We start from the raw sequence: 56542 nt of genomic DNA, 5'->3' as shown, positions 1-56542 counted from the left end.
AACCAGGCCTGCCTCGAGATGCTGCGCGAGATCGGGACCGTCGACCGGATCCCCGAATACATCGCCCGCGCCAAGGACAAGGACGATCCGTTCCGCCTGATGGGCTTCGGGCACCGCGTCTACAAGAACTTCGACCCCCGGGCGACGGTCCTGAAGGAAAGCGCCGACGAAGTGTTGGAGCTTCTGGGCATCGAGAACAACGAGACGCTCAAGGTCGCCAAAGAGCTGGAAAAGCAGGCCCTGAACGATCCCTACTTCGCCGAGAAGAAGCTGTTCCCGAACGTCGATTTCTACTCGGGCATCATCCTCGAAGCGATGGGCTTCCCGACCTCGATGTTCACGCCGATCTTCGCCGTCAGCCGCACCATCGGCTGGGTTTCGCAATGGCAGGAGCAGTTGAGCGATCCCGCGCTGAAGATCGGCCGGCCGCGGCAGCTCTACCAAGGGTCGACCATGCGCGATTATGTCGACATCGAAAAGCGCTGACGGCGCGCTTCGGACCGCGCGGCTGGTGCTGCGCGGTCCGAAAGAGCACGACCTCGACGCGATGCACCGCGTCTATTCCGACCCTTACGCCATGCGCTACTGGGCAACGCTGCCGCATCCCGACAGGGCGACGACGAAAGAATTGCTGGATCGTCGCATCGCCCATTGGGCGCAGCAGCAGACCAACTTCCAGATCACGCTCGACGGGGCCTGGATCGGCAACGTCGGGTTGTTCACGGGCCATGAGATCGGCTTCATGCTCGATCCCGCGCATCACCGCAAAGGCTACGTCTCGGAGGCGCTGGCGGTCGTGTTGCCAGCGGTGTTCGCGCGAACCGGTCACCCGCGTCTGATGGCGGACATCGATCCGCGCAACGCGGCCTCTGCGGCGACGTTGCGCAAGTTCGGGTTTCGCGAAACCCACCGGGCAAAGAACACCTACCTGATCGGCGGCGTCTGGTTCGACAGCGCCTATTTCGCGCTGGACCGGCCCACGTGAAAAGGCGCGCGGACCAAACCGCGCGCCTTTCCATCCATCGTCCGTTTCGCTTACTCGGCGGCGACCCCCGCATCCGGCAGGAACGGGTAGTCGGTGTAGCCGTGTTCGTCGCCACCGTAGAACGTGTCCTGATCGGGCTCGTTCATCTCGGCGTCGAGGTTCATGCGGCGCGGCAGGTCGGGGTTCGCGATGAACGGACGGCCGAAGGTCACGGCGTCGGCGTGGCCCGTCTCGATCACTTCGCGGGCGCGGGCGGCATCGTAGCCGCCGTTGGCGATGTAGAAGCCGTCGTAGTGTTTGCGCAGCGTCTCGATCTTGTCGCGCCCTTCCTCGTTGTCGGACCCGGGGAAGCTTTCCAGCACGTGCAGGTAGGCCAGTTTGCGATCGCTCAGCATCTTGTAGATCGTCTTGTAGTGCTCGACCGGATCGCTGTCCGAGATCGCGTTGGCCTGGCCCAGTGGCGACAGGCGCACGCCGGTCCGGTCGGCGGGCCAATGTTCGGCCACCGCATCCAGCGCCTCTTCGAGGAAACGCATGCGGTTCTCGACGCTGCCGCCGTAGCCGTCGGTGCGGTCGTTGGCACCGTCCATCAGGAACTGTTCGATCAGGTAACCGTTGGCGGCATGCACTTCGATCGCGTCGAACCCCGCAAGCTTGGCCAGGCGCGCGGCCTCGCGGAAATCATCGATCGTCTCGCGGATCCCGGCCTCGTCGAGCGCCACAGGCTTGGAGCAATCCTCGAACCCGTTGCGGGTGAAGGTCTGGGTCTCGGCGGCCTTGTCGGTCGAGGAGACGGGCTGGCGTCCCTCCGGCAGGACGGAGGTATGGCTGATGCGGCCCACGTGCCACAACTGGATCAGGATGCGGCCGCCTTCGGCGTGGACGGCGTCGGTGATCTCGCGCCACTTCATCGCCTGTTCTTCGGTATGGATGCCGGGGGTGTCGATGTACCCCTTGCCCATCTCGGAGATCTGGGTGGCCTCGGTCATGATCAGCCCTGCGCTGGCGCGCTGGCGGTAGTATTCGATCGCCATGTCGGCGGGCACGCCGTCGGCGCGCGCACGGTTGCGCGTCAGCGGCGCCATCAGCACGCGGTTGGGCAGCGTCAGCGCGCCAATCTCGACGGGGCTGAAGAGGATGTCTTGGTCGGCCATGGAATGGCTCCTGTCTTGAATTCACCCATAGCAACACGACAGCTTGGGGCTTGTTCCGCTTGCCCTAGCGTCCTTCGAACCGCGGCGCCCGTTTTTCGACGAAGGCAGAGACACCTTCGCGGAAATCGCGGGTCTGGCCGCATTTGCCCTGCAACTCGGCCTCCAGCGCGAGTTGGGCGTCCAGATCGTTGCCGAAGCTCGCCCGCAAGGCCTGCTTGATATGGCGGTAGGTCTGGGTCGGACCCTGGGCCAGTTGCGCCGCGCGGGCCCGCCAATGGGTATCGAACGACTCCGCCGGGGCGGCCTCGTAGATCAGGCCCCATTCGACCGCCTGTGTCGCAGTGATCTTGTCGGTGAAAAGGGCCGCACCCATCGCCCGGGCCAGGCCGATCTGCCGCGGCAGGAACCAGGTTCCGCCCGCGTCGGGAATGAGGCCGATCCGGGCGAAGGCCTGGACGAAGTAAGCCTCGTCGCTTGCGATGACCACGTCCGCGCACAGGGCCAGGTTCGCCCCCGCCCCGGCCGCCGGACCGTTGACCGCGCAGATCGTCGGCAGCGGACAGTCCACGATCGCGCGCAGCATCGGCACGTATTCATCCCGCAAGGTCGCTTCCAGATCGAGCTTGGCGCCCTCCTTGAGGTCGAGGTCCTGGCCCGAGCAGAAGGCGCGGCCCGTCCCCGTCAGCACCACGACCCGCCCGTGGTTCGGGGCGTCAGCGACGGCTTGCGTGATCTCGGCCCGCATCCGGGTATTGAGGGCGTTCATCTTTTCGGGACGGTTCATCGAGATGGCGACGATACCGTCGCGGATGTCGACGGTCAGGGTCTCATACGGCATGGGCGCTCCTAAGGGGTTGCGCGGCCACTCTATCGCCGCCTGCCCCTCGCGAAAGCGAAACCACGCGTCAGGACCGCAGGATCCGCTCCAACTCGGCCTCTTCGTCCTCGGTCAGGGCCGCCTCCGGTTCGGCGCGGCGGCGAATGGCCACCCAGCCGACCCCGAGCGCCAGCAGCAGCAAGGCGGGGGCCGCCCCCCAGAGGATCAGGTTGCTGCCGGATCTGTCCGGCTCGAGAAGGATGAACTCTCCGAAGCGGGCGACGAGGAAGGCGCGCGCCTCGGCATCGGTATCCCCGGCCACCAGCCGCTCCCGCAGGAGCACGCGCAGCTCGCGGCTGATGGGGGCGTTCGATTCGTCGATACTTTCGTTCTGGCAGACGGGGCAGCGGAGCCCTTGAGACAGCGCGCGGGCTCGCGCCTCGAGCGCGGGATCGTCCAGCATCTCCCCTGGTTCGACCGCGTGAAGCGGCGCTGCCAGCAGGCACAGGACGAGCGCCAGCCACCTCATTCCGCGGCCACCGGTGCTGCGCGACGCGCGCCAACGGCGATCCGCAACCGCCGGTCGGTGAGAGAGATCAAACCGCCGAGCGCCATCAGGATCGCGCCGCCCCAGATCCAGTTGGCGAAGGGCTTGATGTAGACCCGTACCGCGTAGCCCCCCGCCTCCTGCGGGTCGCCGATCACGACGTAGAGGTCGCGCAGGATGCCGTTGCGGATCGCGGCCTCGGTCGTGGGCATCTGCGCCACCGGGTAGAAGCGTTTCTCGGGCGTCAGGGTGAAGGGCGTCCCCTGCCCGCGCCGGATTGCCAGCGTGGCGAAGGTCGAGCGGTAGTTCGGCCCCTGCACCGTCTCGACGCTGTCGAGGGTGACCGTGTAGGGCGCGACCTCGTAGGTCTCGCCTATGTCGACGACGCGGATATCCTCCACGTCCCAGGCGGTCATGGCGGCGATACCGAAGATCGTGACCCCCATGCCAAGATGGGCGACCGTCTTGCCCCAGTCGCCGCGCGGCAGGCGGGCCATGCGACGCAGGCGGTCGGTAACGCTTCCGCGGCCAGAGCGAAGCCACAGGTCCAGCAGCGCGCCGCCCACGACCCAGACCCCCAGCGCCACGCCCGCCGGCCCCACCAGCGAACGGCCCGAATGGACCGCGTAGGCCAGCAGCGCGGCCGCGACGGACAGGGCGACAAGCCCGGTCAGCGGCCCCCGTGCCCGCGTCAGCGTCCCGCGCTTCCAGGCCAGCAGGCTGCCCAGCGGCAGGACGATCGCAAGCGCCACCATGAAGGGCGTGAAGGCCGCATCGAAGAACGGGGGCCCGACCGAAAGCGTCCGGTCGAACAGCATCTCGGCCACCAGCGGCCAGAGCGTGCCGATGAAGACCACGAAGGCGCTGACGGCCAGCAGGATGTTGTTGAGCACGAGCGCGCTCTCGCGACTGACCGTGCCGAAGACGCCCTGCGCCTGCATGGTGCCCGCACGGGCGGCGTAGAGCGTGAGCGACCCGCCCAGGAACACGCCCAGGATCATCAGGATGAACACCCCCCGTTCGGGGTCGTTGGCGAAGGCGTGCACGCTGGTCAGCACGCCCGAGCGGACGATGAACGTCCCCAGAAGCGAGAACCCGAAGGCCAGGATCGCCAGCAGGATCGTCCAGCTTTTCAGCGTCTCGCGCTTTTCCACGACGATGGCCGAATGAAGCAGTGCCGCGGCGATGAGCCAGGGCATGAAGCTCGCGTTCTCCACCGGGTCCCAGAACCAGAAGCCGCCCCAGCCAAGCTCGTAGTAGGCCCACCACGAGCCGAGGGCGATGCCGACGGTCAGGAACATCCAGGCTGCCAGCGTCCAGGGCCGGACCCAGCGACCCCAGGCGGCATCGACGCGTCCCTCGATCAGGGCGGCCACGGCGAAGCTGAACGTCATGCTCAGCCCCACGTAGCCGAGGTAGAGGAACGGCGGGTGGAACGCGAGCCCGGGATCCTGCAGCAGCGGGTTCAGATCGCGCCCGTCGAGGGGCGGATTGGCCAGACGCGCGAAGGGATTCGAGGTGAAAAGGATGAAGGCGTAGAAGGCGACCGAAATGCTGGCCTGCACCGCCAGGACCCGTGCCTTGAGCGGCGCGGGCAGGTTGCCGCCGAACCAGGCGGCCGAGGCCCCGAAAAGCGCCAGGATCAGCACCCACAGCAGCATGGAGCCTTCGTGGTTCCCCCAGACGCCGCTGATCTTGTAGATCAGGGGCTTGGCGGTGTGGCTGTTGGCATAGACCAGTTCGACCGAGAAATCGGACATCACGAAGGCCCGCGTCAGCACCAGAAAGGCAAAGCCGACAAGGATCAGCTGGCTCGTCGCGGCCGGCTCCGCAAAGGTCATCCATCCCCGCCAGCCCTTCTGCGCGCCCACCATCGGCACGACGGTCTGGGCAATCGACACGGCGAAGGCGAGGATGAGGGCGAAATGCGCGAGTTCGATCAACATGGCGCCCTGTTACCCCATCAAGGGGACCGCGCCCAGCCCGATCGCCGCACCGTGACCGCGACGAAAACGCCGATCTCAAAGCGGGATATGCCCTTCCAGCGTGACGGAGATCACCGCCAGGATCATACCGCCCACCACCAGCCGGACCAGCCATTTCAGCGTATCCTCGATGGAGGACAACCGCTCGCCCACGTTGACCTGGTGCACCGCGTTGACGGCGTTGCTGGTCTCGAGGTCGATCAGACGCCGCTCGATCGCCCCCAACCGGTCATGCTGCATGACGCAGGCTCCACCATTCCGCCAGCGCGGCGTTGTCGGGGTAAGGGGTCGGCCCTTTCAGGATCGCTTCCGGACCGTGGTCGTCCTCGCGGGCGGGCTTGCGGATCGCCTCGCCCAGCACCAGCGTCTGAGCAACCGAGCGCTGGAATTCCTGCCCCTTCGCCTGGTAGCGCGCGCCGAAGTAGAAGCTGACGATGGCCCCCATCAACCACCACAGCGGCTCAGGGATCAGGGCCACCCCCAGCATCCGGTCCGCGAACCACGCCGGGTTCGCCATGGCCGAAACGAACAGCCCGATCGTCCCCAGCGCCAGCATCGGCCGCGGCAAGCGGTTGAGCGCATCGACGAACCGGTCGAAGCCGGACCGCCTGGCGTGCGCGAACTCCGCCGCGAACTGCTCCATCGCCGCCATGCGCGCCTCCGCGTTGCGCTGCGCCCCCTTTTCGGCGCTTTCGCGGAAGACCTCGACCGTCTCCGCCACGACGTTGCGCCCGTCGCCAAACAGCAGTTTCGTGATGCCTTGGATCAATCCCATGCCCGAACCCTCTCGCGGTGTTGTGCTTGCGAATAGTGGAAGCGCTGCGCCATGAAGCTTTCGGCGCGCACGATCCAGCCGCCCTTGCCGCCGTCCCGGCGCCGCGCGTACTTGCGGCTGGCGGGACGGCGGTCGGCAAGTGCGTAGTAGTAGTTCCGACGCGCGATCCCGTAGGCATCGACCAGGTGCTCGGCGGCGGCGGCGAACCCCTGCGCTGCGGCCGCTTGCGTCTGCGGGCCGATCACCCCGTCGACGGCGCATTCGATCCGCATCTGGGTCAGCAGGGTCTGCAGGATCTTCACCGCCTGATTGCCCGCGTTTACGTACATGTCGAAGACTGTGGGCTGCAACGCCTCCGGCAGCAGTCCGATCCGTGGCGCTTCGAAGTAATGGCGGATGAAGATGTCCTCGGCCTGGGCGCGGGTCAGACGCCGCACATCGGCCCGGTCCACATCGCCATCGCCGTCGAGATCCAGCCCCAGGCGCCGCATCGTGTGGATCGTCACCCCGTGGTTGGTCGCCCCGCCCGGGTCGTCGGGGTCGTCCACGTAGCCGCCTTCGCGCCCCACGATCTCGGCGGCGATCTGCCTGACAGTCTGCATGCTGATGTCTCCCTCAAAGCCGGGGAAAACATCACGGAGGGAGGGTTAATTGGTGGCGACCGCAGCGTCCGGTGCCTCATAGGTGCCTTGCGCCTTGAGCGCGTCGATCACCTCCTTGGGCATGTAGGTCTCGTCGTGTTTGGCAAGGATTTCAATGGCCTCGAAGGTGCCGTTGACGTAACGGCCCTGCCCGACCATGCCTTGGCCTTCCTCGAAGAGGTCGGGGAGGATGCCGCTGTAGACCACCGGAATCGAGGCGCCGCCGTCCGTCACGTTGAAGCTGACCTGCATGCCCTGCCCACGGTTCAGCGACCCGTTCTCCACCAGCCCGCCGATGCGGAACAACTCGGTCTCGCGCGGGGGATCGGCCGCGATCTCGGACGGCGCGCGGAAGAACTGGAACGATTCGTCCGGCAGGAACGCCAGAAGGGCCAGCACGGCCGCGACGCAGACGCCCGAAAGCGCCATGATCTGGACGCGACGCTTCTTCTTGAGCCCCTTCACGGGAAGACCGGGGCCATCATCAGCCCTTCGGTTTCCAGAAGTCCCAGCATCAGGTTGGCGTTCTGCACCGCCTGCCCGCTCGATCCCTTGGTCAGGTTGTCGAGCGTGGCGATGACCATGGCACGCCCCGCCACCCGGTCCGCCACGACGCCGATATGGCAGAAGTTGCTGGCCCGGACGTGCTTGATCGACGGGTGCTGTCCCATCGGCAGGACCTCGATGAAGGGCTCCAGCTTGTAGGCCTGCGCCAGCGTGTCGTGGATCGCCTGCGCATCGCCATCGACGTAGACCGTGGCGAGGATGCCGCGGTTGGCGGGGATCAAGTGCGGCGTGAACTGCACCTGGACCGGACGCCCGGCGAGGGCCGAGAATTCCTGGTCGAACTCCCCCAGATGCCGGTGCGTGCCGCCGGCGGCATAGGCGTGCAGCCCTTCCGAAAGCTCTGCGTGCAGCAGGTTTTCCTTCAGCGACCGCCCCGCCCCCGACACGGCGGCCTTGAGGTCGATCACGATCCGGTCGAGGTCGATCACCCCCGCTTCGATCAACGGGCGTAGCGCGTATTGCCCCGTGGCGGCATTGCAGCCGGTGCCAGCGACCAGCCGGGCGGTGCGGATCTCCTCGCGGTAGAACTCGGTCAGCCCGTAGACGGCGGTTTGCTGCAGCTCGGGCGCCGCGTGGGGCTTGCCGTACCATTTTTCGTAGGCGTCCCCATCGCGAAGTCGAAAATCGGCCGAAAGGTCGACGATCTTCACGTGCTCCGGCAGATCCTTGATGACCGCCTGGCTGGTTGCATGCGGCAAGGCGCAGAACACCAGATCGACACCACCGAGGTCCATCTCCTCGATGGTGGTCAGGCGCGGCAGGTCAAGGTGACGCAAGTGCGGAAAGACCTCCGCCATGGCCATGCCGGCCTTGGAGTTGCCGGACAGTCCCACGATCCGCATCGAGGGATGGGTTGCAATGAGGCGCACAAGCTCCGCACCGGTGTAGCCGGAGGCGCCGAGGATCGCGACATTGTAGCTCATGATGGTGTCCCCTTCGGGATGACAGTTAGGAACAAGACCCGGCCCGGGCAAGACTGCGGCGGTCAGGCCGGTTCGAACGTGATGGACCGGCCCAGGAACTGCATGGCGCGGTCCGACACGCGCTTGGGATCGCCGGTGGTCAGGAACCGGCTTTCGGTGCCGTTGCCGCGCATCTCGGGTCGTCGCTCCAGGTAATCGGCGAGGCTTGCGGCCACCAGGTTGGCCTGGCTGAAGACCTGCACGTCGGGACCCAGCGCATCCTGGAACGCCTCCGCCAACAGGGGATAATGGGTGCAGCCCAGCATCGCCGCATCGGGGCTTGGCATCTTGCGCTTGAGCGCATCGACATGGCTGCGCACCAGCGCCTCGGCCAGGACGAAATCGCCCTCCTCGATGGCATCGACGACACCGCCGCAGGCCTGCGCCTCGACATCGACGCCGATCGCGCGAAACGCCAGTTCGCGCTGGAACGCCCGGGTGGAGACGGTCGCCGGTGTCGCGAAGAGCGCCACGTGCTTTACCGCGACTTCGCGCGGGGGGGAGTTGTCGCCCCACTGCCGTTCGGTCAGCGCCTCGATCAGCGGCACGAAGACGCCGAGAACGCGCTTGCCCTTGGGCACCCAGCCTTCCTGCATCCGCCGAAGTGCCGCGGCGGAGGCGGTGTTGCAGGCCAGGATCACCAGATCGCAGCCTTCGTCGAAGAGCCTTTGCGTGGCGGCGGTCGTCAGGTCGTAGATATCGTCGGCCTTGCGCACGCCGTAGGGCGCGTTGGCACTGTCACCAAGGTACACCAAGGGAAGATCGGGCATCCGGTCCGCAATCGCCCGATGGATTGTCAGCCCGCCCAACCCGCTGTCGAAAATCCCCACCGCCATCTGCGCGACCCTTGTACTTAGCCTCGAACTCGTGGCCCAGCGCGAATGCGTCGACGGGCCCCGGACTCAGGTCATAGGTCGCTTTGCGCAGGAAATCCATGCACCCTTTCGCATCGCCGGCAAACCGGTGAAAGGCCGCATTGGGGATCGGATCGCCGATGCAGACGCGGACCGGACGGTCGATCCGCGTGCGGAATTCGCGGATCAGCAGACCCACGCGCAGGTTGTAATGGATATGGCTGGCGATCTGGAACAATCGGCTGTTCGCCCCGTCGAAGTAGATCGGGACCACGGTGGCATCGCTCCGGGCGATCATCTTGGCGGTGAAGTTGCGCCAGGTGGGATCCATCGGTGTTCCGAACGGGCGTGGCGCGGTCGAGACCGTGCCGCCCGGGAATATGCCTATTACGCCGCCTCTGCCCAGCTGATCGATCGCGGCCGCCCGGGTCTGCAGATTGGCCCGCACCGCACTTGGCGTTTCGGAAAAGTCGATGGGCAGGATGACGTCGCGCAGGTCGGGCGCGTCACAGAAGATATGACTGGCCATGATGCGGACCTCTCCGGCCCGCCCGGCCGCGAGGATCCGGCCCATCATCAACCCGTCGAGGATCCCGTACGGATGGTTCGCGACGACGATGACCGGCCCCTGCGCGGGAATGTTCGACAGGGTCCCGGAAGCCAGATCCAGCGACAACCCGTAACGGGCGGTGATCGCGGACCACATGTCGCTGCCTTCGGTCTTGGCGCGCGCGTAGTCCCGCCCGCGCCGGATCAGCCCGATGCGGCCCGTCGCGTTTTCGATCAGACGGATCATCGCCCGCCCACCGCGGTGCGGCGTCGAGTGGGCATAGGACAGGCGTTTCACGACCTCGCGGTCCATCCGGGGCCTCCTGCGCGGAATGCCGGATGCTTCGCAGACCGATGTGACGGCGGCGTGACGCTCTACTCGGCCGCGAGACGCGTGCCCCCGTCGTTCAGGGCTGCGAGAAGCACCTCCCGCCGTTTCTCGGCCGCCGCGGCGTTGGCCTCCTTGACGGGGCCGAAGCCGCGGATGTCCAGCGGCAGGCGGGCCAATGCCACGGCTTCCGCCCGGGCCTCGTCGTCGCCCAGCGCTGACAGGTCCGCCTCGTATTGCGCGATCAGCGCGCGTTCCATCCGCCGCTCCGCGGTCCGACCGAAGGGGTCGAACAGCGTGCCACGCAACCCCTTCAGACGCGCGAGCACGGGAAACGCCCGTCCCATCCAGCCGCCGACCGCCTTCTTCCGGGGCCGCCCGTCGGGGCCGGTCTTGGTCAGGACCGGCGGGGCGAGGTGATAGGTCAGCCGCACGTCACCGTCGAAAGCCTCTCGCGCCTTGGCTTCGGTTTGCTGCAAAAGGCGCGCAACCTCGTATTCGTCCTTGTAGGCCAAGAGTTTGTGGTAGCCCAGCGCCACCGCTTCGCGCATGTCCGCATCGGTGAACCGATCGACGAGGGCGCGGTAGCGACGGGCCAGTCGGTCGTTCTGGTAGTCGACGAGGTGTCTTTCCCGAAACGCGATGCGCTCGTTCAGGGACTTCGGCAAGGAGACCACGCGCGGGGCGGCCACCCGCGCCGCTTCCTCGGGATGGAGAACCGCCCACCGGCCAAGGTCGAAGGCCCGCAGGTTGCGCTCCACCGCGGTGCCGTTGAGTTCGATCGCCTGCCGGATCGCGTCCAGCGCCACCGGAATGCCCCCCATCTGCCAGACCGCCCCGAAGACCATCATATTGGAATAGAGGCTGTCGCCCATGGTCGCCTTGGCCAGATCCGTCGCGTCCATGAGCGCGAGGCCGTCCTTCAGCCGCCGCTCGAGGCTCAGCTTGAGGTCTTCGACCGGCAGGCGGAATTCGGTGTTGCGGGTGAAATCGCCGGTGACGATCTCGTGGGCATTGACGACGCCCTTGGTGCGCCCGGTCTTCATCAGCCCAAGCGTCTTGGCACCGGCGCTGACCACCAGATCGCCGCCGATCAGCGCGTCGCACTCGCCGGTAGCGACGCGGATCGCGCTGATATCCTCCGGCCGTTCGGCCAGGCGGCAGTGGATATGCACCGCACCGCCCTTCTGGGCGAGGCCGGCCATCTCCATCATACCGGCGCCCTTGCCGTCGAGGTGCGCCGCCATCGCGAGCACCGCGCCGATGGTCACGACCCCGGTGCCACCCACGCCGGTGATGACGACGTTGTGGGTGCCGCGGATCGCGGGCAAATCCGGCATCGGCAGATCGCCGACCTCCACGCTGGCGGTCGCGGTCTTCTTAAGCGTGGCACCTTCGACCGTCACGAAGCTGGGACAGAACCCCTTGAGGCAGGAAAAATCCTTGTTGCAGGCGGACTGGTCGATGGCCCGCTTGCGGCCCAGCTCGGTCTCCACCGGGACGACGGCCACGCAGTTGGACTGCACGCCGCAATCGCCGCAGCCCTCGCAGACGTCCGTGTTGATGAAGACCCGGCGGTCGGGATCGGGAAACTGGCCGCGCTTGCGGCGGCGGCGCTTCTCTGCGGCGCAGGTCTGGATGTAGACCAGCGCGCTCACGCCCTTCACCTTCGACAATTCGTCCTGCACGCGCGGCAGCTCGGCCCGCTCCGACAAGGGCACGCCGGTGGGGAAGCGCGTAGCATCGACGTCCTCCTTCTCGTCATAGACCACGCGGACGTCCCGGACCCCCATCGCCAGAAGTTCGCGCACGATCTGGTCGGCCTGCAGGTCGCCGTCGTTGGTCTGACCGCCGGTCATCGCCACCGCATCGTTGTAGAGGATCTTGTAGGTGACGTTGGTCCCCGCCATCAGCGCAAAACGGATCGCCTGCACGCCGGAATGGTTGTAGGTTCCATCGCCCAGGTTCTGGAACACGTGATCGCGCGTGCTGAAGGGCGCCTCGCCCACCCAGTTCGCCCCTTCGCCCCCCATCTGGGTGAAGCCCACGGTGTCACGGTCCATCCATTGCACCATGTAATGACATCCGATCCCGGCATAGGCGCGGCTGCCATCGGGCACCTTGGTCGACGTGTTGTGCGGGCAGCCCGCGCAGAAATAGGGCAACCGCGCCGCCAGCTCCGGCAGGTTGTCGGCCCGCCGCGCTTCGGACAGAGCCTTAAGCCCTGCGTGCACGCCGTCGTCGGCGCAGCCTTCCTCGATGAAGATCACACCCAGGCGTTCGGCGATTCCCAGCGGGTCAAGCGCGTAGCGGGTCGGAAAGATCTCCTCCCGCCGGCCCTGCGAATGCTCGTCCCCCTTGTGCCAGCCGTAGACGCGGGTCGCGGTATCGTCGAACAGCGCCTCCTTCACCTGGACCTCGATCAGCTTGCGCTTCTCCTCGACCACGATGACCAGGTCGAGATCCTGGGCGAACTCGTGGAACGACGCCATGTCGAGCGGCCAGACCTGGCCCACTTTGTAGGTCGTGAGCCCCAGCGCCTGCACCTTGTCCTCGTCGATGCCCAGGAGCGACAGCGCATGCACCAGATCGAGGTAGTTCTTCCCCGCCGCCACCAGACCGATCCGCGCGCCTGCACGGCCCCACTTGCGCCGGTCCATGCGGTTGGCGCGGCTGAAGGCTTCGGCCGCGAACCGCTTGTGGTCGATCATCCGCGCTTCCTGCGCCACGGGCGTGTCCACCAGGCGGATGTTGAGCCCCTCTTCGGGCAGCGGCAGATCCGGTGTCACGAAGTCCAGCCGGTGCGGATCGCCATCCACGACCGAGGTGACCTCGATCGTGTCCTTCATCGTCTTCAGCCCGACCCAGACGCCCGCGTAGCGGCTCAGCGCCCAGGCGTAGAGGCCGTAGTCCAGCACTTCCTGCACGCCCGCGGGGCTGACCACGGGCATGTAGGCGTCCACCATCGCGAAGTCCGACTGGTGCAAGGTCGTCGAGGATTCGCCCGTGTGATCGTCGCCCATCGCCATGATGACCCCGCCATGGGCCGAGGTTCCGGCCATGTTCGCGTGGCGCATGACGTCACCGGAGCGGTCCACCCCCGGCCCCTTGCCGTACCAAAGCCCGAAGACGCCGTCGTACCGCCCTTCCCCGCGCAACTCGGCCTGCTGGCTGCCCCAGAGGGCGGTGGCGGCCAGATCCTCGTTCAGACCGGGCTGGAACGTCACCTGCGCGTCGGCCAGATGCTTTCCCGCGCGCGCCATCTGCTGGTCGACGGCCCCCAATGGCGAGCCGCGATAGCCGGTCACGTAACCGGCTGTATTCAGCCCCGCGCGTTCGTCGCGTGCCCGTTGCATCAGCATCAACCGTACGAGTGCCTGCGTGCCGTTCAGCAGGACGTGTCGTTTGTCCAGATCGAAGCGGTCCTGCAGGGAAATATCTTGACGCGACATCATCGACCTCCATGTTCCCGATTAACTCTAGGTCAGTTCGTGTGACCCACAAAGCACAAAGGCGAGATGAGCGGTCGGTCGCGACAGATTGAATTGCTCACGTTTCGTGCGTAATTCCCCGGGCGATTGGGTCGGACTTTCGACAAGGAACGAACGCGATGGACTGGGACAAGCTTAGAATATTTCACGCCGTCGCGGACGCAGGGTCGCTGACCCATGCGGGCGACGTGCTGCACCTGTCGCAATCCGCCGTCAGCCGCCAGATTCGCGCGCTCGAAGAGACACTGAACACGAATCTCTTCCACCGCCACGCCCGCGGGTTGATCCTCACCGAACAGGGCGAATTGCTCTTTGACGCGACCAAATCCATGAACCGCAGGCTGGAAGCCGCGAGCGCCCGGATCCGCGATTCAGAGGAGGAGGTCTTCGGCGAGTTGCGCGTGACCACGACCACGGGTTTCGGCACGCTCTGGCTGGCGCCGCGACTGCCCAAGCTCTACGAGCTCTACCCCGACATCAAGATCGACCTGATGCTCGAGGAACGCGTCCTCGACCTTCCCATGCGCGAGGCCGACGTCGCCATTCGCATGAAGGAACCTTCGCAGGCCGACCTGATCCGCAAGCGGCTGATGAGCGTGCGGATGCGCCTTTACGCGACGCGCGAATATCTCGACAGCCGGCGCCCCCTCGAAGAGGTTCACGATATCTCCGATCACCGCCTGATCTGCCAGCAACTCTCCTCGACGCAGGTCAGCGCGGGGGCCACGTTGATCCACCATCTGCTCAGCCACGAGGTCGGGTCGATCTTCACGGTCAACAATTACTTCGGCGTGCTCCAGGCGGTGATCAACGACCTCGGTGTCGGGGTTCTGCCCGATTACGTCGTGCAGGATTTCCCGCATCTCGTCCGCTGCCTTCCGGAAATCGAAAGCGGTGAGGTCCCCGTCTTCCTCGCCTACCCCGAGGAACTGCGGCAGTCCAAACGCATCACCGCGTTCCGCGATTTCGTCCAGGACGAGATCATCGCCCATCGAAAGACGCTCGCCGACATGAACCTCGACGGGTGAAAACGGCCCTTGACGGTTGTGATATGCGCACAACGCATGGCGGAATTGCGAAATTGAAGCGATATTTTTCTTGTTTGCTTAATCTTTGGCCACTAACTCCGGTTTCAGAAGCAACGTCATAGCGACACGCTTCTACCTCCCTGTTGGACTGCGCCGGGCCTTTGTGCCCGGCATTTTTTTGCCCAACCGTGTGACCATCGCAGGGCCATCACCCCACCTTACGAAAACCTGTGCGACGAAAAGATGACAGGGACGGCGCGCGCGCCGCAATCCCGTGACACTCCCTTTCCCTTCGGCTGTGCGTGACCTAAAAGCCCGTAAACCGCCCGAAGGGGAAGTCCATGCCGGATCCAGCCATCACCCAAGACGTCATCGCCGCACACGGGTTCTCGCCCGACGAATGGCAGGAGGTTCTCTCGATCCTCGGCCGGGACCCGACTTTCACCGAAATGGGCATTTTTTCGGCAATGTGGAACGAGCATTGCTCCTACAAGTCCTCGAAGAAATGGCTGCGCACCCTGCCCACCACCGGCCCCCAGGTCATCTGCGGCCCCGGAGAGAACGCGGGCGTCGTCGACATCGGTGACGGCCAAGCCGTCGTCTTCAAGATGGAAAGCCACAACCACCCCAGCTACATCGAGCCCTTCCAGGGCGCGGCCACCGGCATGGGCGGCATCCTGCGCGATGTCTTCACCATGGGCGCGCGTCCCATCGCCGCGATGAACTCGCTGTCCTTCGGGATGCCGGACCACCCAAAGACCCGCAGCCTCGTCAGCGGCGTCGTGGCCGGCATCGGCGGCTACGGCAATTGCTTCGGCGTGCCCACGGTCGGCGGCGAGGTCCGCTTCGATCCGTCCTACAACGGCAACTGCCTGGTGAACGCCTTCGCGGCTGGCCTCGCGGATGCGGACAAGATCTTCTACTCCGCAGCCTCCGGCGTGGGACGCCCCGTGGTCTACCTCGGCGCCAAGACGGGCCGCGACGGCGTCGGCGGGGCCACCATGGCCTCGGCCGAGTTCGACGACACGATCGAGGACAAGCGCCCCACCGTGCAGGTCGGCGACCCGTTCACCGAAAAGCGTTTGATGGAAGCCTGCCTCGAACTCATGGCCACGGGCGCGGTCGTCTCGATCCAGGACATGGGGGCCGCTGGCCTGACCTGTTCCGCCGTCGAGATGGGCGACAAGGGCGGCCTCGGCGTGCGGCTCGACCTCGAGAAGGTGCCACAGCGCGAAGAGAACATGACCGCCTACGAGATGATGCTGTCCGAATCCCAGGAACGGATGCTCATGGTGCTCGACCCCGCGCTGGAGGACGCGGCCCGTGCGGTCTTCGTCAAGTGGGACCTCGACTTCGCCATCGTCGGGGAGACCATCGCCGAAGACCGCTTCCTGATCGTCCACAACGGCGAGGTCATGGCCGACCTGCCGCTCTCGAAACTGTCCTCCACGGCCCCCGAATACGACCGCCCCTGGGAAGAGACGCCGCCCCCCGCCCCCATGGGCGAGGTGCCGCAGGTCGATCCCATGGAGGGGCTGCGCAGCCTGATCGGCAGCCCCAACCATGCCAGCAAGGCCTGGGTCTACGAGCAATACGACAGCCAGGTCATGGCCGACACCCTGCGCACGCCCGGCGCCGGCGCCGGCATCGTGCGCGTCCACGGCACGACCAAGGCGCTGGCCTTCACCTCGGACGTGACGCCGCGCTACGTCGCAGCCAACCCGGTCCAAGGCGGCAAGCAAGCCGTGGCCGAGGCTTACCGCAACCTGACCGCCGTCGGCGCCACGCCGCTGGCAACCACCGACAACATGAACTTCGGCAACCCCGAGAAGCCGCGCATCATGGGCCAGTTCGTGGGGGCGATCCGGGGGATCGGCGCCGCCGTCGACGCGCTCGACATGCCCATCGTCTCGGGCAACGTGTCGCTTTACAACGAAACCGACGGCACCGGCATCCTGCCCACGCCCACCATCGGCGCGGTCGGGATCATCGCCGACCACGCGGAGGCGATCACCGGCACGCTGCAACCCGGACACGTGCTTTTGCAACTGGGTGAAACCCGGGGCCACATGGGCCAGACCGCCCTGCTGGCCGAACACCTAGGCCGGGTGGAAGGCGACGCCCCGCCTGTCGACCTTCAGGCGGAGGCCGCGCACGGGGACTTCATCCGGGCCAACCGCGCCTGGATCGCCGCCTGCACCGACCTCTCCGACGGGGGCCTCGCACTCGCCGCCTTCGAGTTGGCGGCCGCCTCCGGCACCGGGGTCGCGCTCGAAACCGCCGAGACCGCGGCACTCTTCGCCGAGGATCAGGGCCGCTACCTGATCGCCACCACCTTCGACGGGGCAGAGGCGCTCTTCATCGCCGCCGCGAGTGCGGATCTGGTGATCTCGCGGGTCGGGATGGCACAGGGAACGGACTTCAGCTTCGACGGGCAAAGCGCACCTCTGGCCGATCTGCTGGAGATCTACCGGACCGCCTTCGCCCACGCCGTGAGCTGACCCGACCCGGTTCGCCCCTTGCCCCCGGGGGGCGCGCTTCCTAGGTTCACCTCACACGACAAAGGACCGCCCATGCCCATTACCGCCCAAGAGATCGAACGCCTGATCCGCGAGGATTTCCCCGACGCACAGATCACCGTGCAGGGCGACGACGGCGCGCATTTCGCTGCCGAAGTGGTGGACGCCAGCTTCGCCGGCAAGAACCGGGTCCAGCAACAGCGCGCGGTCTATGCAGCCCTGAAAGGCAAGATGGACGGATCGCAGGGCGAGCTTCACGCGCTGGCCCTGACCACCCGCGCCCCTGATTGATACACCGCCAGGCCCTTTCGCTGCGAAAGGATCTGCCCCTCCGGACAAGGACCAACACGATGACCGCTTCAGACAAGATCAAAGAGACCGTGACCGCCAACGACGTCGTACTCTTCATGAAAGGCACCAAGACGATGCCCCAGTGCGGCTTTTCCAGCCGCGTGGCGGGCGTGCTGAACTTCATGGGCGTCGACTACGCGGACGTGAACGTGCTTGCCGACGACGACATCCGCCAGGGGATCAAGGACTATTCCGACTGGCCCACGATTCCGCAGCTTTACGTGAAGGGCGAATTCGTCGGCGGTTGCGATATCGTCACCGAGATGACCCTCTCGGGCGAACTCGACACGATGTTCGCCGAGAACCAGATCGATTTCGACAAGGCCGCCGCCGAGAAGATCCGCGAAGCCAACGCCTGAGGAAGCAGCCGAGGTCAGCCGGTCCGTTCCAGGTCCTCCGCGATCGCCTCGGCGCGTGCGGCGATCCGGGACAGGCTGTCGGTGACCTCCTGCGGAATCGCAGGAACTTCGACACGCTCGGGCACCCGCGCGCGCACTTCATCGAGTTGCGCGCGCAATTGCTCCACCTCCGCCTCGGCGGTCTGCGTCCGGTCGGCCAGGCTCGCGAAACGATCCGCCAGCATCAACCCCGCCATCAGCAGCATCCGGCTTTCGGACATCCGCCCGATCTGGCCTGACATCTCGCTTGCCTCGTTGTCCAGCAACCGGGCTGCGGTGTGCAGGTAGTCCTCCTGCCCCGCCTCGCAGGCAACCTCGAACGTGCGCCCGTCGATGGTGATCGTCACTTGCGCCATGCTCACGCTCCCTTCTCCAAAGCGGGTTTCAACGCGCCCAGGATGGCCGCGACTTCCGCCGCCTCCGCCGCACGTTCGGCGCGCAGGGCCTCGACCTCGGCCACCAGCGCGCGGTTGATCAGCTCCGCATCCGCAGCCCCCTCGGTGGCGGCGGCGCGCAAGGCCGCGGCCTCCTGGCTCAGATCGGCGTGGGCCGCGCGAAGCCGTTCGAGCGCGCTTTCCAGCGCCTCGAGGCTCGCAACATGGTCGCGGTCGCGTTTTTCGAGATCGGCGATCCGGCCATCCTGCCGGTCCTTCAGGACGGCGACCCGCGCTTCGAGGTCGGATTTCGCCTGCCGCTCCTCGGCCAGTCGCGCGTCCATGTCGGGCGACGCCCCGCGGGCCGCCGCCGCGATCCGGTCCAGCGCTTCGTTAAGTCTGGCTTCCAGGTCCTTGAGATCGCTCATCCTGTCCTCTTGCCCGCGGGCCGGCGAATCGCCCGCCCCTGCGCGCTCAGCCTAGTCCGAGGCGACGGGCCGGGTAAACACGCAGCCTTGAACTGCCCCCCGGCCCTGTTATGAAACCCTTCGACCGTTACCCCGTTTGACAGGACCCGCCCCATGGACATCGAAACCCTCAAGACCGCGCATCCCCAGCATTGGAAGATGGCGGCCGCGATCCGCGCCCTGACGCTCGATGCCGTGGCCGCCGCGAACTCGGGACACTCGGGCATGCCGATGGGCATGGCGGACGTGGCCACCGTGCTGTTCCGCAACCACCTGAACTTCGACCCCGCCACGCCGCACTGGCCCGACCGGGACCGCTTCATGCTGTCCGCCGGCCACGGGTCGATGCTGCTTTACAGCCTGCTGCACCTGACGGGCTACGAGGACTTCGACCTCGATCAGCTCAAGAACTTCCGCCAATGGGGCTACCGCACGGCAGGCCACCCCGAGTACGGCCACGGCCGCGGGATCGAGGTGACCACCGGACCGCTTGGCCAGGGTGTCGCCAACTCCGTCGGTTTCGCCATCGCCGAAGAACACCAGCGCGCCGTCTGGGGATCCAAGGTCTGCAACCACTACACCTACGTCATCGCCGGTGACGGCTGCCTGATGGAGGGGGTCAGTCAGGAAGCCATCGGCCTGGCCGGCATGCAGAAGCTGGGGCACCTCATCGTCTTCTTCGACAACAACGACATCACCATCGACGGCCACGTGGGCCTCGCGGACGAAACCGACCAGCCCGCGCGTTTCGCCGCCTCCGGCTGGCACGTGCAGTCCATCGACGGCCACGATCCCGACGCCATCGATGCGGCGATCACGGCAGCCAAGGCCGACGATCGCCCGTCAATGATCGCCTGCAAGACCCATATCGCGCTGGGTCACGCCGCCCAGGACACCGCCAAGGGCCACGGCGCGCTGACCGATCAGCAGCAGCTGACGGACGCCAAGGAGGTCTACGACTGGCACTACGGCCCGTTCGAGGTTCCCGCGGAGATCAAGCAGCAGTGGGAAGCCACGGCCGAGCGCGGAAAAGCCGCTCACGCTGACTGGCACGCGCGTTTCGGCAAGCTGTCGGACACCAAGCAGCGCGAGTTCAACCGCACCTACGACCTCGAAGTGCCCAAGTCGCTGTCCTCCACGATCCGCGCGTTCAAGAAGCAGGCCGTCGAAAGCCAGCCCAACGTGGCGACCCGCAAGGCCTCCGAAAGCGTGCTCGAAGTGCTCAACCCGATCATGCCCGAAACCATGGGCGGCTCGGCGGACCTGACCGGCTCGAACAACACCAAGTCGTCGGACATGGGCGTCTTCAGCCCCGAGAACCGCAAGGGCCGCTACATCCATTACGGCATCCGCGAACACGGGATGGCCGCGGCGATGAACGGCATGGTGCTGCACGGCGGCGTACGCCCCTACGGCGGAACGTTCATGTGCTTCACCGATTACGCGCGCGGGGCCATCCGCCTCAGCTCGCTGATGGCGCTGCCGTCGGTCTACGTGATGACCCACGACAGCATCGGCCTGGGCGAGGACGGCCCGACCCACCAGCCGGTCGAACACCTCTCCATGCTGCGCGCCACGCCCAACTGCCACGTGTTCCGCCCCGCCGACACGATCGAAACGGCGGAGGCCTGGGAACTGGCACTGACCGACAAGCGCGTCCCCGCGGTGCTGGCGCTGTCGCGGCAGAACCTCCCCGCGGTCCGGACGGAGCACAAGACGAAGAACCTGACAGCCCAGGGCGGCTACGTGCTGAAGGACGCGGAAGGCAAGCGCCGGGTGATCCTGATCGCCACCGGGTCCGAGGTGCACCTCGCCCTGCAGGCGCGCGAGGCGCTGCAGGCCGAGGGCATCGGCACGCGCGTCGTCTCGATGCCCTGCATGGAACTCTTCCTGAACCAGGACGAGGCCTATCGCCGCCGCGTCCTGCCCGCGGGCCCGGTCCGCGTCGGCGTGGAGGCCGGCGTGCAGCAATCCTGGAACCTGCTGCTGATGGGCGAGCGCGGCACGGCGAAGAAATCGGCCTTCGTGGGCATGGAGGGGTTCGGCGCCTCCGCCCCCGCCGAAGAGCTTTTCGCGCAGTTCGGCATCACCGCCGAGGCCGTGGCCGCCGCCGCCCGCGACCTGCTCTGACGATCAAGCGGGGTGCGGCGACATCCGCCGCCCCCGCTCCCTTTCCTCCACGCGCAAACTCCCGCCTTTTATCCGACAAACGCACCAACCGCGCCGCAAAGGCGCAAGACGTGCAACCGGCGCACGGGCAATCTCTGTTCTGAAAATATCCGCCCCGCCGGCGAGGCGTCCCGCATTGTGCGCCCGCGCGACGGCCGATCAGATCGCGCCGTCCGTCCGAATATGGATCACTGTCCCGCAATGCTTGCAGTGGCTGGCGTCCCGGTCATGCTTCATCAACCCGCACTCGGGGCATTCGAACTGCACCTTGTAGGGCTGGAACAGCACCTTCACGAGTTGCAGGAAGAGCGTCACGCCGAAGATCATCACGACGACCGCAAGAAGCCGCCCCCACCAGCCCACGACGACGATATCGCCGTAGCCCGTGGTCGTCAGCGTCGAGACGCTGAAATAGAAGGCATCCGCGTAGTTGCTCACGTCCGGGTTCACCCGCGCCTGGCTTGCGTAGAGGAACCCCGTCATCACGAAGAGGAACACGCCGAGGTTCACCGTCGCGAGGAAGATTTCCTCGTTGCGGCGGAAATAGGGGAAGTCGGCCCGCAACCGCCGCACAGTCTCGTAGCTCTTGAGCAGGCGCAACGTCCGCAACACCCGTAAAAACCCCAGGCCTTCGGCGAAAAGCGGACCGAGGAAGCTGATGACCGCGACGATGTCCGCCCAGGTCGACAGACGGGTCAGGGCCTGCGTCCAATTGGGTGTCAGCCAGGACCGGATGCAGAAGTCGATCAGGATCAGGACGCCGAACAGCAGGTCGACCGTCAGCAGCCAGCCGTCGTGCGGGAAGAACGAGGTGACGATGACGTAGGCCAGCGTGACCAGATCGAAGATGAGCAATCCGTAGCGAAACCGGGTGGCACGTGCCCCGTCGCCCTCGTAGAGCGCGCGCAGCCATTCACGCATGCGTGTGTGCCTTGATCCGCCAACGCCCCGCGCCGGCCACGGCCAGCGCCAGGCAGCCGCCCGCGATGGCCCAGTTCTTGACGAAAATCGTCATCTGCCAGGCGTCGCCCGTCTCCAGGAAGATCGCGAGGTGAAAGAAGCTCGTCACCGCGCAATAGGCCGCGGCCGAGGCAGCAACCGGTCCGACGGCAACCCCCAGCCAAAGGGCCAGCCCCGCGAGCGCGTCGTAGACCAGCGCCACCCAGATCAGCGCGAAGGGCAGACCGGCGCCGGTCAGCATCCCGCCCGGGACGTCCGGGGCTGTGGCCTTCTGGACGGCACCACCGACCAGCAGCGCCCCGATCAGCAGCCGCGCAAAGAATAGGGCCGCATCGATCATGCAGGCCGAACGGCCCCCGCGATCGGCTTGAGCACGTGTGTCACCAGCGGAATGATCAGACATCCAAGCAAGAAGCCCAGCACGCCGTCGCAGAACGCCGTCACCGTCCATTCGACCGCACCGTGCCAACCGTCCGGCGTGGCGGCAGCGGCGGCGACGGCCCAGCCGTGGATCAAGTCCTCCGGCCCGTGCCAGCCCAGCTGCGCCACCGAGTGGACGATGATCTGCCCTCCCACCCAGAGCATGGCGGCCGTGCCGACCCAGGTCAGCAGGAAGAGGAACGTGGGCATGCCGCCGACGATCCCGCGGCCTAGGGCCCTGGTCGCGCCGAGCCTGCCGTTGTTGGCCATCCAAAGCCCGACATCGTCCGCCTTCACGATCACGGCGACCGAACCGTAGACCGCCGCCGTGATCCCGATCGCCACCACCAGAAGCACCGCCGCGCGGGTCCACAGATTGTCGGTGTCGATCGCGGCGAGCGCGATGGTCATGATCTCGGCCGAGAGGATGAAGTCGGTCTTGATCGCCCCCTTCACCTTCTGCTCCTCAAGGTGCGCGGGGTCGCCCGTCGCCTTGGAATGGGCGTCCTTGTGACTGAAGGCGTGCAGGATCTTCTCGGCCCCTTCGTAACACAGGTACGACCCCCCGATGATGAGCAAGGGCGCGATCAGCCAGGGCGCGAAGACCGACAGAAGCATCGCCGCGGGCAACAGGATCAGGACCTTGTTCTTGATCGAGCCGAGCGCGATCTTGCCCACGATGGGCAGTTCGCGCGCCGGGGCGAAGCCTTGCACGTACTTGGGGCTGACGGCCGCGTCGTCGATGACGGCCCCGGCGGCCTTGGCGCCGGCCTTCGTCGCCTGCCCGATCACGTCGTCCACGCTGGCTGCCGCGACCTTCGCGATAGCCGCCACGTCGTCCAGCAGCGCCAGCAATCCACTCATGTCCCGGTCCCTCTCGTTTCGGTGACCCCAAGCTAGCCCGTGCAGCCCCGACCGCAAGCCCGTGCTTTACCCCGCAACGCCCGCGTTTTACCAAAGCGCCATGTCCAACGGTCTCGCCATCGGTCTCGTGCTCGCCATCGCCGCGTTCTTCGCGCTCGATCACTACGTGCTGAACTGGGGCGCCCCCCTGTTCCTGGCCCGCGAATTCGCGGATCTTTTGAACTGGTTGGCCTTCTGGCGTTAGCGCAACCCGCGTCCTTTGCCCTTGACCTTCATGACAAATGCGCAATGTTCGCGCGCAACCGCCGCAGCGCTGCGGCCTTCGCCTAAAGGGAGACTCTCATGGCCGTCAAAGTCGCAATCAACGGGTTCGGACGGATCGGGCGCAACGTGCTGCGCGCGATCATCGAATCGGGTCGCACCGATATCGAGGTGGTGGCGATCAACGATCTCGGCCCGGTCGAGACGAACGCCCACCTGCTGCGCTTCGACAGCGTGCACGGCCGCTTTCCCGGCACCGTGACCACGACCGAGGACACGATCGACGCCGGTCGCGGCCCGATCCGCGTGACGGCGATCCGCAACCCCGCCGAACTGCCCTGGGGCGACATCGACATCGTCATGGAATGCACCGGCATCTTCGCCAGCAAGGACGCCTGCCATGCGCACCTGGAGAACGGGTCGAAGCGTGTCCTGATCTCGGCCCCCGGCAAGGACGCCGACGCCACGATCTGCTACGGCGTCAACCACAAGACGCTGAGCGCCGACGACATCGTCGTCTCGAACGCCTCCTGCACCACGAACTGCCTGTCGCCGGTCGCCAAGGTGCTGAACGACGCCGTGGGGATCAACAAGGGTTTCATGACCACGATCCACAGCTACACCGGCGACCAGCCGACGCTGGATACGATGCACAAGGATCTCTACCGCGCGCGCGCCGCGGCGCTGTCGATGATCCCGACCTCGACCGGTGCGGCCAAGGCCGTGGGTCTCGTGCTGCCGGAACTGGCGGGCAAGCTCGACGGCGTGGCGATCCGGGTGCCGACGCCCAACGTCTCTGTCGTGGACCTGACCTTCGAGGCCTCCCGCGAGACCACGGTCGAGAAGATCAACGACGCGATCCGTACCGCCGCAGACGGCCCGATGAAGGGCGTTCTGGCCTACACGGACCTGCCGATGGTCAGCACCGACTTCAACCACGACCCCCATTCCTCCACCTTCCACATGGACCAGACCAAGGTCATGGAAGGCACCATGGTCCGCATCCTGACCTGGTACGATAACGAATGGGGCTTCTCGAACCGGATGTCCGACGTCGCCGTCGAAATGGGCAAATACCTCTGAATCGCCTCCAACGGCGCCCACATCGAAGGCCGCCCCGCGGGGGCGGCCTTTTTCGTTGGCACAGCGCGGGCGGGTCTGGCAGGTTGTCTTCGCCATCCGTTTTCACAGGACACCTGCCATGACGACCCGACACGGGGTGATCCCCATCGCCTGCGACTTCGACCATGTCGTCGCCTTCGACATCACCCGGGACCTCGACGCGCAGGGGATGACCGAACTGGCCGAACTGCTGTCCCACGCGTTCGACCAGCACGCGGAAAAGGTGAACGTCCTGTTGCGCTTCAATGACTTCGAGCCCGACGATGCCGCGGGCGGCACCCTGTCGGGACTGGGCACCGGTCTGCGCAGCCTCACCAGCGTGACCCGCTACGCCACCATCGGCGCGCCGCGCGGGGCCGAACGGATGGTCACCTTCTTCAACCACATCATACCGGTGGAAGCCCGCACCTTCTCCCAGGCCGAAGAAGCCGAGGCCTGGGCCTTCGTCAACGCGCGCTGACGTGCCCCGGAGGCGTGGGGCTGTCGCCTTGCAGTCAGTGCAAGGCGGCCTTTCGGATTTGCGCGTTGTGCTGCACCGCAGCATTGGTAGGTAGGGGGCGAGACGATACCCACGCCCGAAAGGAGGCCGTCATGACACTTATCGAAACTCTCCGTCGCAAGATCGGCCAGCGCCGCAGCTACAATCGCACCCGCCGGGAATTGTCCCGGATGCCGCTGGACGTCGCGCTCGACCTCGACCTTGCGCGCGAAGACGCCGACAAGATCGCCCGCCAGTGCGTCTACGGCCGTTGAGGTCCAGAATGCAGAATATCGCGATCTGAAACGGCGGTCCATCGGGCCGCCGTTTTCGCGCAGGCCTGCCTCAGCCCGCCAGCCGGTCCTTCAGCGCCTTGTCCACCGCCGGCGTCACGAACTTAGATACATCCCCGCCCAGCCGCGCAATCTCCTTCACGAGCTTGCTGGCGATCGCCTGGTTCTTGGCATCGGCCATCAGGAAGACCGTCTCGACCGTGTTGTCCAAGCTGCGGTTCATGCCTACCATCTGGAATTCGTACTCGAAATCCGCCACCGCGCGCAGGCCGCGAATGATGACATTGGCGCGCACGTCGCGGGCGCATTGGATCAGCAGGTTCTCGAAGGGGTGCACGACGATCTCGGTCCCCATGGGCGCGCCGATGGGCACGACCTCTGACCGGATCATCTCGACCCGTTCATCCAGGTCGAAGAGCGGGCCCTTGTCGCGGTTGATCGCGACACCGATCACCAGGCGGTCGACCAGCGAACAGGCCCGCCGAATGATGTCGATGTGACCATGCGTGACCGGATCGAACGTCCCGGGATAAAGCCCGATCCGATGCCGGCCGCGTTCTTCGTCCATCACGTCAGTACCCTTTTATCATGCCTTCGAGGGCATCCTTTTCCATCGACAACTCCGACAGGCGCGCCTTCACGACGTCCCCGATCGAGATCAGGCCAATCATCCCCTCGCCTTCCATCACCGGCAGGTGACGAAAGCGCCCTTCGGTCATCTGCGCCAGCACGTGGTGCGCATCGTCCGATTTCACGCACGTGACGATCCGGCTGGTCATCAGTGTCGACACGGCGTTGGACAGACACTCCGCACCGGTCTTGCCGATCTCGCGCACGATGTCGCGCTCCGACAGGATCCCCGCCAGGGCACGGCCATCCTCGGACACCACGACCGTGCCGATCCGGTTCTCGGACATGATCCGGGCCGCGTCCGAGATCGCATCGCCGGGCTTGACCCAATGGATGTCCTGAGACGCTTTCGAGCCAAGTATCTGTTGCACCAACATGATTGTTCTCCCTCAACGCAAGACGATGGTTCCAGACCGCGCGCGGGCGGTCAAGCGGGATTGGCGCGCGCGGGTGGGGCGATTAAGGTGCACGGCATGAGCCCCGAAGCCACCCTGCTGATCGTCAATGCCGCCTTCCTGGGCTTTGCCTACCTTCTGGCCTACCCGCTTCTGCGGGTCCGCGATCCCTGGCGCCTGGCCTTCTACGACCTGTTCGTCACGGGCGCCGCCCTTCTCGTCGCGGGGCTGCTCTACGCGGGCAGCGGCACGCGGTTTTCGCTGATCCTCTTCGACGTCGGCTGGTTTCCCTTCGCGCTGCTGACCCTGATGCTGATGGAGATCTGGCCAATGCAGGCCTACATGCGCCGCCACGACATCCCGTGGCCCGGACGGGATCGGTCGGACGATCCCGATTGACGCTTTATCCCGGCAAATCCGCCGACTACGCTGGCGGCAGAATGAAAGGGAGAGCCCCATGCAAGACCTGACCCACTACATCGACGGTGCCCGTGTTCCCGGCAACAGCGGCCGGTTCGGCGATGTTTTCAACCCCGCCACCGGCGAGGTTCAGGCCCGCGTTCCACTCGCCGATGCCGCGGATCTCGACCGGGCCGTGCAAGTGGCGCAGGCCGCGCAACCCGCATGGGCCGCCGTGAACCCACAGCGCCGCGCACGGGTGATGATGAAGTTCGTCGACCTGCTGCACCGAGACATGGACAAGCTGGCCGAGGCCCTGAGCCGCGAGCACGGCAAGACCCTGCCCGACGCCGCCGGTGACGTGCAGCGAGGCCTGGAGGTCGTGGAATACTGCATCGGCGCGCCGCAGCTGCTGAAGGGAGAGTTCACCGACGGCGCGGGCCCCGGCATCGACATGTATTCCATGCGCCAGGCCCTGGGCGTCTGCGCCGGCATCACGCCCTTCAACTTTCCCGCCATGATCCCGATGTGGATGTTCGCCCCCGCGATCGTCTGCGGCAACGCCTTCATCCTCAAACCCTCCGAACGCGACCCGTCGGTCCCCCTGATGCTGGCCGAGCTGATGGAGGAAGCAGGCCTGCCCACGGGCATCCTGCAGGTCGTCAACGGCGACAAGGAGGCGGTGGACGCGATCCTCGACCATCCCGTGATCCAGTCAGTCGGCTTCGTCGGCTCCACGCCGATCGCGGAATACATCTACGGGCGCGGCTGCTCCAACGGCAAGCGCGTGCAGTGCTTCGGCGGGGCCAAGAACCACATGATCATCATGCCCGACGCCGACATGGACCAGGCCGCAGACGCGCTGATCGGCGCGGGCTACGGGGCCGCCGGAGAGCGCTGCATGGCGATCTCCGTCGCCGTCCCCGTGGGCGAGGAGACCGCCGACCGCCTGGTCGAGAAGCTGGTCCCGCGCATCGACAAGCTGAAGGTCGGCCCCTACACCGCCGGAAAGGACGTGGACTACGGTCCCGTCGTGACGGCAGCCGCCAAGGCCAACATCCTCAAGCTGGTCGAATCCGGCGTCGAACAAGGCGCCGAACTGGTCGTCGACGGTCGCGATTTCAACCTGCAGGGCTACGAGGACGGGTTTTTCGTGGGCCCGCATCTCTTCGACCGTGTCACGAAGGACATGGACATCTACAAACAGGAAATCTTCGGCCCCGTCCTGTCGGTCGTGCGTGCGGGCGACTACGAGGAAGCGCTCGGCCTTGCCATGGACCACGAGATGGGCAACGGCACCGCGATCTTCACCCGTGACGGTGACGCCGCCCGCGACTTCGCCGCCCGGGTCAACGTGGGCATGATCGGCGTGAACGTCCCCATCCCGGTCCCGCTGGCCTACCACACCTTCGGCGGCTGGAAGAAATCCGTCTTCGGCGACCTCAACCAGCACGGCCCCGACGCGTTCAAGTTCTACACGCGGACCAAGACCGTCACCTCGCGCTGGCCCTCGGGGATCAAGGAAGGCGGCGAGTTCAACTTCAAGCCGATGGATTGAGGGACTGCCGGTCGTCCTCGCGACGCCCGGCGTTCATCCCGTCTTTGCTTTCGCGACCACCTAGTCTCGCAAAGACGCTAAAACACGGCGTCTGACGGAAGGTGCGACACCGCAGGTCGCCTGCTTGGTCGGCAACGACTTGGCAAGGCCCCCGTGCTGCGCCCGACCTCGATGCCGCGTAGCCGCGACCCGCGGTCGGACGAATGAGGGCGGCCGCAGGTCGTGGTCGGTCTATTCTGCGGCAACCCTCTTGGGATCGAGCATCGGACGAAGATAGCGCCCGGTGTGGCTTCCTTCGACCTCGGCCACCTCTTCCGGCGTGCCTTCGGCCACGATGCGCCCGCCGCCGTCACCGCCCTCGGGGCCGATGTCGATCAGGTGGTCGGCGGTCTTGATGACGTCGAGGTTGTGCTCGATCACCACGACCGAATTGCCCTGCTCCACCAGCTCGTGCAGGACCTCCAGCAGCTTGCGTACGTCCTCGAAATGCAGGCCCGTCGTCGGCTCGTCCAGTATGTAGAGCGTGCGCCCCGTGGATTGCCGCGCCAGCTCCTTGGACAGCTTCACGCGCTGCGCCTCGCCACCCGAAAGCGTCGTTGCCTGCTGGCCAACCTTGATGTAGCCCAGGCCCACGCGCACCAGCGCATCCATCTTGGACCGGATCGAGGGAACAGCCTTGAAGAACTCCTGCGCATCTTCAACCGTCATATCAAGAACGTCCGCTATGCTCTTGCCCTTGAACTGAATTTCCAGGGTTTCACGGTTGTAGCGCGCGCCCTTGCAGGTCTCGCAGGTGACGTAGACGTCCGGCAGGAAATGCATCTCGATCTTGATGACGCCGTCGCCCTGGCAGGCCTCGCAGCGGCCCCCCTTGACGTTGAAAGAGAAGCGCCCCGGCTTGTAGCCACGCGCCTTCGCCTCCGGCAGGCCCGCGAACCAGTCGCGGATCGGTGTGAAGGCGCCGGTATAGGTGGCGGGGTTCGACCGCGGGGTGCGCCCGATGGGCCGCTGGTCGATGTCGATGACCTTGTCCAGATGTTCGAACCCGGTGATGGTCTCGCAAGGGCCGGGCACCTGCCGCGCGCCGTTCAGCTTCATCGCGGCGTTCTTGAACAGCGTCTCGATGGTCAGCGTGGACTTGCCCCCGCCCGACACCCCGGTCACGCAGACGAACTTGCCCAGCGGGAAATCCGCGGTCACGCTCTGCAGGTTGTTGCCGGTCGCCTTCTTGACGGTCAGTTTCTTGCCGTTGCCCGTGCGCCGCGTGGCGGGCACCGCGATCTCGCGTCGGCCGGCGAGGTAATCCCCGGTCATCGACTTGGGATCGTCCATGATCCCCTGCGGCGTCCCATGCGCCACCACGCTGCCGCCATGCACCCCGGCGCCCGGGCCGATGTCGAAGACGTAATCCGCCTCGCGGATCGCCTCCTCGTCGTGTTCGACGACAATCACCGTGTTGCCCTGATCGCGCAGGTTCTTGAGCGTCGTCAGCAACCGATCGTTGTCGCGCTGGTGCAACCCGATGGATGGCTCGTCGAGCACGTAGAGCACGCCCGTCAGCCCGGAACCGATCTGGCTGGCCAGCCGGATCCGCTGGCTTTCGCCGCCCGACAGGGTGCCCGCGTTGCGCGCCATCGTCAGGTAATTCAGACCGACGTTGTTGAGGAACCCCAACCGCTCGCGGATCTCCTTGAGGATGGCGCGGGCGATCTCGTTCTTCTGCTTCGACAGGCTGTCGGGCACGCCGTTGCACCATTCGAAGGCCTCGGCGATGGACATCTGCACGACCTCGCCGATGTGGCGCATGCCGATCTTCACGGCCAGTGCCTCTTCGCGCAGCCGGTAACCGTGGCAGGTGCCGCAGGGGCGGTTGTTCTGGTACTGCTCGAATTCCTCGCGGATCCAATTGCTGTCGGTCTCGCGGTAACGACGTTCCATGTTGGGGATCACGCCTTCGAACGGACGGCTGACGGTATAGACCCGTCCCCCTTCGTCGTAGCGGAACTTGATCTCTTCCTTGCCGGAACCGCGCAGGAAGACCTGCTGCACCTGCGGGTCGAGGTCCTTCCAGCGCGCGGTCTTCTTGAACCCGTAGTGCTTGGCGATCGCTTCGATCGTTTGCAGGAAATACGGCGACTTGCCCTTGCGCCAGGGCGCGATCGCACCGTCCGCGATCTTCAGCGTGACATCCGGCACCACGAGCGCTTCGTCGAAAAACAGCTCCATCCCCAGACCATCACAGCTGGGGCAGGCCCCCACCGGCGCATTGAACGAAAAAAGCCGCGGCTCGATCTCGGGGATCGTGAAACCGCTGACCGGACAGGCGAAATTTTCCGAGAATGTCGTGCGCTCGGGCTCCCCTTCGGCCGGAGCGGTCTCGAGGATGGCGATCCCCTGCGCAAGGTCGAGCGCCGTGCGGAAGCTGTCGGCCAATCGCGTCTCGAGCCCTTCCCGCACCACGATCCGGTCCACCACCACGTCGATGTCATGGCGGAACTTCTTGTCCAGCGTCGGCGGCTCGTCCAGCTCGTAGAATTGCCCGTCCACCTTCACGCGCTGGAACCCCTGCTTGCGCAGGTCGAGGAACTCCTTGCGGTACTCGCCTTTGCGGTCGCGGATGATCGGGGCCAGCAGGTAGCCGCGGGTGCCCTCCTCCATCTCCATCACGCGGTCGACCATGTCCTGCACCTGCTGCGCCTCGATCGGCATGCCGGTGGCAGGCGAATAGGGCGTGCCCGCGCGCGCGAACAGAAGACGCAGGTAGTCGTAGATCTCGGTGATCGTGCCGACCGTGGAGCGCGGGTTCTTCGAGGTCGTCTTCTGCTCGATGGAGATGGCGGGCGACAGACCGCTGATGTGATCGACGTCCGGCTTCTCCATCATGTCGAGGAACTGCCGCGCGTAGGCGGAGAGGCTTTCCACGTAGCGCCGCTGCCCTTCGGCGTAGATCGTGTCGAAGGCGAGCGACGATTTGCCAGAGCCGGACAGGCCGGTGATCACGACAAGCTGGTCGCGCGGAATGTCGACGTCGATGTTCTTGAGGTTGTGCTCGCGCGCGCCGCGCACCTCGATGTTCTTCAACTCGGCCATACCGCCCCCGAAATTGGTTCAGGGACTCAGATAGCGATCACGTCCGCAAATGCCACCCCGAAAAATGAACAAATAATGAACACGTGGTCGACCGGGCGGCCCGCCCGTCTACTGGCTGAAAATACCTCGGGGTTTGGGGCAGAGCCCCAATTTCCCCGCGGCAAATTCACTCACATGTGGATGACCTGGTCGTAGGCGTCGAGCACGCTTTCGTGCATCATTTCCGACAGGGTCGGATGCGGGAACACGGTGTTCATCAGATCCTCTTCCGTCGTCTCCAGCTGGCGGCCCACGACGTAGCCCTGGATCAGTTCGGTCACTTCCGCCCCGACCATGTGCGCGCCCAGAAGTTCGCCGGTCTTGGCGTCGAAGATCGTCTTGATCATCCCCTCCGGCTCTCCGAGCGCGATGGCCTTGCCGTTGCCGATGAAGGGGAAGCGGCCGACCTTGATGTCGTAGCCCAGCTCCTTGGCCTTGGCTTCGGTATAGCCGACGGAGGCCACCTGCGGGTAGCAATAGGTACATCCCGCGATGCTTTCCGGCTTCACGGGGTGCGGGTCCTTGCCGGCAATCAACTCGGCCACCATGACGCCTTCGTGGGACGCCTTGTGCGCAAGCCAGGGCGCGCCCGCGATGTCGCCGATGGCGTAGAGCCCCTCGACCCCGGTGCGGCAGTATTCGTCCGTCACGACATGGCTGCGGTCGATCTTCACCCCCAGGTCTTCCAGGCCGAGGTTCTCGACATTGCCGACGATCCCCACGGCGGAGATCACGGTGTCGAACTCCATCTTCTCGGTCTTGCCTTTGCTCTCGATATGGGCGGTGACCTTGTCCTTGCCGCGCTCGAGCTTCTGGACGATGGCCTTCTCCATCAGGGTCATGCCCTGCTTCTCGAACTGCTTCTTGGCAAATTTCGAGATTTCCTCGTCCTCGACGGGCAACACGCGGTCCATCACCTCGACCACCGTGGTGTCGGCGCCCATGGTGTTGAAGAAGCTCGCGAACTCGATCCCGATGGCGCCCGAGCCGATCACCAGCAGCTTTTTCGGCATCCGGTCGGCCTGCAGCGCGTGCTTGTAGCTCCAGACCCGGTCGCCGTCCGCCTCCAGCCCCGGCAGGTTGCGGGCGCGTGCGCCGGTGGCCAGCACGATGTTCTTGGCTTCGAGCTTTTCCTCGCCCTTCTCGGTCTTGACCGTCACCTTGCCCTTGGCGGTGATCCGGGCCTCGCCCATCACGGTCTTGATCTTGTTCTTCTTCATCAGGTGCCCGATGCCCGACGACAGCTGGTTGGCCACGCCGCGAGAGCGCTTGACCACCGCGGCCAGATCGAAACTGGCCTTGTCCACGCTCAGACCGAAGTCCTTGGCCCGGTGCATCAGGTGATAGACCTCCGCCGAGCGCAGCAGCGCCTTCGTCGGGATGCAGCCCCAGTTCAGGCAGATCCCGCCCATGTGCTCACGCTCGACGATGACGACCTTCTGGCCCAGCTGGGCCGCGCGAATGGCGGCGACGTAGCCCCCCGGCCCGGCCCCGATCACGATCACGTCATAGGTTTCTGCGGCCATCTGTCCGGCTCCCGATCTGCAACTTGTTCAACGTTGAACTATATGGGTCTGCCGCGCGAGGGCAAGCGGGGTCAGGCCGTTTCGGTCTGCGCCGCCTGCAAGGCCGCCCTGTAGCCGCCGGCGTCCATGAACGCCTGCTCGTCCTTCGTGGTCTGACGTCCCAACGCCTCGTTCCGGTAGGGAAAGCGGCCGAAGTCGCGAATGATCTGGCGGTGCGCACGGGCGTGGACGTGGTTGTCGCTGTCCGGCATCCTTGCGTGAAACAGTCGCACCGCGCGATCCTGATCGGTCAGGTTCTCGGAATGCATGAGCGGCAGGTAGAAGAACTGCCGCGCTGGCACGTCGATCCGCAGATCCCAGTCGCGGTCGATCGCCATCTTCGCGGCGGACCGCGCCAGCGGGTCGGACTGGAAGGCCCTGGGGTCGTTGCGGAACATGTTCCGCGGGAACTGGTCGACCAGGATGATATAGGCCAAGGCCTCGGACGGGACGGTCAGCCACAGGCCCAGACCGCCGTCGTCGGCCTCTTCCCAGCGCGCCATGAAGCGGTCGCGGATGCGGGCATCCAGCGCGTCGTCCTGCGCGTACCAGTCCGAGGGACCGCAGTCCTCCAGCCAGAAGTCGAGCACGTCCTGTGGCGTCGTCATGTCAACGTTTCCTTGATGCCTGCGCCGGTCGACTCAACCAAGTCGTGCCGGGACGCGCAACCCTCACCCGGCGCTCTATGACGCTTGTGTGACCTCTTCGCCCTCGTGTTCGGCCACTTCGTCGTTATGGGCGTAGACCTCCTGGGCGAGTTCCACGAAGACCGGGGTCGTGGCGGGCGTGACGGCCGAATAGCTGACCGGGTCGTATTCGTCCGCCGGCCGCACGCGCTGGAACATCCGCACCAGGCCGTAGGCCGCCATCGCCAGCATGAGCACGCTGAGGAACATCCAGTACCCCGCGGGCCCGAAAAGCTCGAGCGTCTGGCCCAGGATCAGCGGGCCCATGATCGCGCCCACCCCGTTGACGAACAACAGACCGCCCGAGGCCGCCGCCATGTCCTCGCGTTCGAGGTAGTCGTTGCAATAGGCGATGAGCAGCGCGTAGAGCGGGTTCGATGTCCCCCCCACCAGTGCGCCGGAGACCACGGCCAACGTGTAGGAGGCGGGGAACACCCCGGCGATCAGCGCGCCGAACCCGCCCACGATCGACACCCCGATGATCAGGATCCGACGGTCCAGCCGGTCCGACAGCCATCCGATGGGATATTGCGCCACCAGGGCCGCCGTGTAGATCGCCGAGACGAAGAGCGAGATCTGCCCGACCGTGAAGCCCGCCCGCGCGCCGTAGACCGCCGACATCCCGAACTGGGCCGAGAAGACGCCGCCGAGGATGAACATCCCCACGCTCGCCAGCGGCGAGGTCTTGATCAGCTGCGCCACCTTCATCGGCTTGGTGCGACCGAAGGCCGGCATCGGCTTGATCGACAACAGGATCGGCGCGAAGGCCAGCGACACCAGAACGCTCGGCACGATGAAGAGCACGTAGCCCGCCACGTCGCCGCGGGCAATGATGAACTGGGCGGTCACGATCCCGGCCATCTGGACGATCATGTAGATCGACAGCGCCTGGCCCCGCGTCTCGTTGGTGGAGGAATCGTTCAGCCAGCTTTCCGCCGTCACGTAGACGCCGCAGAAGCAGAACCCGATCACGACCCGGCCCAGCGTCCAGGAAATCGGGTCGGTGAGCACCGGGTATAGGATCAGCACCGCGGAGATGGTCGAGCCCAGGGCCGCGAAGACCCGCACGTGTCCGACCCTGCGGATCAGCTCCGGCACCATCTTGGAGGCGAACAGGAAGCCCATGAAGTAGCCCGACATCACGACCGAGATTTCCAATGTGGAGAATCCCTCGATCTCGCCGCGCAGACCCAGCAGCGTGCCTTGCAGGCCGTTGCCGATCATCAGCATGAACATCCCCAGGAACAGGGCCCAGCTGGAGGTCAGAACACCGAACATTTTAGTCTCCGTCAGAGCACCGAATTTCAAGCGCCCCGTCGCGCCGTCCGGCCTCCGTGTCAAGCGCTCGCGGACAGGCTTGGCGAAGTTTGGTAAAGAATATGCAAAGGCCGTCGCTCCACGACTGGCGGGTGTCGCGAACGGCCCCGCGTCCGCCTTGGGGATTGCCTGCGGGCACCACGGCTCTATCACTCGGGGAACCCAAAACAGGAGACCGCCATGATGTCCCGCGCCGCCGCCCTTGCCGCCCTGATCGCCCTGCCCTTGCCCGCGCTCGCCGCCGACGCCGATGGCGACTTCGGTGTCGACGGCATCGGGCGCGCCTCCTGCGAAGAGCTGACGACCGCCATCGCGGCCGATGAGACGGACAAGATCAACGCCTTCGGCTCCTGGACCTCCGGCTTCATCTCGGCCACCAACGCGCTGAGCGAGCAGACCTTCGACGTGACCCCCTGGCAGAGCGAGGCGCTCACCCTGAACCTGCTCAACACCTTCTGCGGCCAGAACCCCGAGACCTTGTTCGTCAATGCCGTGGGCCGCCTGATCCAGACTTTCGCCCCGGCCCGTCTGACGGAATCAAGCCAGGTGCAGGTGCTCGGCGAAGGCGAGGACAGCGTCCGGATCTACGTGACCGTGCTCGACGGCGTGCGCCGCGCCCTGACGGAGGCCGGCTACGAGGTGGCGGAGGGACCGGACGGATTGACCCAGGCCCTGACCGCCTTCCAGACCGACGAAGGCATCGAGACGACGGGCCTGCCCGACCAGCAGACCCTGCTTGAATTGTTCCTGCGCTAACCGCGGGGCAACAGCAGGGACGCATCCCCGTAAGAGAAGAAGCGGTAATCGTTCGCGATGGCGTGATCGTAGATCTGCCGGATCCGCTCCACCCCGATGAAGGCCGATACGAGCATCATCAGCGTCGACTTCGGCAGATGAAAATTCGTCATCAGCGCGTCCGCCACGTGGAACGTGAAGCCCGGCGTGATGAAGATGTCGGTCTCGCCCGTCCAGGGGCCGATTTCGCCCGCGCGGGCGGCGGTCTCGATCAGGCGCAGGGCGGTCGTGCCCACCGGGATCACGCGCCCGCCCGCCGCCTTGGTCGCGGCGATCTGGGCGGCGGCCTCGGGGGTGACCTCTCCCCATTCGGCGTGCATCCGGTGATCGGCGATATCGTCGACCTTCACCGGCAGGAAGGTGCCCGCGCCCACGTGAAGGGTGACGAAGGTCGTCTCGACCCCCTTCGCGGCCAGGGCCTGCAGCAGCTTCGCATCGAAATGCAGCGATGCGGTGGGGGCGGCCACGGCGCCGGTGGCGCGCGCCCAGGCGGTCTGGTAGTCGTCGCGGTCCGCCGCATCCGCCGGGCGAAGGGCCGCGATGTAGGGCGGCAACGGCATCTGGCCCGCACGATCGAGTGCTGCGTCGAAATCGGCACCTTGCGTGTCGAAGGCCAGATGCGCCTGACCCTCGGCCCGGCCCAGGACGCGCGCCCGCAGACCGGCCTTGAATGCGATCACCTCACCGTCGCGCACCTTCTTGAGCGGTTTGACCAGCGCCTGCCACCCCTCCGGCGTGGGGCTGAGCAAGGTCACCTCGATCCGGGCAGAGGTCGTGCCCGCCGCGCCGGTCCGGGTCCGGGTGCCCGTCAGCCGCGCGGGGATGACCTTGGTGTCGTTCAGCACGAGCCGGTCGCCGGGCTGAAGCAGGTCCACGAGATCCCGCACATGGGCGTCGCGGATCTCGTCCGGCGTGGCGACAAGGAGCTTGGCGGAGGTCCGTGGCCGCGCGGGACGCAAGGCGATCCGGTCGTCGGGCAGGTCGAAGTCGAAGTCGGAGAGTTTCAATTCGGCACCTCTGGCGGCGGGCGGCGGAAGATGTCCCGGAACATGCCCGGCGTGAAAAGCGACAGGGGGTTCACGCTGACCTGGGGCGCCGCGGCCGCCCCGGTGACGGCGAAGTTGAACCCGATCAGCCCTTCGCCCCGGCGGGTCAGGAAGCTGCCCAATCCGTTGAGGACGTAGACGGGCGAGATGACGCCCTGGAAATCCACCTGTTTCGACGCCAGCCTGTAGATCCCGTCGAGCGAGATGCCAAGCCCCGGGCCCACGGCACTCGACTGCGTCACCGTCACCGCATCGCGCGACAGGCGGAATTGCGCATCGACCTCGTCGAAGGCGATCCCCTGCCCGTCGAGCTGTTGCAGAAGTCCCACCACGCTGATCGCATCCAGCAAGGCCGCGATCCCCGGCGCGTCGCGCACCCGCAAGGACCGGATCGCGAGCGTGCCGTCGAATGCCCCTTCGCCGGGGGCCGGCAGCAGCGTCAGATCGAGCGTACCGCCCAAAGCACCCCGCAGGAACCCGCCCGCGCGCAGCACGGCACCCGCATCGTCCGCGCCGATGTGAACCGCCGTGCGCCCCCCGCTGGGAGAAACCTCGCCCTGGACCGGTGCCGCGCCGTTGAAATCGGCCTCGAACCGCCCCCTCAGCCCGCCCGTGGTGTCGAACTGGCCGGTAAAGCCGGTCAGGGCCAGCCCCTGCGCGATCTCCAGCCGGTCGAGGCGCACGTTCAGCGGACTGCCGCCGGCGCCGCCACCACCCGCGCCGCCGCCACCTAGGTCTGCCGCCGCAAGATCCAGCACCCCGCCGCCGATCCGCAGACCCAAGGGCCGTCCCGCACCGCGCCCGACGAGGGTCACCGCCCCGTCGAACCAGTTCGCGACCCGGACCCGGTCGAACGCGGCCTCCTGCAGCCCTCCGGGGCCGAGGCGCAGCGCGCCGGTCGCGCGCAAGCCCGGCGCGGTCAGGCTGAGCCGCTCGACCTGGGGGGTGGCGCCCAGGGTCGCCGTCAGCGACAGCTCGCCCCCGGCGCGCGTGGCCTTGGTCCAGCCGATCGCAGGAATCGTCATCCGCAGCCCTTCGAGGTCTGAACTGGCCTGCAATCGCGGCGGCCCGCCCGCGGGCAGATCGAGCGTCAGATTCGCCGATCCCTCCCCCTCCACCAGCCCCGGCGGCAGGGCCACGCCGAAGGTGCGCAAGGCCGCGGGCGTCACCGCGACGCGGGCCGTCACCTGCGGCCGCGCGGCGCCGGGGCCGATCCCTTGCGTATAGCGTCCACGAAGCGGAACGCCGTCCAGGCGCGCCGCCCCTTCGGCGGTCAGCCCTTGCGGGTCCACCGACAGATCCAGGGCCGAGGCCACAAGTCGTCGCCCCGGCACCAGGGTCGCGCTTTGCAGATCACTTACCTGCCCGGTCGCGCGCCAGTCCACGTCTGGACCTTTCACGCCGGGACGCAGCGGCAGGCCCACCTCGGCCGCGATGCGCGTGCGCCCGTCGGCCACGTCGACCGGCAGCTTTGTGCGGTCGATCAGTCCCAAAGGCGGTGCATTCAGCAAGGCCAGGCTCGCGGTGACGGTGCCCGCGGTCTGCAGCGACAGGTCGAGTCGCGCGGGCTTTCGCGACAGATCCGCGATCTGAAGCCGCGATCCGTCCAGGCGCACCGCCCCGCCCTGCGACGCCACCACCTGGCCCGCGTCCAGCGTCAGATCGAACCGCCCGTCGCCGAGCGCCGCGAAGCCGGCACCACCCTCGATCAGGGGAGAGCCGCGCAGGTACTGTACTTCCGCGTCCGCGAAGCCGAACGTTGCCGCAACCTCTGGCTTGCCCCCCGGACCACGGCGAAGCGCAAGCGTCAGATCCTGCGCGCGCCCGGCCTCGACATTGTTCTCGATCCAGGTGCGTGTCCCGGGACGCAGACGTTCCGGCCAAAGCCGCAGAACCGTCGCCACGTCCACCTTTGGGCTAGTCAGGTCCGCCGACAAATCCCAACCCCGCGCCGTGGCCCGTGCCCGGCCCGTGACACCGAAGGTCGCTTCGCCATCGGAGAGGCGCAACTGGCCCAGGTCGATCCGCAAGGGGTCGCGCCGGATCCGGACATCGACGTCGGCGCGGTCGAAGCGCAGCGGCTCGGGGTAGAGCGCGCCGGGCCGCACGGTCAGGTCCTGCAACGCAAGCTGGACCACCGCGCTTTCGGGCACAGGGCCGGTCGATCGATTTAGCAACACCGAACCGGACCCCGAAAGCCGGTTGCCGCCCGCGATCAGGCGCAACCTGTCCAGCCCGACCCGGTCGCTGCCGGGATCGAAATGCGCCTCTATCGTCGCCTCTTCCAATGGGACCCGGTCCTGCCCCAGGGCGACGGACCCCGCACCCGCCGCCAGTCGCAGCGCCACGGGAGCAAGCGTGGCATCGGCGCGGCGCGTGACCTCGACCCGTGCCGACATCGGGGCGTCGAGCACGCCGAGCGGGGCCAGGGCCGGCGATTGCGCGGCAATCGTCCGCGCGGGCAAGTCGGTCAGCGCGATCTCGAACCGCGCCGCGGGGATGTCGCGCGGGCTGTCGAAGGCCACGTCCAGGGCGATCGGGCCCGCCTCCTCCGCGACCGTCACGGACAGGGCCCCCGTCGTGCTTGCCTGTCCGGTGGTCAGCGCCACGGCACCGGTGCCGGTCCAGGTGCGGCCCGCACGCGCATCCGCGAACGTCAGCACGAGGTCGTCGACCGCCAGCCGTTCCAGCGCCTCCAGCGCGGGTTGGTCTCGCAGCCCGTCGATCCGCGTGACGAGCCCCCCCACACCGTCGGCAAAGAGCGGGCCCGCCGTGCCGCTGCGATCGAAGGCAAGGCGAAACCGGCCTTCCGCGTCGCGGGCCACCTGGGCCGCCAGACCCTCCAGCACGATGTCCTGCACGAGCACGCGGCGCGCGAAGACCAGCCCGCGGGGCGAGACACCGACCCGCACGGCGCGCGCATCGACCACCTGAGTGCCGTTCGCGTCACGCACGATCGTATCGCGCAGGATCAGCCAGGGATGCAGATCGCGGTCCAGCCGCAGGCTCATGCGACCGACCTCGATCGCGCCACCGGCCAAGGCTTCGGCGGCGCGCGCCTCGATCCGGTCTCGCAAGCGGTCGGGCACCTCGATCTCGCGCCCGACGAGCGGCAGCGCGAGGACGGCCAGCAGCCCCACGACGAGGCCCACGGCCCACGGCCACCGCCTGCGCTTACCCCGTTCGGTTCGTGTCATCGTTGCCTGCCTCGTCGCCCTGCCCTACCTTCCCCCGTCGGGTGCCGGAACGGAACCCTCAACCTGATGCAAGGAGCACCCCCATGACCGCCCCCCAGCCCGGAGATCTCGCCCCGCCCGTCACCCTGCCCCGCGACGGTGGCGAAACAGTCTCCCTGGCCGACTTCGCCGGGCGGAAGGTCGTGCTTTACTTCTACCCGCGTGACGACACCTCCGGGTGCACGAAGGAAGCGCTTGGGTTCACCGAAGCCGCCGAAGTCTTCGCGCAGGCCGGCACGGTGGTTCTGGGAATCTCGAAGGACAGTGTCGCCAAGCACGAGAAGTTCCGCGACAAGCACGGTCTTTCAGTAATCCTTCTGTCCGACGCGGACGGCGACGTCTGCGAGCGCTACGGCACCTGGGTCGAGAAGAGCATGTACGGCAAGACGCACATGGGGATCGAGCGTGCGACCTTCCTGATCGACGCCGAAGGCCGCATCGCGCAGGTCTGGCGCAAGGTGAAGGTGCCGGGCCATGTCGAGGCCGTGCTGGAGGCGGCCCGCACCTTAGGCTGACGATCGCCACGCTCCCGAAGGGTGACGATTCGCCCTTCGGATGGCGGAGGCGGGGGGGAGATTGTCCTATCCGCACGGCGCTTTACGCCTGTCCCCCGCAGAAGGTCGGTCCGTCATGCGGGCCTGCAAAACAACGCGAAAGCGCGGATTTCTACACGCGAATTCGGCGTAAATTCGCCAAAAGTTGGCGTGAACTTGAAATAAAGTCCCGAACCGTTGCTCCGTGGCCGCAGTCTGGGTAGAACCCTGTCAGCGGTGATAAAAAAATTCAGGCAGCCGCTGCTGACTGGGACAGGTTTGGGAGACTTACGTGAGATCACGACTGGCTTTGGCTGTGCACGCGCGCCTCGAGAAGCGGTTCCCCGAAAAGCGGCTCTTCATCCGTTCGGATACTGAAACCCGTTTCATCCGGCTGCGTCCCTCGCATCAGCTTCTGGGCTGGGGGGTCGCCACGGCACTGGTCGGTTGGTCGATCATCTCGACCGCGATCCTGCTGATGGACAGCATCGGTGCCGGAAACTTTCGCGCCCAGGCCCAGCGGGATCAGATCGTCTACGAACAGCGCCTGAACGCCCTGTCCGAGGAACGCGACGCCCGCGCAACGGAGGCGGTCGCGGCCCAGGAACGCTTCAACGCGGCGCTGGAACAGATCTCGGTCATGCAATCCGAACTCCTGTCGGTGGAGGATCGCCGCCGCGAGCTGGAAACCGGTCTTGACGTGGTCCAGAGCACCCTGCGCGAGACCATGCAGGAGGTGAAGCAAAGCCGGACCGAACTGGCCGCACTGAGCGAGGAAGACGGCGCCACCTCCGCCACGCAGACCGCCGAGGCCGACACCACCGTCGATCTGCTGGCCACCGCCCTGGCCGAGACCGCCGCCGAACGCGACCAGATCGCGGCCGATGCCCAATTCGCGCTCGACAACGCGGCCGAAACACAGCTCGAGCTGCGCCTTCTGCAGGAACGCAACGACGACATCTTCCGCCAACTCGAGGACGCGATGACCGTCTCGGTCGAGCCGCTGGACAAGATGTTCCGCGCCGCCGGCATGAACCCCGACAACATGATCAGCCAGATCCGCCGCGGCTATTCCGGCTCGGGCGGCCCGTTGACGCCGCTGGCCTTCTCCACCCGCGGTGGCGGCCCCGATCCGGACGCCGCGCGCGCCAACGGCATCCTGAACCGCCTGGACGAGATCAATCTCTATCGCATCGCGGCCGAGAAGGCGCCGTTCGACGTGCCCGTGAAGGCCGCCTACCGCTTCACCTCCGGCTTCGGCCAGCGCTGGGGCCGGCTGCACGCCGGAACCGATTTCGCGGCCCCCATCGGCACGCCGATCTACGCCACCGCCGATGGCGTCGTGACCAGCGCGGGTTGGTCTTCCGGCTACGGGCGGCTCATCAAGATCCAGCACGAATTCGGCATCGAGACACGCTACGCGCACCTCTCCGCCATGCAGGTGAAGGTCGGCCAAAGGGTCTCGCGCGGGGAACGGATCGGTGATATGGGGAACTCGGGACGGTCGACCGGGCCACACCTTCACTACGAAGTGCGTGTGGGCGGTACCCCCGTCAATCCGATGACCTACATAAGAGCTGGACAAGATGTTTTCTAAATCCAAGATCAACGAACCGGGCCCGAAAGCCGACGCGCCGGTACAGCAGACGTCTTCCCCGGCGCCCGCCGCCAACAGCGACTACAAGGCCCCCGCCAAAGCCAAGCCGCCCGCGTCGATCCTGTCGGCGGATCTGCTGGTCACCGGCAACATGCGCACCAGCGGTGACATCCAGATCGAGGGCGAGGTCGACGGCGACATCCGGGCCCACCTGCTGACCGTCGGCGAAGGCGCCACCGTCAAGGGCGAGGTCGTGGGCGACGACGTGGTCATCCACGGCCGCATCGTGGGCCGCGTGCGGGGCCTGAAGGTCCGCCTGACCTCCACCGCGCGGGTCGAGGGCGACATCATCCACAAGACCATCGCCATCGAATCGGGCGCCCACTTCGAAGGCTCCGTGCAGCGCCAGGACGACCCGCTCGCAAACGGCGGCAAGTCGACCAAGATGCCGACCCAGAGCCTGCCCGCCCCGGGCAATTCCAGCGGCAAAGAGAGCGACAGCTAAGGCCGCGGGTGACCGAGACTTCACGCCTGACACGGGCCACGCCACCTGCGGCGCGGCCCGTTTTCGTGCCGGACTTCGCGCGCCCGAAACGGCGCGGCTGGATCCTGGCGGCGGGGGTGCTCGCCTCGTCGATGGGATTCATCGACGGCACCGTGGTCAGCATCGCGATCCCGGCGATCCGCAGCACCCTGGGCGCCACGCTCGACCAGGCCACCTGGATCAACAACGCCTACATGGTGACGCTTTCGGCGCTGATCCTTGCGGGCGGTGCCTTCGGTGATCGCTTCGGCCTGGCACGGATGTTCTCGCTGGGGGTGGGGCTGTTTCTTCTGACGTCGATGGTCTGCGCGCTGGCCCCGACGCCCGACGCGCTGATCGCGGCGCGACTGGCGCAGGGGGCGGGTGCCGCCCTGATGGTGCCGGGCTCGCTTGCGATGATCAGCCGGGCCTACCCGCGCGAGGAGCGCGGCCGCGCCATCGGCATATGGGCCGCGGCATCGGGCCTGACGACGGCCGCCGGCCCCATCGTCGGCGGCTTGCTGCTGTCACTGGGCGGGCCGGAGTTCTGGCGCGGGATCTTCGCGATCAATCTTCCGCTCGGCGCGCTTTGCCTCTGGCTGACCTGGTCCGCCGTCCAGACCGACCCCCGCCGCTCGGGCGAGCGCGTGGATTTCATCGGCGCGGGCCTCGCCGTCGCGGGATTGGGCCTGATCGCCTGGGCGCTGACCCATCTCGAGGCCTACAACGATACCCGCCTCACCATTGCCACGGGTGTCCTGGGATTGGCCGTCCTGGGCATCTTCGTGATCCACCAGTCGCGGACGACGACGCCGATGATGCCGCTGGCGCTCTTTGCCAACCGCACCTTCTCGGCGGCGAACGCGACCACCTTCCTGCTCTACTTCGGGATGTCCGCGATCCTCTTCTTCCTGCCGATGCTGACCGTCGCAGGATGGGGCATGACCGAGATCGAGACCATTGCCGCCTTCGCACCGCTCTCTGGCTTCATCGCGCTCTTCTCGACCCGGTTCGGAAAGCTCGCGGACGCGCGGGGCGCGCGTGGCTTGATCGCGGGAGGCGCGGGCCTGGCGGCGCTTGGGTACGGCGTGCTGGCCCTGGTCGTCCATACGCAGAATTTCTGGCTGGGTGTCCTGCCCGCCATGGCGGTCGTGGGCCTGGGCATGAGCATGGTGGTCGCCCCCCTCTCGGCCTCGGTGATGTCGGCGGCGGGACGCGGTCGCGACGGGATCGCGTCGGGGATCAACAACTCCGTCAGCCGGATCGGCGGCCTGATCGCGGTCGCGGCCATGAGCTCTGTCGTGACCATCGCCTACAACCTGTCGGGCGGCATGGCGGATTTCGGTGATCGACTGCCGGACCCGGGCCACGTGGAGGCGATGAACACGGGCTTTTCGGTCATCGCCTGGTGTGCGGCCGGCATGGCGCTGCTGGCCGCGGCGGTGGCCTTGGCCGGGATCGCGCGGCGGCGTTAATCCTCCGCCGTGGCCTCGGCCCGGCTCTTGCCGCTCACGTCGAGCGCCAGCGTCGCCGCCATCAGCCCATCGAGGTCGCCGTCCAGCACGCCGGAGGTGTCGGAGGTCTCGTAGCGGGTCCGCAGGTCCTTCACCATCTGGTAGGGTTGCAGCACGTAAGACCGGATCTGGTTGCCCCAGCCCGCATCGCCCTTGTTCTCGTGCGCCTCGTTGATCGCGGCGTTCCGGCGGTCGAGCTCCATCTGGTAGAGCCGGGATTTCAGCGCTTTCATGGCGATGTCGCGGTTCTGGTGCTGAGACTTCTCGGACGAGGTCACCACGATTCCCGTCGGCTCGTGCGTGATCCGCACCGCCGAGTCGGTCGTGTTTACGTGCTGACCGCCCGCGCCGGAGGAGCGGTAGGTGTCGATGCGGATGTCCGCCGGATTCACCTCGATCTCGATGTTGTCGTCCACCACCGGATAGACCCACACGGAGGAGAACGACGTGTGCCGCTTCGCCGCTGAATCGTAGGGAGAGATCCGCACCAGCCGGTGCACGCCGCTTTCCGACTTCAACCAACCGTAGGCGTTCGGCCCGCTGATCTTCAGCGCGGTCGACTTGATTCCCACCTCTTCGCCCGGGCTTTCGGATTGCAGTTCGACCTTGTAGCCCTTCTTCTCCGCCCAGCGGATATACATGCGCTTGAGCATGTTCGCCCAATCGCAGGATTCGGTGCCGCCCGCGCCAGAGTTGATCTCGAGGAAGGTGTCGTTGCCGTCGGCCTCGCCGTCCAGCAGCGCCTCCAGCTCCTTCTCGGCGGCCTTGTCCCGCAAGGCCAGCAGCGCGGCCTCGGCCTCGGCCACGACCTCGGCGTCGTCCTCCATCTCGCCCAGTTCGATCAGCTCGACGTTGTCGGCCAGTTCCTGCCGGATGCCCTCGTAATTCTCCATCGCGTCGACCAGCATCTGACGCTCGCGCATCAGCTTCTGCGCATTGGCCGGATCGTCCCAGAGGGTCGGGTCCTCGACGCGCGCGTTGAACTCTTCCAGGCGATGCGGCGCCGTCTCATAGTCGAGCCGCTGGGCCAGAAGTTTCAGCGATTTCTCGGTGGCCGCGATGGCCTGTTCGGTCTCGGCGCGCATGTACGGCCCTTACTTCAAATGGATCCTACGGCAGATACCGCGCCACGACGGCAGGAACAAGCGCAGCCTAGTAGAGCCCGCCCGAAGACAGCGCGCCTGACGTCGCCCGCGGGCCAACCGTCGCCGTGCGACCGGTGGAGGTCGTGACCTGCCGCGCCGCCTGCGGCACCTCGTCGAAGAGCGGCAGGTCCGAGGACATCGCGAAACCGCCGTCGAAGGTGATGCCGAAGACCGGCTCTTCGCCCGGGCGGAAGCATTCGCCGATCACGTTGTTGCCGGAGGCCCCATCGGGCAGGCGCGCGCCGGTGAAGCGGTCGATGTTGATGAACTGGCAATCGGCCGGGGCGTTGAACGGACCGCCGCCGTAGGTCTTGATCGCCTCCGCCATGAAGCTGTTGAAGACCGGCGCGCAGATGCCGCCACCGGACGCGCTCTTGCCCATGGGACGCGGGTTGTCGAAGCCGATGTAGCAGCCGGCCGCAATATTGGACGAAAAGCCCACGAACCAGGCATCCTTCTCGTCGTTGGTCGTGCCGGTCTTGCCCGCGATGGGGACCGGCAGATTGATCGCGCCCGAAGCCGTGCCCCGGTCCACCACGCCCTTGAGCATCGAGGTCAGCTGATAGGCGGTGATCTCGTTCATGACGCGTTGGCGGTTGCTGTCGATCCTAGGGGCCTGTCCGGCGGGCAGGCTGGTCAACTGGCAGTCTTCGCAGATCCGCTGGTCGTGGCGATAGACCGTGTTGCCGTAGCGGTCCTGGACGCGGTCCACCAGCGTCGGCTCCACCCGCTCACCACCGTTGGCGAACATGGCGTAGGCGGCGACCATCTTGAAGAGCGTCGTCTCCTCCGAGCCCAGAGAGGCCGCAAGGTTCGGGCGCATGTTGTCGTAGACGCCGAACTTCTCGGCATAACGGGCGACCGTGTCGATCCCGACCTCCTGCGCCAGGCGCACGGTCATCAGGTTGCGCGACTGCTCGATGCCGGTCCGCAGGGGCGTCGGGCCATAGAAGCGGTTGGAATAGTTCTTGGGCCGCCAGACGCCCTGCGGCGTGTTGATCTCGATCGGGGCGTCCACGACGATCGTGGCGGGCGAATAGCCGGAATCGAGCGCGGTCGCATAGACGAACGGCTTGAAGCTGGACCCCGGCTGGCGCATCGCCTGCGTCGCACGGTTGAAGACGCTGGCCTGGTAGGAAAAGCCGCCCTGCATCGCCAGCACACGGCCGGTGTTCACGTCCATCGCCATGAAAGCGCCCTGCACCTGCGGCACCTGGCGTAGTGTCCAGCGGATCAGTTCGCCGCTCGCGTCGTCGGTCATGCGGCGCACGTGGACGACGTCGCCTACCTCGAAATTGTCGAAGAAGTTGCCCGACATCCAGGCGATGTCGTCGCGCGGAATCGACTTCAGCTCTTCCTCGCCTTCGACGCCGACGGTGAGCGACTGGTCCGCGATCTCGAGCACGACGGCGGGATGCCACGGGCTTTCCAACGTGATGTCGCGCGCGACGGATACGTCCCGCAAGGCATCGCGCCAGGTTTCCAGTTGCTCGGCCGGGATCGATTTGCCGGTGCCGCGCCAGCGGCCCGTGCCCCTGTCGTAGGTTTCGAGCGCGCGTTGCAGCGCGTGGGCCGCCTCGACCTGAAGGGCGGGATCGACCGTGGCCCGGATCGCGAGGCCGCCGGAAAAGAATTCTTCCTCGCCGAAGTTCTGGGACAATTGCCGACGGATCTCGTCGGTGAAGTAGTCGCGCGGCGGCAATTCGGAGCGGAAGCTTTCGTAATCGCCGCTCTGCACGGTTTCCAGCGGGTGGTCGCGGGCCTCTTCATAGGTCGCCTCGTCGATGTAGCCGTTCTCCCACATTTCGCGCAGCACGAAGTTGCGCCGCCCGATGGAGCGATCGTACTGCCGCACCGGGTCGTAGTCCGACGGTGCCTTGGGCAGGATCGCGAGGTAGGCCGCCTCTTCCACCGTGAGTTCGGCCAATGGCTTGTTGAAGTAGGTCAGCGAGGCCGCGGTCACGCCGTAGCTGTTTTTTCCCAAGAAGATCTCGTTGAGGTAGAGTTCGAGGATCTTCTCCTTGCTCATCGCGCCGTCGATCCGGCTGGCGAGGATGATTTCCTTGATCTTGCGCTCGACCGAGCGGGAGCCGTCGAGCAGGAAGTTCTTCATCACCTGCTGGGTGATCGTGGACGCGCCGCGCACGTCGGCCCCGCGCGATTCCACCGCGTCGTAGATGGCCACCATGATGCCCCGCGGATCGTAGCCCGCGTGGGTGTAGAAGTTCTTGTCCTCGGCCGATATGAAGGCCTGCTTGACGATGTCGGGAATTTCCTCGGCCGGGGTGAAGAGGCGACGTTCCACGGCGAATTCGTCGATGATGTCGCCCTCGCCAGAGTAGATCCGGCTGATCGTCTTGGGCGTGTACTGCGCCAGCGTGTCGTAGGACGGCAGGTCCCGGCCGTACATGAAGAACACCGCCCCAAGGGACAGCGCCAGCATCGCGAGGCCGAGCGTCACCATCGAGAAGATGGCGCCGAAGAAGGACATGATGAATCGCAGCAAAGCGTCAGCCTCTGGTCTGGGGAATTGGGCCGCTTATAGGGCCGGGGACGGGTGCCGTCAAAAGCAGATCAGCCGGATATCGGCAGGCTTCCGCGTCCCGCCATCACGTTTACCGGCGCAGCAACGGCGCCCGTGCGGCCTGCGCCTGTCCCCAGTCGCGCAGCCCGTCGTGCAGGCCCGCCACGATCGGGGCCCGCCCCGCCGCGGAGGACAGGGCCGCCCGGTCGACGGCATCGGACAGAAAGCCCACCTCGACGAGGACGGACGGAAAATCGGCGGCATTCAGCACGGCCAGTCGCCCGTCGCGCCGGGGGCGCGTGTTGAGCCGTGCACCCGCGCCGCGCAGGCCCGTGACGATGGACTGGGCCAGCGCCTCGGAGGCCGGCCGCGTCTGCGCGCGGGCAAGGTCCATCAGGACAGAGGCGACCCGGTCGTCCTGCCCCGTCAGGTCCAGGCCCGCGATGAGGTCCTCTCGCTCGTGCCGCTCGGCCATGCGCTCCGAGGCGCGGGTCGCCCCGGCCGCGTTCAACGTGTAGACCGATGCGCCCCGTGCGCCGCCCGCTTCCAGCGCGTCCGCGTGCAACGACATCAGCGCGTCCGCCCCCGCCGCCCGCGCGATGGTCATTCGGGTGGCAAGCGGGACGAAACTGTCGTCCTGCCGCGTCAGAACGGCGCGAAAGATCCCCTCGCGGTTGATCGCCTCTGCCAGTTCGATGGCAAGGCTCAGCATCAGGTGCGCCTCCACCGCGCCGTCGCGCATGGCACCGGGATCGACACCGCCGTGACCGGGGTCGATGGCTATGGTCATGGGACGTGCCGCCCGGTCGGGGGCGGGCAGCGCGGGCGTGGGAAGTTGCCGTTCTTCAGGCCCGCCCGCGTTTGCGGCGAAAAGCTCGGGCGTGGTGGGGGACCAGTCGAGCGACAAGACGGCCGCACCGGTCGCGGAATCGACCTGCATCCCCGCCTGCTCCAGCGCGAGGGGCACCGTCACGGGGGCCACGAGCCGCGACCAGCCGGGCCGCGGGATATCGAAGCTCAGGTCCTCGACCAGACCGGGCCGCAGCAGGTCCGCCGCCGTCAGGCCGGACCAGTCGACCTCCCGGAACTCCACCGCCAGACGGTCGGGGTCGGTCAGGGTATAGACCCGCCACGGCACCGGCTGGGACAGGGTCAGTTGCACCGCAACGCCCTCGCCTGCGTCCGCGACGCGGCTGGTCACGGGATCGACCCGGACCCGCGCGCCGAAATCCTGCGCCGTGGCCATACCCGCCCAGAACAGCAGGAGGACGATTCCGACCAGATCCGGACGTAAGCTGCGGCGTGCGGGCGTCATGGCTGTCCTTCGTTGCTTCGGCCCTCATTTGCCCGGGCGACGGCGGTTGCGTCAACCGCTTGGCAGCCGCGGCCATTCGTGGTCCAGTGTCGCAACCCTTGCCGAAAGCTGACCCATGCGCCCTTTTTCCGCCGCCCTCGCCCTGACCTTCGCCCTCGCCCTGCCCGCCCAGGCCCAGACCGACGTGACCGGCATGACCGACGCCGAGCGTGACGCCTTCCGCACGGAGGTGCGCGACTACCTGATGGAGAACCCGGAGGTCCTGATGGAGGCGATCGGCGTCCTGCAGGACCGCGAAGCCATGGCCCAGGCCGATGCGGACGCGCAGATGCTGGCAGACCAGCGCGACGCGCTTGTCGACGACGGATTTTCCTACGTCGGCGGCAACCCGCAGGGCGACATCACCGTGGTCGAGTTCATGGATTACCGCTGCGGCTACTGCAAACGCGCCTTCCCCGAGGTCGAGCAGCTTCTGGCCGAGGATGGCAACATCCGCCTGATCGTGAAGGAATTTCCGATCCTGGGCGAAGAATCCGTCATCGCCTCGCGCTTTGCCATCGCCACCAAGATGATCGAGGGTGACGGTGCCTACAAGATGGTCCACGACACGCTGATGGGGATCAACGGGACGCTCGACGTGGAAACGCTGACCCGGCTGGGCAATACGCTGGGCCTGGATACGGACGCCATCGTCGCCGCGATGGACAGCGAGGAAGTCACCCAGATCATCGCCGACAACCGTGACCTCGGACAGGCGCTGGCGATCAGTGGGACGCCTACCTTCGTGATCGAGGACCAGATGGTGCGTGGCTACGTCCCCGCCGCCGACATGGCCGCACTGATCGAGGATCTGCGGAGCTGACATTCGGGCGAGCGTCCGGGGACACCTTCCCCGCCAGACAGGTCGAGCGCCGAGCCCGGCATCGCGGTCAATTCAAAAACAAGAAAAGGCGCTGCCCCCCCCCCCCCCGCGCCTTTTCTGATGCGTGTCAGTCGCTTGGCAAGCGTTCCTATTCCGCCGCGGTCGCCTCGGCTGCCGCCTCGGCTTCCAGCTGCGCGGCCTTCTTCTCGACCTGTTCGACGATGTGATCGATCATCGAGGCGTTGTCCTGTCGGTGACTTTGCTTGCCCGCAAGATAGACCATCCCGTTTCCGGCCCCGCCGCCCGTGAAGCCCACGTCGGTCATCAGCGCCTCTCCGGGACCGTTGACCACGCAGCCGATGATCGACAGCGACATCGGCGTCTTGATGTGCTCCAGCCGCTTTTCCAAAATCTCGACCGTCTTGATGACGTCGAACCCCTGCCGCGCGCAGGACGGGCAAGATATGATGTTCACGCCGCGATGCCGCAGCCCGAGCGATTTCAGAATCTCGTAGCCGACCTTCACCTCTTCGACCGGATCGGCCGACAGGCTCACGCGGATCGTGTCGCCGATCCCCATCCACAGAAGCTGACCCAACCCGATCGCCGACTTGATCGTGCCGGAGGTCAGGCCCCCCGCCTCGGTGATGCCAAGGTGGATGGGGGCGTCGGTCTGCTCGGACAGTTGCTGATAGGCGGCGGAGGCCATGAAGACATCCGAGGCCTTGCAGCTGATCTTGAACTCGTGAAAATCGTTGTCCTGCAGGATCTTGATATGGTCCATGCCGCTTTCGACCATCGCGTCGGGGCACGGCTCGCCGTATTTCTCCAGCAAGTGCCGCTCCAGGCTTCCGGCGTTCACGCCGATCCGGATCGAGCAGTTGTGGTCGCGCGCGGCCTTGATGACCTCCTTCACGCGCTTTTCGTCACCGATGTTGCCGGGGTTGATACGCAGGCATGCCGCCCCCGCCTCCGCCGCCTCGATCCCGCGCTTGTAGTGAAAGTGGATGTCCGCCACGATCGGCACGCTGACTTCGGGCACGATCTGTTTCAGCGCCCTGGAGGATTCCTCGTCCGGGACGGAGACACGCACGATGTCGGCGCCTGCGTCGGCGGCAGCCTGGATCTGCGCGATGGTGGCCTTCACGTCCGTCGTCAGGGTGTTGGTCATCGTCTGCACCGTGATCGGTGCGTCACCGCCGACGGGTACCTTGCCCACCATGATCTGCCGCGAGGGTCGCCGGTCGATCTGGCGCCAGGGACGAATGGAATGAAGCGACATGGGGCCAGCCTTGGGTTGGGTCGGTTACCGCCTACCTAAGCGCTGCCCCGGGGCCGGGCAACCGCCACGACGCGGCTTATTCCGTCACGACCTCTGCCACGTTGACGACCGCCGCCAGATCGCCGTCGGCTTCGAGGTCGGCCAGCGAATAGGTCTGTGTCAGGTTGTCGACCGAGAGGGCGAGGTTGCTCGTCACCGTGCCGTTGGGGCCGGCGGGACCGTAGTGCTGGCCATTGACCGCGAAGTAGACCGCGCCGCTTTCGCCGACGCGCAAGGTCGCCGGCTCCTCGGTATTGGGCAGATCGAAGGTGTCCCCGGCGTTCATGATCCCCTCGAAGATCACGGAATCGTCGGCGGCCCGCACGCGCACCCAGGCGGGACGGACCGCCACCATCTGCACGCCGGGTTGCGGCGTCTCGGACACCTGGATCCGGGGGCCCGCGAAATCGTCTTCTTCCCCGGTGAGGGGCGTGTCGATCACGAGGTCTTGCGCATCGGCCACAGCCTCCGCCAGGGCCGCGTCCACGCCCTGCGGTATCAGCGTCCCGCCGGACCGCGGGTTCAGGGTCGAAATCGGCGCATCCCGCGCGACCAGCACCGGCACGTCGAGCGCCTGCGGCCGGTAGAGGCGATCGAGCGCTTCCGGCGTCGGTGTATTCATGGACGGCAGGACATCGTCCTCGACCGCCACGGTCGTGGCACCGGCCAGCGGATCAAGGTCGGTCAGCACCACGGGCGTCTGTTCCACCGGGGCGAGGCGGACTTTCTGGACTTCCTGCAGCACGGACCAGCCGCCCCAGCCCAGCCCCGCGATCAGCGCCACGAGGACCAGCATCGAGCCCACGGCGGCAGGTTCGACACCGGTGAACATGCGATCACCGCGCGGCACGAAGGGCGTGGCGGAAGACGCGAAGATATCGCGCGCCGGCGGTGTCTGCGCCGCGACATTCGACGGCTTGGCGGCGGAGGCTTCCCGCGACATGCCATGGGCGGTGGCGAACCCGCTTTCCTTGCAGAAGGTATCGAAGGCCCAGTCGGGGTCCATGTTCAGGTAACGCGCGTAGGACCGCACGTAGCCGGCGATGAAACCGGGTGTGTCGAAGGCGGCGGGATCGGCGTTCTCGATCGCGGCGATGTAGGACGCCTTGATCCGCAGCTCGGCTTGCACGTCGAGCAGGCTCTTGCCCAAGGTGGCGCGTTCACCACGCATCAGATCGCCCAGACGCATGTCGAACGCGTCGAACCCGGCCGAGTTCGACTCGTCAACCGTCTTGTCGCGCCGGAAGCTTTTCACAATCATCGGTCGAACCGCCGTTTGCCCTGCCCTTGCCCCGTAGATAAAGGTTTTGCGGGTCAAGTCGACCGCTATGTCCTTATCCACACGACAACATGTAGCACGGATCACGCCGCCGTGTGCACCCGACGGCGGGTCAGCCCGTCAAATCGGCGCGATTCAGCGCACAATGTGACCAAAGCCGGTCCAAGGACTTGACCAATGCATCCATTTCACGCGGTCCGTGAACCGGCGACGGCGTGAAGCGCAGACGCTCGGTCCCGCGCGGCACGGTGGGATAGTTGATCGGCTGCACGTAGATCCCGAAATCCTCCAGCAGCATGTCCGAAAGCATCTTGGTGTGCTTGGGATCGCCGACGATGAGCGGGACGATATGGCTGCCGTGGTCGATGATCGGCAGGCCCATGCCCTTCAGCCGGGTCTTGAGGATGCGCGCCTGCGTCTGGTGACTGTCGCGCAAGGCCTGGTCGGTCTTGAGGTGCGCCACGCTCGCCGCCGCCCCCGCCGCGACGCTGGGCGGCAGCGAGGTGGTGAAGATGAAGCCGGGCGCGTAGGACCGGATGGCATCGCACATGCGCGCCGAGGCCGCGATATAGCCGCCCATGACGCCGTAAGCCTTGGCGAGTGTCCCGTTGATGATGTCGAGCCGCCCCATCAGCCCCTCGCGCTCGGCCACGCCGGCGCCGCGGGGGCCGTACATGCCGACGGCATGGACCTCGTCGATGTAGGTGAGCGCACCGAATTCCTGGGCCAGGTCGCAAATCTGCTCGATCGGGCCGAAATCGCCGTCCATCGAGTAGATCGATTCGAAGGCGATGACCTTCGGCGCGGCGGGATCGTCCGCCTCCAGCAGGGACCGCAGGTGATCGACGTCGTTGTGCTTGAAGATCCGCTTGGCCCCGCCGTTGCGGCGCACCCCTTCGATCATGCTCGCGTGGTTGAGCGCGTCGGAATAGATGATCAGCCCGGGAAACAGCTTCGGCAGGGTCGAGAGCGTCGCGTCGTTGGCGATGTAGGCCGAGGTGAACAGCAACGCCGCTTCCTTGCGGTGCAGATCCGCAAGCTCGGCCTCAAGCCGCTTGTGATAGACCGTGGTGCCGGAGATGTTGCGCGTCCCGCCCGAGCCTGCGCCGGTCGCCTCCAGCGCATCGTGCATCGCCGAAAGCACCACCGGGTGCTGCCCCATCCCCAGGTAGTCGTTGCCGCACCAGACCGTCACGGGCCGCGTCGTGCCGTCGGTCCGGTTCCAGGTCGCATGGGGGTACTGGCCCCGCTTGCGCTCGATGTCGATGAAAGTCCGGTAGCGGTCCTCGGCGTGCAGGCGGGAAAGAGCGTCGTCGAGGGCAGCGTCGTAATTCACCGGTCGTATCCTGTCGTCGTTTCGCACCGTCGCTATATAGGTCACCGACCGGCGCAACAAGCCGTGGCGTCCTGTCACAGGACTGGCGCCCTCCCGTTGCGCGGCCTAACCTCGGGTCAGATCCCATCTGAAATGGAGTGGCTATGAGCCTCGAACCCGTCCTGACCGCCATCGACGACGCCCTGCCCCGGGCCACCGACCGCCTGCTGGAGCTTCTGCGGATCCCCTCGATCTCCACTGACCCGGCCTATGCCGCCGAATGTGACCGCGCCGCAGACTGGTTGGTGGCGGACCTTGCCTCCATCGGTTTCGAGGCGTCCAAGCACGCGACGCCCGGCCGCCCGATGGTGGTGGCACACTCCGGCGGCGACGGCCCACGGCTGTTATTCTACGGTCACTACGATGTCCAACCGGTCGATCCGTTGACCCTGTGGAAGCGCGATCCCTTCGATCCCGCAGTGGAGGAAACGCCGAACGGCACCGTGATCCGCGGTCGCGGCGCGTCGGACGACAAGGGACAATTGATGACCTTCGTCGAGGCCTGCCGCGCCTGGAAGGAGGTCCACGGCAGCTTGCCCGCCAACATCACCATCTTCTTCGAAGGCGAAGAAGAGTCGGGCTCGCCCTCGCTCGTGCCTTTCCTGAAGGAGAACGCCGATCTGCTGCGCGCGGATGTGGCGCTGATCTGCGACACCGGGCTCTTCGATGCGAACACCCCGGCCATCGTGACGCAGCTGCGCGGCCTGCTGGGCGAGGAAGTGGTCATCACCGGCCCCTCCAAGGATCTGCACTCGGGCTCCTACGGCGGGATCGCGATGAACCCCGCGCGGGTGCTGTCGCGCATCATCGCGGACCTCCATGACGACACGGGCCGGGTCACCGTGCCGGGCTTCTACGACGGCGTGCCGGAACTCTCGAACGAGCTGGCCGCGGCCTGGGACGATCTGAACTTCGACGCCGAGGCCTTCCTCGATGCGGTCGGCCTGAAGTTCCCGGCAGGAGAACAGGGCCGTCGCCCGCTGGAGATGATCTGGTCCCGCCCCACCTGCGAGGTCAACGGCCTGTCGGCGGGCTACACCGGCGACGGCTTCAAGACGGTTTTGCCGAGCGAGGCGCGCGCCAAGATCAGCTTCCGCCTGGTGGGCGATCAGGACCCCCTCGCGATCCGCGAGGCATTCCGCGCGCAGGTCCGCGCCGCCATTCCGGCCGATTGCAGCGTGGAGTTCACGTCCCACGGCGCCTCGGCGGCGGGACAGATGACCACGACTCACCCGGCCTTCGACCAGGCGCGCAAGGCGCTGTCGGACGAATGGCCGCAGGCGGCGGCCTTCGTGGGCGCGGGCGGCTCGATCCCGGTGGCGGCCTACTTCAAGACCTACCTCGACATGGATGCGATGCTGATCGGCTTCGGCAAGGACGACGACCAGATCCATTCGCCGAACGAGAAGTACGACCTGTCGTCCTTTCACAAGGGCACGCGCAGCTGGGCCCGTATCCTGCACGCCCTGTCCGAAGGCGCTGCCTAATTTCGAAAAGGGGGTCCCTGCCGCACCACCGCGCGGCAGGGCCAGCGACCCGTGGACGCGGTCCCGAAACCTGTGGCGAAGAGGGGGTGAAATGGCGCGGTTGACGGGGCTCGAACCCGCGACCCCCGGCGTGACAGGCCGGTACTCTAACCAACTGAGCTACAACCGCGCATTTCAGGCGCTTGCGAAAGGGGGGGGTCAATGGCGCGGTTGACGGGGCTCGAACCCGCGACCCCCGGCGTGACAGGCCGGTACTCTAACCAACTGAGCTACAACCGCGCATCATGACCACCTTGCATCTCGCAAAGCGTGTCGCGCTTCTATGCAAGCCCCCCTGCCCCGTCAAGCCGCAGATCGGGCAAAAAAACGGGACCGGGCGCGAAATCTTGGACGACCTGCAACTGGGGCGGACAGGAAGCCTGCGGAACACGTGTTTCGGACGAGGTCGTCGAGGTCGTGAACCGTGACGAAAGCACAGATCGCGAGGCGTGTAGCGCGCAAAAAATGTGAATAGCCCCGTGTATCGTGGACGCCTTCTTAGCTAAATCTGAAGCAAGGAGGCCATGATGGGCAGCAACATTTACAGTGACGATTTCAAGCGGGACGCGGTCGCGCAGATCACCGAACGGGGTTACCCCGTCAGGGAGGTTTCCGATCGCCTCGGGGTCAGCGCGTATTCTCTCTACGCCTGGAAGAAGAAGTTCTCGAAGTCCGCCTCGGGCGACGCCACGAACGATGCAGAGATCCGGCGTCTGAAACGGGAGCTGGCACGGGTGACGGAGGAGCGTGACATCCTAAAAAAGGGTCGTCATTGACGCGCCATTGGTCCGAGCGACAATGACGACGCGTATTTCGCCAGGGATGCAAAGTGAGATACGCGTTCGTGGCCGAGCATCGCGGGCAATTTTCCGTCCGGGCGATGTGCCGGTGTCTACGCATCCAGCCGAGCGGC

51 protein-coding genes, 2 tRNA genes and 1 pseudogene (1 of these 54 cut by a window edge) are annotated in these 56542 nt (G+C 66.4%); 21 read left to right on the top strand and 33 right to left on the bottom strand.

The genetic code is table 11. The annotated features are described in order from the left end of the window. Both EU805_RS04595 and EU805_RS04590 read left to right on the top strand, forming a co-directional pair. On the top strand, positions 1-486 hold the 3' portion of the coding sequence (locus tag EU805_RS04595) for a citrate synthase (protein WP_129762792.1). 804 nt of this gene lie to the left of the window's left edge; the window shows 486 of its 1290 coding nt (coding positions 805-1290); its start codon lies off the left edge, out of view; it ends in the stop codon at positions 484-486. Further along, a complete protein-coding gene (locus tag EU805_RS04590) occupies positions 464-985 on the top strand; it encodes a GNAT family N-acetyltransferase (RefSeq protein WP_129762791.1) in 522 nt (173 codons plus the stop codon). The genes EU805_RS04595 and EU805_RS04590 overlap by 23 nt, the downstream gene beginning before the upstream one ends. A gap of 50 nt (positions 986-1035) precedes the next feature. On the opposite strand, the gene EU805_RS04585 is transcribed toward EU805_RS04590, so the two are convergent. The 12 genes from EU805_RS04585 to EU805_RS04530 form a co-directional block, all read right to left on the bottom strand. Beyond that, positions 1036-2139: an alkene reductase gene (locus tag EU805_RS04585; RefSeq protein ID WP_129762790.1), complete on the bottom strand. Its 1104-nt coding sequence runs from the start codon at positions 2137-2139 to the stop codon at positions 1036-1038. Between the two features lie 64 nt (positions 2140-2203). Beyond that, a complete protein-coding gene (locus EU805_RS04580; RefSeq protein WP_129762789.1) occupies positions 2204-2977 on the bottom strand; it encodes an enoyl-CoA hydratase-related protein in 774 nt (257 codons plus the stop codon). Between the two features lie 67 nt (positions 2978-3044). Next, positions 3045-3485, bottom strand: a complete 441-nt coding sequence (locus tag EU805_RS04575) for a cytochrome c-type biogenesis protein (RefSeq protein ID WP_129762788.1) — start codon at positions 3483-3485, stop codon at positions 3045-3047. Then, positions 3482-5449: a heme lyase CcmF/NrfE family subunit gene (locus tag EU805_RS04570; protein WP_129762787.1), complete on the bottom strand. Its 1968-nt coding sequence runs from the start codon at positions 5447-5449 to the stop codon at positions 3482-3484. The genes EU805_RS04575 and EU805_RS04570 overlap by 4 nt, the downstream gene beginning before the upstream one ends. Positions 5450-5524: 75 nt before the next feature. Beyond that, positions 5525-5728, bottom strand: a complete 204-nt coding sequence (locus EU805_RS04565; protein WP_129762786.1) for a hemolysin XhlA family protein — start codon at positions 5726-5728, stop codon at positions 5525-5527. Beyond that, on the bottom strand, positions 5718-6263 hold the full coding sequence (locus EU805_RS04560) for a holin family protein (RefSeq protein ID WP_129762785.1): 546 nt from the start codon (positions 6261-6263) through the stop codon (positions 5718-5720). The genes EU805_RS04565 and EU805_RS04560 overlap by 11 nt, the downstream gene beginning before the upstream one ends. Beyond that, positions 6254-6865 (bottom strand): holin-associated N-acetylmuramidase, encoded by a 612-nt coding sequence (locus tag EU805_RS04555; protein WP_129762784.1) that lies wholly within the window; start codon positions 6863-6865, stop codon positions 6254-6256. The genes EU805_RS04560 and EU805_RS04555 overlap by 10 nt, the downstream gene beginning before the upstream one ends. Before the next feature lie 45 nt (positions 6866-6910). After that, entirely contained in the window at positions 6911-7369 is a 459-nt protein-coding gene (gene ccmE / locus EU805_RS04550; protein WP_129762783.1) for a cytochrome c maturation protein CcmE, read from the bottom strand. Continuing rightward, positions 7366-8394, bottom strand: coding sequence for an N-acetyl-gamma-glutamyl-phosphate reductase (argC, locus tag EU805_RS04545; RefSeq protein ID WP_129762782.1), 1029 nt, complete (start codon positions 8392-8394; stop codon positions 7366-7368). The genes ccmE and argC overlap by 4 nt, the downstream gene beginning before the upstream one ends. A gap of 62 nt (positions 8395-8456) precedes the next feature. Beyond that, the gene (locus EU805_RS04540) at positions 8457-9269 is read right to left on the bottom strand and encodes a glutamate racemase (protein WP_129762781.1); all 813 of its coding nucleotides are present in this window, start codon (positions 9267-9269) and stop codon (positions 8457-8459) included. Continuing rightward, positions 9172-10149, bottom strand: a complete 978-nt coding sequence (locus EU805_RS04535; protein ID WP_129762780.1) for a lysophospholipid acyltransferase family protein — start codon at positions 10147-10149, stop codon at positions 9172-9174. The genes EU805_RS04540 and EU805_RS04535 overlap by 98 nt, the downstream gene beginning before the upstream one ends. Before the next feature lie 62 nt (positions 10150-10211). After that, positions 10212-13616 carry an indolepyruvate ferredoxin oxidoreductase family protein gene (locus EU805_RS04530; RefSeq protein WP_129762779.1) on the bottom strand — a complete coding sequence of 1135 codons (3405 nt, stop codon included), beginning with the start codon at positions 13614-13616 and terminating at the stop codon, positions 10212-10214. Between the two features lie 158 nt (positions 13617-13774). Here EU805_RS04530 and EU805_RS04525 point away from each other — a divergent pair, with 158 nt between their 5' ends. The 4 genes from EU805_RS04525 (at position 13775) to grxD (ending at position 17912) form a co-directional block, all read left to right on the top strand. Further along, positions 13775-14683 carry a LysR family transcriptional regulator gene (locus EU805_RS04525; RefSeq protein WP_129762778.1) on the top strand — a complete coding sequence of 303 codons (909 nt, stop codon included), beginning with the start codon at positions 13775-13777 and terminating at the stop codon, positions 14681-14683. Positions 14684-15024: 341 nt separating this feature from the next. Continuing rightward, positions 15025-17184, top strand: a complete 2160-nt coding sequence (gene purL / locus EU805_RS04520) for a phosphoribosylformylglycinamidine synthase subunit PurL (protein WP_129762777.1) — start codon at positions 15025-15027, stop codon at positions 17182-17184. A 72-nt stretch (positions 17185-17256) separates the two neighbouring features. Then, positions 17257-17493: a BolA family protein gene (locus EU805_RS04515; protein WP_129762776.1), complete on the top strand. Its 237-nt coding sequence runs from the start codon at positions 17257-17259 to the stop codon at positions 17491-17493. Between the two features lie 59 nt (positions 17494-17552). Beyond that, on the top strand, positions 17553-17912 hold the full coding sequence (gene grxD, locus EU805_RS04510) for a Grx4 family monothiol glutaredoxin (RefSeq protein ID WP_129762775.1): 360 nt from the start codon (positions 17553-17555) through the stop codon (positions 17910-17912). Between the two features lie 14 nt (positions 17913-17926). On the opposite strand, the gene EU805_RS04505 is transcribed toward grxD, so the two are convergent. Both EU805_RS04505 and EU805_RS04500 read right to left on the bottom strand, forming a co-directional pair. Further along, positions 17927-18307, bottom strand: a complete 381-nt coding sequence (locus EU805_RS04505; protein WP_129762774.1) for a cell division protein ZapA — start codon at positions 18305-18307, stop codon at positions 17927-17929. A 2-nt stretch (positions 18308-18309) separates the two neighbouring features. Continuing rightward, the gene (locus EU805_RS04500) at positions 18310-18753 is read right to left on the bottom strand and encodes a hypothetical protein (RefSeq protein WP_129762773.1); all 444 of its coding nucleotides are present in this window, start codon (positions 18751-18753) and stop codon (positions 18310-18312) included. Between the two features lie 153 nt (positions 18754-18906). Here EU805_RS04500 and tkt point away from each other — a divergent pair, with 153 nt between their 5' ends. After that, on the top strand, positions 18907-20922 hold the full coding sequence (gene tkt / locus EU805_RS04495) for a transketolase (RefSeq protein ID WP_129762772.1): 2016 nt from the start codon (positions 18907-18909) through the stop codon (positions 20920-20922). Positions 20923-21120: 198 nt separating this feature from the next. On the opposite strand, the gene EU805_RS04490 is transcribed toward tkt, so the two are convergent. The 3 genes from EU805_RS04490 to EU805_RS04480 are packed head-to-tail and all read right to left on the bottom strand — an operon-like array spanning position 21121 to position 23205. Continuing rightward, positions 21121-21882, bottom strand: coding sequence for an ion channel (locus tag EU805_RS04490; RefSeq protein ID WP_207208076.1), 762 nt, complete (start codon positions 21880-21882; stop codon positions 21121-21123). Then, complete coding sequence (locus EU805_RS04485; protein WP_129762771.1) at positions 21875-22261, bottom strand: DoxX family protein; 387 nt, start codon at positions 22259-22261, stop codon at positions 21875-21877. The genes EU805_RS04490 and EU805_RS04485 overlap by 8 nt, the downstream gene beginning before the upstream one ends. Beyond that, positions 22258-23205, bottom strand: a complete 948-nt coding sequence (locus tag EU805_RS04480; protein WP_129762770.1) for a DUF808 domain-containing protein — start codon at positions 23203-23205, stop codon at positions 22258-22260. The genes EU805_RS04485 and EU805_RS04480 overlap by 4 nt, the downstream gene beginning before the upstream one ends. A gap of 100 nt (positions 23206-23305) precedes the next feature. Here EU805_RS04480 and EU805_RS17380 point away from each other — a divergent pair, with 100 nt between their 5' ends. The 4 genes from EU805_RS17380 to EU805_RS17375 all read left to right on the top strand — a co-directional run bounded on the left by EU805_RS17380 (position 23306) and on the right by EU805_RS17375 (position 25341). Next, positions 23306-23449 carry a hypothetical protein gene (locus EU805_RS17380; protein ID WP_165351887.1) on the top strand — a complete coding sequence of 48 codons (144 nt, stop codon included), beginning with the start codon at positions 23306-23308 and terminating at the stop codon, positions 23447-23449. A gap of 98 nt (positions 23450-23547) precedes the next feature. Next, complete coding sequence (gene gap, locus EU805_RS04475; RefSeq protein WP_129762769.1) at positions 23548-24549, top strand: type I glyceraldehyde-3-phosphate dehydrogenase; 1002 nt, start codon at positions 23548-23550, stop codon at positions 24547-24549. 118 nt (positions 24550-24667) lie between these two features. After that, entirely contained in the window at positions 24668-25048 is a 381-nt protein-coding gene (locus EU805_RS04470) for an STAS/SEC14 domain-containing protein (protein WP_129762768.1), read from the top strand. Between the two features lie 131 nt (positions 25049-25179). After that, positions 25180-25341: a hypothetical protein gene (locus EU805_RS17375; protein ID WP_165351886.1), complete on the top strand. Its 162-nt coding sequence runs from the start codon at positions 25180-25182 to the stop codon at positions 25339-25341. Positions 25342-25411: 70 nt separating this feature from the next. Here the strand turns inward: EU805_RS17375 and coaD are convergent, their stop codons facing one another. Together coaD and EU805_RS04460 are read right to left on the bottom strand one after the other, a co-directional pair. Next, a complete protein-coding gene (gene coaD, locus EU805_RS04465; protein ID WP_129763360.1) occupies positions 25412-25927 on the bottom strand; it encodes a pantetheine-phosphate adenylyltransferase in 516 nt (171 codons plus the stop codon). 4 nt (positions 25928-25931) lie between these two features. Next, a complete protein-coding gene (locus EU805_RS04460) occupies positions 25932-26366 on the bottom strand; it encodes a CBS domain-containing protein (protein ID WP_129762767.1) in 435 nt (144 codons plus the stop codon). A gap of 96 nt (positions 26367-26462) precedes the next feature. Here EU805_RS04460 and EU805_RS04455 point away from each other — a divergent pair, with 96 nt between their 5' ends. After that, positions 26463-26783 (top strand): hypothetical protein, encoded by a 321-nt coding sequence (locus EU805_RS04455; RefSeq protein WP_129762766.1) that lies wholly within the window; start codon positions 26463-26465, stop codon positions 26781-26783. 58 nt (positions 26784-26841) lie between these two features. After that, on the top strand, positions 26842-28341 hold the full coding sequence (locus tag EU805_RS04450) for a CoA-acylating methylmalonate-semialdehyde dehydrogenase (RefSeq protein WP_129762765.1): 1500 nt from the start codon (positions 26842-26844) through the stop codon (positions 28339-28341). Positions 28342-28572: 231 nt separating this feature from the next. Here EU805_RS04450 and uvrA read toward each other — a convergent pair whose 3' ends face one another. From uvrA to EU805_RS04430, 4 genes are all read right to left on the bottom strand, one after another. Next, on the bottom strand, positions 28573-31431 hold the full coding sequence (gene uvrA / locus EU805_RS04445; protein WP_129762764.1) for an excinuclease ABC subunit UvrA: 2859 nt from the start codon (positions 31429-31431) through the stop codon (positions 28573-28575). 170 nt (positions 31432-31601) lie between these two features. Further along, the gene (gene lpdA / locus EU805_RS04440) at positions 31602-32996 is read right to left on the bottom strand and encodes a dihydrolipoyl dehydrogenase (protein WP_129762763.1); all 1395 of its coding nucleotides are present in this window, start codon (positions 32994-32996) and stop codon (positions 31602-31604) included. A 71-nt stretch (positions 32997-33067) separates the two neighbouring features. Continuing rightward, the gene (locus EU805_RS04435; RefSeq protein ID WP_129762762.1) at positions 33068-33643 is read right to left on the bottom strand and encodes a DUF924 family protein; all 576 of its coding nucleotides are present in this window, start codon (positions 33641-33643) and stop codon (positions 33068-33070) included. A 75-nt stretch (positions 33644-33718) separates the two neighbouring features. Beyond that, the gene (locus EU805_RS04430; RefSeq protein WP_129762761.1) at positions 33719-34999 is read right to left on the bottom strand and encodes an MFS transporter; all 1281 of its coding nucleotides are present in this window, start codon (positions 34997-34999) and stop codon (positions 33719-33721) included. Positions 35000-35218: 219 nt separating this feature from the next. On the opposite strand from EU805_RS04430, the gene EU805_RS04425 reads away from it, so the two are divergent. Further along, positions 35219-35794, top strand: a complete 576-nt coding sequence (locus EU805_RS04425; protein WP_129762760.1) for a hypothetical protein — start codon at positions 35219-35221, stop codon at positions 35792-35794. On the opposite strand, the gene queA is transcribed toward EU805_RS04425, so the two are convergent. After that, positions 35791-36840: a tRNA preQ1(34) S-adenosylmethionine ribosyltransferase-isomerase QueA gene (queA, locus tag EU805_RS04420; protein ID WP_129762759.1), complete on the bottom strand. Its 1050-nt coding sequence runs from the start codon at positions 36838-36840 to the stop codon at positions 35791-35793. The two genes, EU805_RS04425 and queA, sit on opposite strands and share 4 nt — an antisense overlap. Then, a complete protein-coding gene (locus EU805_RS04415; RefSeq protein WP_129762758.1) occupies positions 36837-40076 on the bottom strand; it encodes a DUF3971 domain-containing protein in 3240 nt (1079 codons plus the stop codon). The genes queA and EU805_RS04415 overlap by 4 nt, the downstream gene beginning before the upstream one ends. Before the next feature lie 83 nt (positions 40077-40159). On the opposite strand from EU805_RS04415, the gene bcp reads away from it, so the two are divergent. From bcp to EU805_RS04395, 4 genes are all read left to right on the top strand, one after another. Beyond that, a complete protein-coding gene (gene bcp / locus EU805_RS04410) occupies positions 40160-40630 on the top strand; it encodes a thioredoxin-dependent thiol peroxidase (protein WP_129762757.1) in 471 nt (156 codons plus the stop codon). Between the two features lie 310 nt (positions 40631-40940). Further along, positions 40941-42245, top strand: coding sequence for a M23 family metallopeptidase (locus tag EU805_RS04405; protein ID WP_129762756.1), 1305 nt, complete (start codon positions 40941-40943; stop codon positions 42243-42245). Beyond that, positions 42235-42750, top strand: coding sequence for a polymer-forming cytoskeletal protein (locus tag EU805_RS04400; RefSeq protein ID WP_129762755.1), 516 nt, complete (start codon positions 42235-42237; stop codon positions 42748-42750). Before EU805_RS04405 ends, EU805_RS04400 begins: the two co-directional genes overlap by 11 nt. 8 nt (positions 42751-42758) lie before the next feature. Next, on the top strand, positions 42759-44243 hold the full coding sequence (locus tag EU805_RS04395; protein ID WP_242494057.1) for an MFS transporter: 1485 nt from the start codon (positions 42759-42761) through the stop codon (positions 44241-44243). On the opposite strand, the gene prfB is transcribed toward EU805_RS04395, so the two are convergent. From prfB to EU805_RS04380, 3 genes are all read right to left on the bottom strand, one after another. Beyond that, positions 44240-45367, bottom strand: a complete 1128-nt coding sequence (gene prfB / locus EU805_RS04390) for a peptide chain release factor 2 (RefSeq protein WP_129762754.1) — start codon at positions 45365-45367, stop codon at positions 44240-44242. The two genes, EU805_RS04395 and prfB, sit on opposite strands and share 4 nt — an antisense overlap. Before the next feature lie 67 nt (positions 45368-45434). Beyond that, the gene (locus tag EU805_RS04385) at positions 45435-47933 is read right to left on the bottom strand and encodes a penicillin-binding protein 1A (RefSeq protein ID WP_129762753.1); all 2499 of its coding nucleotides are present in this window, start codon (positions 47931-47933) and stop codon (positions 45435-45437) included. Between the two features lie 109 nt (positions 47934-48042). After that, positions 48043-49266, bottom strand: a complete 1224-nt coding sequence (locus EU805_RS04380; RefSeq protein WP_129762752.1) for an N-acetylmuramoyl-L-alanine amidase — start codon at positions 49264-49266, stop codon at positions 48043-48045. A 115-nt stretch (positions 49267-49381) separates the two neighbouring features. Between EU805_RS04380 and EU805_RS04375 the strand changes: the two genes are divergently transcribed. Continuing rightward, on the top strand, positions 49382-50128 hold the full coding sequence (locus EU805_RS04375) for a DsbA family protein (RefSeq protein WP_129762751.1): 747 nt from the start codon (positions 49382-49384) through the stop codon (positions 50126-50128). Positions 50129-50276: 148 nt separating this feature from the next. Here the strand turns inward: EU805_RS04375 and ispG are convergent, their stop codons facing one another. The 3 genes from ispG to hemA all read right to left on the bottom strand — a co-directional run bounded on the left by ispG (position 50277) and on the right by hemA (position 54064). Continuing rightward, positions 50277-51410: a flavodoxin-dependent (E)-4-hydroxy-3-methylbut-2-enyl-diphosphate synthase gene (ispG, locus tag EU805_RS04370; RefSeq protein ID WP_129762750.1), complete on the bottom strand. Its 1134-nt coding sequence runs from the start codon at positions 51408-51410 to the stop codon at positions 50277-50279. A 76-nt stretch (positions 51411-51486) separates the two neighbouring features. Further along, complete coding sequence (locus EU805_RS04365; protein WP_129762749.1) at positions 51487-52710, bottom strand: helix-turn-helix domain-containing protein; 1224 nt, start codon at positions 52708-52710, stop codon at positions 51487-51489. Positions 52711-52840: 130 nt separating this feature from the next. Next, positions 52841-54064 (bottom strand): 5-aminolevulinate synthase, encoded by a 1224-nt coding sequence (gene hemA / locus EU805_RS04360; RefSeq protein WP_129762748.1) that lies wholly within the window; start codon positions 54062-54064, stop codon positions 52841-52843. Positions 54065-54207: 143 nt separating this feature from the next. Here hemA and EU805_RS04355 point away from each other — a divergent pair, with 143 nt between their 5' ends. Next, complete coding sequence (locus EU805_RS04355; RefSeq protein WP_129762747.1) at positions 54208-55590, top strand: M20/M25/M40 family metallo-hydrolase; 1383 nt, start codon at positions 54208-54210, stop codon at positions 55588-55590. A 92-nt stretch (positions 55591-55682) separates the two neighbouring features. On the opposite strand, the gene EU805_RS04350 is transcribed toward EU805_RS04355, so the two are convergent. Then, positions 55683-55759: transfer RNA gene (locus EU805_RS04350), tRNA-Asp, on the bottom strand. Between the two features lie 33 nt (positions 55760-55792). Beyond that, positions 55793-55869, bottom strand: a tRNA-Asp gene (locus EU805_RS04345). 287 nt (positions 55870-56156) lie between these two features. On the opposite strand from EU805_RS04345, the pseudogene EU805_RS04340 reads away from it, so the two are divergent. Beyond that, positions 56157-56542 (top strand): annotated as a pseudogene (locus EU805_RS04340) (transposase); the annotation flags it as partial.

Source organism: Salipiger sp. IMCC34102 (assembly GCF_004145405.1).
GTDB lineage: Bacteria > Pseudomonadota > Alphaproteobacteria > Rhodobacterales > Rhodobacteraceae > Loktanella.
The sequence above is the reverse complement of the archived record's forward strand: the minus strand, read 5'-3'. Positions and strand labels throughout refer to the sequence as shown.

Bases quoted from the DNA above. Each gene is read 5' to 3' on its own strand.
- EU805_RS04415 (WP_129762758.1), bottom strand. From the start codon at position 40,076: ATGACACGAACCGAACGGGGTAAGCGCAGGCGGTGGCCGTGGGCCGTG.
- EU805_RS04505 (WP_129762774.1), bottom strand. From the start codon at position 18,307: ATGGCGCAAGTGACGATCACCATCGACGGGCGCACGTTCGAGGTTGCC.
- ispG (WP_129762750.1), bottom strand. From the start codon at position 51,410: ATGTCGCTTCATTCCATTCGTCCCTGGCGCCAGATCGACCGGCGACCC.
- EU805_RS04400 (WP_129762755.1), top strand. From the start codon at position 42,235: ATGTTTTCTAAATCCAAGATCAACGAACCGGGCCCGAAAGCCGACGCG.
- EU805_RS17380 (WP_165351887.1), top strand. From the start codon at position 23,306: ATGTCCAACGGTCTCGCCATCGGTCTCGTGCTCGCCATCGCCGCGTTC.
- EU805_RS04515 (WP_129762776.1), top strand. From the start codon at position 17,257: ATGCCCATTACCGCCCAAGAGATCGAACGCCTGATCCGCGAGGATTTC.
- EU805_RS04530 (WP_129762779.1), bottom strand. From the start codon at position 13,616: ATGTCGCGTCAAGATATTTCCCTGCAGGACCGCTTCGATCTGGACAAA.
- EU805_RS04575 (WP_129762788.1), bottom strand. From the start codon at position 3,485: ATGAGGTGGCTGGCGCTCGTCCTGTGCCTGCTGGCAGCGCCGCTTCAC.
- EU805_RS04570 (WP_129762787.1), bottom strand. From the start codon at position 5,449: ATGTTGATCGAACTCGCGCATTTCGCCCTCATCCTCGCCTTCGCCGTG.
- EU805_RS04590 (WP_129762791.1), top strand. From the start codon at position 464: ATGTCGACATCGAAAAGCGCTGACGGCGCGCTTCGGACCGCGCGGCTG.
- tkt (WP_129762772.1), top strand. From the start codon at position 18,907: ATGGACATCGAAACCCTCAAGACCGCGCATCCCCAGCATTGGAAGATG.
- EU805_RS04425 (WP_129762760.1), top strand. From the start codon at position 35,219: ATGATGTCCCGCGCCGCCGCCCTTGCCGCCCTGATCGCCCTGCCCTTG.
- EU805_RS04490 (WP_207208076.1), bottom strand. From the start codon at position 21,882: ATGCGTGAATGGCTGCGCGCGCTCTACGAGGGCGACGGGGCACGTGCC.
- EU805_RS04375 (WP_129762751.1), top strand. From the start codon at position 49,382: ATGCGCCCTTTTTCCGCCGCCCTCGCCCTGACCTTCGCCCTCGCCCTG.
- purL (WP_129762777.1), top strand. From the start codon at position 15,025: ATGCCGGATCCAGCCATCACCCAAGACGTCATCGCCGCACACGGGTTC.
- EU805_RS04535 (WP_129762780.1), bottom strand. From the start codon at position 10,149: ATGGACCGCGAGGTCGTGAAACGCCTGTCCTATGCCCACTCGACGCCG.
- EU805_RS04525 (WP_129762778.1), top strand. From the start codon at position 13,775: ATGGACTGGGACAAGCTTAGAATATTTCACGCCGTCGCGGACGCAGGG.
- argC (WP_129762782.1), bottom strand. From the start codon at position 8,394: ATGAGCTACAATGTCGCGATCCTCGGCGCCTCCGGCTACACCGGTGCG.
- EU805_RS04540 (WP_129762781.1), bottom strand. From the start codon at position 9,269: ATGGCGGTGGGGATTTTCGACAGCGGGTTGGGCGGGCTGACAATCCAT.
- EU805_RS04430 (WP_129762761.1), bottom strand. From the start codon at position 34,999: ATGTTCGGTGTTCTGACCTCCAGCTGGGCCCTGTTCCTGGGGATGTTC.
- bcp (WP_129762757.1), top strand. From the start codon at position 40,160: ATGACCGCCCCCCAGCCCGGAGATCTCGCCCCGCCCGTCACCCTGCCC.
- EU805_RS04450 (WP_129762765.1), top strand. From the start codon at position 26,842: ATGCAAGACCTGACCCACTACATCGACGGTGCCCGTGTTCCCGGCAAC.
- gap (WP_129762769.1), top strand. From the start codon at position 23,548: ATGGCCGTCAAAGTCGCAATCAACGGGTTCGGACGGATCGGGCGCAAC.
- EU805_RS04485 (WP_129762771.1), bottom strand. From the start codon at position 22,261: ATGATCGATGCGGCCCTATTCTTTGCGCGGCTGCTGATCGGGGCGCTG.
- EU805_RS04455 (WP_129762766.1), top strand. From the start codon at position 26,463: ATGAGCCCCGAAGCCACCCTGCTGATCGTCAATGCCGCCTTCCTGGGC.
- EU805_RS04470 (WP_129762768.1), top strand. From the start codon at position 24,668: ATGACGACCCGACACGGGGTGATCCCCATCGCCTGCGACTTCGACCAT.
- EU805_RS04355 (WP_129762747.1), top strand. From the start codon at position 54,208: ATGAGCCTCGAACCCGTCCTGACCGCCATCGACGACGCCCTGCCCCGG.
- EU805_RS04435 (WP_129762762.1), bottom strand. From the start codon at position 33,643: ATGACGACGCCACAGGACGTGCTCGACTTCTGGCTGGAGGACTGCGGT.
- grxD (WP_129762775.1), top strand. From the start codon at position 17,553: ATGACCGCTTCAGACAAGATCAAAGAGACCGTGACCGCCAACGACGTC.
- lpdA (WP_129762763.1), bottom strand. From the start codon at position 32,996: ATGGCCGCAGAAACCTATGACGTGATCGTGATCGGGGCCGGGCCGGGG.
- EU805_RS04365 (WP_129762749.1), bottom strand. From the start codon at position 52,710: ATGATTGTGAAAAGCTTCCGGCGCGACAAGACGGTTGACGAGTCGAAC.
- EU805_RS04565 (WP_129762786.1), bottom strand. From the start codon at position 5,728: ATGCAGCATGACCGGTTGGGGGCGATCGAGCGGCGTCTGATCGACCTC.
- uvrA (WP_129762764.1), bottom strand. From the start codon at position 31,431: ATGGCCGAGTTGAAGAACATCGAGGTGCGCGGCGCGCGCGAGCACAAC.
- EU805_RS04460 (WP_129762767.1), bottom strand. From the start codon at position 26,366: ATGTTGGTGCAACAGATACTTGGCTCGAAAGCGTCTCAGGACATCCAT.
- EU805_RS04585 (WP_129762790.1), bottom strand. From the start codon at position 2,139: ATGGCCGACCAAGACATCCTCTTCAGCCCCGTCGAGATTGGCGCGCTG.
- EU805_RS04560 (WP_129762785.1), bottom strand. From the start codon at position 6,263: ATGGGATTGATCCAAGGCATCACGAAACTGCTGTTTGGCGACGGGCGC.
- EU805_RS04500 (WP_129762773.1), bottom strand. From the start codon at position 18,753: ATGAGCGATCTCAAGGACCTGGAAGCCAGACTTAACGAAGCGCTGGAC.
- EU805_RS17375 (WP_165351886.1), top strand. From the start codon at position 25,180: ATGACACTTATCGAAACTCTCCGTCGCAAGATCGGCCAGCGCCGCAGC.
- EU805_RS04480 (WP_129762770.1), bottom strand. From the start codon at position 23,205: ATGAGTGGATTGCTGGCGCTGCTGGACGACGTGGCGGCTATCGCGAAG.
- coaD (WP_129763360.1), bottom strand. From the start codon at position 25,927: ATGGACGAAGAACGCGGCCGGCATCGGATCGGGCTTTATCCCGGGACG.
- prfB (WP_129762754.1), bottom strand. From the start codon at position 45,367: ATGCGCGCCGAGACCGAACAGGCCATCGCGGCCACCGAGAAATCGCTG.
- EU805_RS04380 (WP_129762752.1), bottom strand. From the start codon at position 49,266: ATGACGCCCGCACGCCGCAGCTTACGTCCGGATCTGGTCGGAATCGTC.
- EU805_RS04555 (WP_129762784.1), bottom strand. From the start codon at position 6,865: ATGCAGACTGTCAGGCAGATCGCCGCCGAGATCGTGGGGCGCGAAGGC.
- EU805_RS04580 (WP_129762789.1), bottom strand. From the start codon at position 2,977: ATGCCGTATGAGACCCTGACCGTCGACATCCGCGACGGTATCGTCGCC.